The sequence below is a fragment of the Streptomyces sp. NRRL S-31 genome, from assembly GCF_000718775.1.
Taxonomy (GTDB): Bacteria; Actinomycetota; Actinomycetes; order Streptomycetales; family Streptomycetaceae; genus Streptomyces.
In genome coordinates this window covers 1-46,479 of the sequence record NZ_JOCB01000070.1, presented here as the reverse complement: position 1 = coordinate 46,479, position 46,479 = coordinate 1, and the positions used below count along the sequence as shown (strand labels likewise).

At 72.1% G+C, this 46,479-nt stretch carries 44 protein-coding genes and 2 pseudogenes; 18 read left to right on the top strand and 28 right to left on the bottom strand.

What is annotated here, in order from left to right:
• Positions 1-465 (bottom strand): PH domain-containing protein (locus tag IF37_RS0125425; RefSeq protein ID WP_037857015.1); only part of this gene is annotated, 465 nt, incomplete at its 3' end.
• Positions 466-600: 135 nt separating this feature from the next.
• Here IF37_RS0125425 and deoC point away from each other — a divergent pair.
• Genes deoC through IF37_RS0125410 form a run of 3 tightly spaced genes read left to right on the top strand, consistent with a single transcriptional unit; the run spans position 601 to position 3,874 of the window.
• Positions 601-1,560, top strand: coding sequence for a deoxyribose-phosphate aldolase (deoC, locus tag IF37_RS0125420; RefSeq protein WP_030746915.1), 960 nt, complete (start codon positions 601-603; stop codon positions 1,558-1,560).
• Positions 1,561-1,566: 6 nt separating this feature from the next.
• Positions 1,567-2,997 carry an aldehyde dehydrogenase family protein gene (locus IF37_RS0125415; protein ID WP_030746914.1) on the top strand — a complete coding sequence of 477 codons (1,431 nt, stop codon included), beginning with the start codon at positions 1,567-1,569 and terminating at the stop codon, positions 2,995-2,997.
• On the top strand, positions 2,990-3,874 hold the full coding sequence (locus IF37_RS0125410) for an aldehyde dehydrogenase family protein (RefSeq protein WP_030746913.1): 885 nt from the start codon (positions 2,990-2,992) through the stop codon (positions 3,872-3,874). Before IF37_RS0125415 ends, IF37_RS0125410 begins: the two co-directional genes overlap by 8 nt.
• 141 nt (positions 3,875-4,015) lie before the next feature.
• Here IF37_RS0125410 and IF37_RS0125405 read toward each other — a convergent pair whose 3' ends face one another.
• Positions 4,016-4,420 (bottom strand): hypothetical protein, encoded by a 405-nt coding sequence (locus IF37_RS0125405; RefSeq protein WP_030746912.1) that lies wholly within the window; start codon positions 4,418-4,420, stop codon positions 4,016-4,018.
• 128 nt (positions 4,421-4,548) lie between these two features.
• Here IF37_RS0125405 and IF37_RS0125400 point away from each other — a divergent pair, with 128 nt between their 5' ends.
• Positions 4,549-5,181: a uridine kinase gene (locus IF37_RS0125400; protein WP_030746911.1), complete on the top strand. Its 633-nt coding sequence runs from the start codon at positions 4,549-4,551 to the stop codon at positions 5,179-5,181.
• A gap of 168 nt (positions 5,182-5,349) precedes the next feature.
• Here the strand turns inward: IF37_RS0125400 and IF37_RS0125395 are convergent, their stop codons facing one another.
• Positions 5,350-6,120, bottom strand: a complete 771-nt coding sequence (locus tag IF37_RS0125395; protein ID WP_030746910.1) for a SigE family RNA polymerase sigma factor — start codon at positions 6,118-6,120, stop codon at positions 5,350-5,352.
• A 240-nt stretch (positions 6,121-6,360) separates the two neighbouring features.
• On the opposite strand from IF37_RS0125395, the gene afsQ1 reads away from it, so the two are divergent.
• The 5 genes from afsQ1 (at position 6,361) to IF37_RS0125370 (ending at position 10,333) form a co-directional block, all read left to right on the top strand.
• Positions 6,361-7,038, top strand: a complete 678-nt coding sequence (gene afsQ1 / locus IF37_RS0125390) for a two-component system response regulator AfsQ1 (RefSeq protein WP_026248263.1) — start codon at positions 6,361-6,363, stop codon at positions 7,036-7,038.
• A complete protein-coding gene (locus IF37_RS0125385) occupies positions 7,035-8,636 on the top strand; it encodes a HAMP domain-containing sensor histidine kinase (RefSeq protein WP_253915845.1) in 1,602 nt (533 codons plus the stop codon). Before afsQ1 ends, IF37_RS0125385 begins: the two co-directional genes overlap by 4 nt.
• Entirely contained in the window at positions 8,633-9,235 is a 603-nt protein-coding gene (locus IF37_RS0125380; RefSeq protein WP_030746906.1) for a hypothetical protein, read from the top strand. Before IF37_RS0125385 ends, IF37_RS0125380 begins: the two co-directional genes overlap by 4 nt.
• A gap of 221 nt (positions 9,236-9,456) precedes the next feature.
• Complete coding sequence (locus IF37_RS0125375) at positions 9,457-10,020, top strand: VanZ family protein (RefSeq protein WP_030746904.1); 564 nt, start codon at positions 9,457-9,459, stop codon at positions 10,018-10,020.
• Positions 10,021-10,129: 109 nt separating this feature from the next.
• Positions 10,130-10,333, top strand: coding sequence for a PspC domain-containing protein (locus tag IF37_RS0125370; protein WP_030746902.1), 204 nt, complete (start codon positions 10,130-10,132; stop codon positions 10,331-10,333).
• A 104-nt stretch (positions 10,334-10,437) separates the two neighbouring features.
• Here IF37_RS0125370 and IF37_RS0125365 read toward each other — a convergent pair whose 3' ends face one another.
• Together IF37_RS0125365 and IF37_RS0125360 are read right to left on the bottom strand one after the other, a co-directional pair.
• On the bottom strand, positions 10,438-10,797 hold the full coding sequence (locus IF37_RS0125365) for a hypothetical protein (RefSeq protein WP_030746900.1): 360 nt from the start codon (positions 10,795-10,797) through the stop codon (positions 10,438-10,440).
• Positions 10,798-10,947: 150 nt separating this feature from the next.
• On the bottom strand, positions 10,948-12,135 hold the full coding sequence (locus IF37_RS0125360; protein WP_030746898.1) for an adenosine deaminase: 1,188 nt from the start codon (positions 12,133-12,135) through the stop codon (positions 10,948-10,950).
• 146 nt (positions 12,136-12,281) lie between these two features.
• On the opposite strand from IF37_RS0125360, the gene IF37_RS0125355 reads away from it, so the two are divergent.
• Positions 12,282-13,043, top strand: coding sequence for an alpha/beta fold hydrolase (locus tag IF37_RS0125355; RefSeq protein WP_030746896.1), 762 nt, complete (start codon positions 12,282-12,284; stop codon positions 13,041-13,043).
• Between the two features lie 308 nt (positions 13,044-13,351).
• Here the strand turns inward: IF37_RS0125355 and IF37_RS0125350 are convergent, their stop codons facing one another.
• On the bottom strand, positions 13,352-14,359 hold the full coding sequence (locus IF37_RS0125350) for a LysR family transcriptional regulator (protein WP_253915844.1): 1,008 nt from the start codon (positions 14,357-14,359) through the stop codon (positions 13,352-13,354).
• 62 nt (positions 14,360-14,421) lie between these two features.
• On the opposite strand from IF37_RS0125350, the gene IF37_RS0125345 reads away from it, so the two are divergent.
• Both IF37_RS0125345 and IF37_RS0125340 read left to right on the top strand, forming a co-directional pair.
• On the top strand, positions 14,422-15,741 hold the full coding sequence (locus IF37_RS0125345; RefSeq protein ID WP_030746892.1) for an MFS transporter: 1,320 nt from the start codon (positions 14,422-14,424) through the stop codon (positions 15,739-15,741).
• 163 nt (positions 15,742-15,904) lie between these two features.
• Positions 15,905-16,918: a sigma-70 family RNA polymerase sigma factor gene (locus tag IF37_RS0125340; RefSeq protein WP_030746890.1), complete on the top strand. Its 1,014-nt coding sequence runs from the start codon at positions 15,905-15,907 to the stop codon at positions 16,916-16,918.
• Here the strand turns inward: IF37_RS0125340 and IF37_RS42455 are convergent.
• The 13 genes from IF37_RS42455 to IF37_RS0125270 form a co-directional block, all read right to left on the bottom strand.
• Entirely contained in the window at positions 16,802-17,155 is a 354-nt protein-coding gene (locus tag IF37_RS42455) for an STAS domain-containing protein (protein WP_030746888.1), read from the bottom strand. The genes IF37_RS0125340 and IF37_RS42455 overlap by 117 nt on opposite strands.
• Before the next feature lie 57 nt (positions 17,156-17,212).
• On the bottom strand, positions 17,213-17,797 hold the full coding sequence (locus IF37_RS0125330) for a Uma2 family endonuclease (protein WP_030746885.1): 585 nt from the start codon (positions 17,795-17,797) through the stop codon (positions 17,213-17,215).
• A 95-nt stretch (positions 17,798-17,892) separates the two neighbouring features.
• Positions 17,893-19,176: a thymidine phosphorylase gene (locus tag IF37_RS0125325; protein ID WP_030746882.1), complete on the bottom strand. Its 1,284-nt coding sequence runs from the start codon at positions 19,174-19,176 to the stop codon at positions 17,893-17,895.
• 73 nt (positions 19,177-19,249) lie between these two features.
• Positions 19,250-19,654 (bottom strand): cytidine deaminase, encoded by a 405-nt coding sequence (locus IF37_RS0125320; RefSeq protein WP_030746880.1) that lies wholly within the window; start codon positions 19,652-19,654, stop codon positions 19,250-19,252.
• Entirely contained in the window at positions 19,651-20,937 is a 1,287-nt protein-coding gene (locus IF37_RS0125315; protein ID WP_030746877.1) for an ABC transporter permease, read from the bottom strand. Before IF37_RS0125315 ends, IF37_RS0125320 begins: the two co-directional genes overlap by 4 nt.
• Entirely contained in the window at positions 20,937-22,064 is a 1,128-nt protein-coding gene (locus tag IF37_RS0125310) for an ABC transporter permease (protein WP_030746874.1), read from the bottom strand. The genes IF37_RS0125315 and IF37_RS0125310 overlap by 1 nt, the downstream gene beginning before the upstream one ends.
• Positions 22,061-23,620, bottom strand: a complete 1,560-nt coding sequence (locus tag IF37_RS0125305; protein WP_253915846.1) for an ABC transporter ATP-binding protein — start codon at positions 23,618-23,620, stop codon at positions 22,061-22,063. The genes IF37_RS0125310 and IF37_RS0125305 overlap by 4 nt, the downstream gene beginning before the upstream one ends.
• A 169-nt stretch (positions 23,621-23,789) precedes the next feature.
• Positions 23,790-24,842 (bottom strand): BMP family protein, encoded by a 1,053-nt coding sequence (locus IF37_RS0125300; protein ID WP_030746868.1) that lies wholly within the window; start codon positions 24,840-24,842, stop codon positions 23,790-23,792.
• A 276-nt stretch (positions 24,843-25,118) separates the two neighbouring features.
• Entirely contained in the window at positions 25,119-26,354 is a 1,236-nt protein-coding gene (locus IF37_RS0125295; protein ID WP_030746865.1) for an amidohydrolase, read from the bottom strand.
• A gap of 315 nt (positions 26,355-26,669) precedes the next feature.
• Entirely contained in the window at positions 26,670-27,758 is a 1,089-nt protein-coding gene (locus tag IF37_RS45945; protein WP_253915843.1) for a hypothetical protein, read from the bottom strand.
• Positions 27,759-27,837: 79 nt separating this feature from the next.
• Entirely contained in the window at positions 27,838-28,308 is a 471-nt protein-coding gene (locus IF37_RS0125280; RefSeq protein ID WP_030746862.1) for a hypothetical protein, read from the bottom strand.
• Between the two features lie 61 nt (positions 28,309-28,369).
• Complete coding sequence (locus IF37_RS0125275; RefSeq protein ID WP_030746859.1) at positions 28,370-30,217, bottom strand: alpha/beta hydrolase; 1,848 nt, start codon at positions 30,215-30,217, stop codon at positions 28,370-28,372.
• A gap of 8 nt (positions 30,218-30,225) precedes the next feature.
• Positions 30,226-30,672 (bottom strand): hypothetical protein, encoded by a 447-nt coding sequence (locus IF37_RS0125270; protein ID WP_030746857.1) that lies wholly within the window; start codon positions 30,670-30,672, stop codon positions 30,226-30,228.
• Positions 30,673-30,902: 230 nt separating this feature from the next.
• Here IF37_RS0125270 and IF37_RS45940 point away from each other — a divergent pair.
• Together IF37_RS45940 and IF37_RS42445 are read left to right on the top strand one after the other, a co-directional pair.
• Positions 30,903-31,233, top strand: a pseudogene (locus tag IF37_RS45940) (transcriptional regulator); the annotation flags it as partial.
• 12 nt (positions 31,234-31,245) lie between these two features.
• Positions 31,246-31,386 (top strand): annotated as a pseudogene (locus IF37_RS42445) (DUF397 domain-containing protein); the annotation flags it as partial.
• Positions 31,387-31,392: 6 nt separating this feature from the next.
• Here IF37_RS42445 and IF37_RS0125260 read toward each other — a convergent pair.
• Genes IF37_RS0125260 through IF37_RS0125245 form a run of 4 tightly spaced genes read right to left on the bottom strand, consistent with a single transcriptional unit; the run spans position 31,393 to position 36,140 of the window.
• Positions 31,393-32,577, bottom strand: coding sequence for a hypothetical protein (locus IF37_RS0125260; RefSeq protein WP_030746853.1), 1,185 nt, complete (start codon positions 32,575-32,577; stop codon positions 31,393-31,395).
• Between the two features lie 47 nt (positions 32,578-32,624).
• Positions 32,625-33,563 carry an N-acetylneuraminate synthase family protein gene (locus IF37_RS0125255; RefSeq protein ID WP_030746849.1) on the bottom strand — a complete coding sequence of 313 codons (939 nt, stop codon included), beginning with the start codon at positions 33,561-33,563 and terminating at the stop codon, positions 32,625-32,627.
• Positions 33,564-33,576: 13 nt separating this feature from the next.
• Positions 33,577-34,806 (bottom strand): N-acylneuraminate cytidylyltransferase, encoded by a 1,230-nt coding sequence (locus tag IF37_RS0125250; RefSeq protein ID WP_030746846.1) that lies wholly within the window; start codon positions 34,804-34,806, stop codon positions 33,577-33,579.
• A gap of 23 nt (positions 34,807-34,829) precedes the next feature.
• Positions 34,830-36,140 (bottom strand): DUF6716 putative glycosyltransferase, encoded by a 1,311-nt coding sequence (locus IF37_RS0125245; RefSeq protein WP_030746844.1) that lies wholly within the window; start codon positions 36,138-36,140, stop codon positions 34,830-34,832.
• A 198-nt stretch (positions 36,141-36,338) separates the two neighbouring features.
• Between IF37_RS0125245 and IF37_RS0125240 the strand changes: the two genes are divergently transcribed.
• The 3 genes from IF37_RS0125240 (at position 36,339) to IF37_RS0125230 (ending at position 40,079) form a co-directional block, all read left to right on the top strand.
• On the top strand, positions 36,339-37,316 hold the full coding sequence (locus IF37_RS0125240; RefSeq protein WP_030746841.1) for a glycosyltransferase family 2 protein: 978 nt from the start codon (positions 36,339-36,341) through the stop codon (positions 37,314-37,316).
• Entirely contained in the window at positions 37,313-38,647 is a 1,335-nt protein-coding gene (locus IF37_RS0125235) for a polysialyltransferase family glycosyltransferase (protein WP_030746838.1), read from the top strand. Before IF37_RS0125240 ends, IF37_RS0125235 begins: the two co-directional genes overlap by 4 nt.
• Before the next feature lie 262 nt (positions 38,648-38,909).
• On the top strand, positions 38,910-40,079 hold the full coding sequence (locus tag IF37_RS0125230) for an acyltransferase (RefSeq protein WP_030746836.1): 1,170 nt from the start codon (positions 38,910-38,912) through the stop codon (positions 40,077-40,079).
• A 52-nt stretch (positions 40,080-40,131) separates the two neighbouring features.
• Here the strand turns inward: IF37_RS0125230 and leuE are convergent, their stop codons facing one another.
• Together leuE and IF37_RS0125220 are read right to left on the bottom strand one after the other, a co-directional pair.
• The gene (gene leuE / locus IF37_RS0125225) at positions 40,132-40,782 is read right to left on the bottom strand and encodes a leucine efflux protein LeuE (protein ID WP_030746833.1); all 651 of its coding nucleotides are present in this window, start codon (positions 40,780-40,782) and stop codon (positions 40,132-40,134) included.
• Positions 40,783-40,840: 58 nt separating this feature from the next.
• On the bottom strand, positions 40,841-42,421 hold the full coding sequence (locus IF37_RS0125220; RefSeq protein WP_030746830.1) for a methylmalonyl-CoA mutase: 1,581 nt from the start codon (positions 42,419-42,421) through the stop codon (positions 40,841-40,843).
• Between the two features lie 80 nt (positions 42,422-42,501).
• Here IF37_RS0125220 and IF37_RS0125215 point away from each other — a divergent pair, with 80 nt between their 5' ends.
• Entirely contained in the window at positions 42,502-43,434 is a 933-nt protein-coding gene (locus IF37_RS0125215; RefSeq protein ID WP_030746827.1) for a L,D-transpeptidase family protein, read from the top strand.
• 226 nt (positions 43,435-43,660) lie between these two features.
• Here IF37_RS0125215 and IF37_RS0125210 read toward each other — a convergent pair whose 3' ends face one another.
• From IF37_RS0125210 to IF37_RS39665, 3 genes are all read right to left on the bottom strand, one after another.
• On the bottom strand, positions 43,661-44,905 hold the full coding sequence (locus tag IF37_RS0125210; RefSeq protein ID WP_030746824.1) for a hypothetical protein: 1,245 nt from the start codon (positions 44,903-44,905) through the stop codon (positions 43,661-43,663).
• Positions 44,905-45,567, bottom strand: coding sequence for an RNA polymerase sigma factor (locus tag IF37_RS0125205; protein ID WP_030746821.1), 663 nt, complete (start codon positions 45,565-45,567; stop codon positions 44,905-44,907). The genes IF37_RS0125210 and IF37_RS0125205 overlap by 1 nt, the downstream gene beginning before the upstream one ends.
• Before the next feature lie 287 nt (positions 45,568-45,854).
• Positions 45,855-46,479, bottom strand: a 625-nt coding sequence (locus IF37_RS39665) for a hypothetical protein (RefSeq protein WP_037857004.1), incomplete at its 5' end; no start/stop codon positions are given.

The window sequence follows — 46,479 nt, the reverse complement described above, 5'->3', positions numbered from 1 at the left end:
GCGACCGCCCGGCCGGGCGCCGCGCGCCGCGTCCGCCGCCGCCCGCTGCTGCCGGCGGGCCGCCTTCTTGCGGGCCCGCAGCGAGACGGGGATGGCCCACAGCTGGTACTTGGCGCCCGACCTGGTGAGGACCTCGTTGGAGTAGCCGGAACGCAGGGAGGCGACCTCGCCCCAGGGCACGGTGATCACGCGGAACGGATTGCGCACGCGCAGCCGCTCCTCGTTCGCGAAGACCGCCGGGCGGAGCGTGAAGGCGATGATCAGCGGCACGATCAGGATCAGACCCGCCAGCGCCAGCCACGGGGTGCGGCCGTGGCCCTTGAACAGCGCGTCGAAGCCCAGCCAGCAGACGAGCAGGAGCAGCAGCACACCGCCCGTCATGCCGAGGGGCGAGCGGTAGATCCGGTCCCTGGCGGCGGGCGCCGGAGGCTGTGACGCGGGTGACGGATGGTCCGGGGTGGTCATGGCCCGATTCTGCCCGACGGCCTGAGCGATGCGACCGGGCGCCCGGTCATCGGCGCTCATCCGTGATCCCGCGATCCGTCCCGAGCACCCGGGGTGTACAGCCGCTACGCGCGTAGATATGCTCGTCTGGTGACCATGCCCACTACCGCACCCACAGCTCACGCTCTCTCGGACGTCACCGCGTCCGACAGCACGCTGCGCCGCTTCCTGCACGGGCTGCCCGGCGTCGACGCGGTCGGCCTGGAGGCGCGCGCCGCGTCTCTCGGCACCCGTTCCATCAAGACCACCGCGAAGGCGTACGCCATCGACCTCGCCATCTCGATGGTCGACCTGACGACGCTGGAAGGCGCGGACACCCCGGGCAAGGTCCGGGCGCTCGGCGCCAAGGCGGTCCACCCCGACCCCACGGACCGCACGGCGCCGACGACGGCCGCGGTCTGCGTGTACCCCGACATGGTGGCCGTCGCCAAGGAGGCCGTCGCCGGCTCCGGCGTCAAGGTCGCCTCCGTCGCCACCGCCTTCCCGGCGGGCCGCGCCGCCCTCGACGTCAAGCTGGCCGACGTGCGGGAAGCCGTCGCCGCCGGCGCCGACGAGATCGACATGGTCATCGACCGGGGCGCCTTCCTCTCCGGCAGGTACCTGAAGGTCTACGACGAGATCATCGCCGTGAAGGAGGCCTGCGGGACCAGCGCCCGGCTGAAGGTCATCTTCGAGACCGGCGAGCTGTCGACGTACGACAACATCCGCCGCGCCTCCTGGCTCGGCATGCTGGCGGGCGCCGACTTCATCAAGACCTCCACCGGCAAGGTCGCCGTCAACGCGACCCCCGCCAACACCCTGCTCATGCTGGAGGCGGTCCGCGACTTCCGGGCCCAGACCGGTGTCCAGATCGGCGTGAAGCCCGCCGGCGGCATCCGCACCACCAAGGACGCGATCAAGTTCCTGGTCCTGGTCAACGAGACCGCGGGCGCGGACTGGCTGGACGACCACTGGTTCCGCTTCGGCGCCTCCTCGCTGCTCAACGACCTGCTGATGCAGCGGCAGAAGCTGGCCACCGGCCGCTACTCCGGTCCCGACTACGTGACGGTGGACTGATCCCCCATGGCATTCGAGTACGCACCCGCCCCCGAGTCCCGCGCGGTCGTCGACATCGCGCCCTCCTACGGCCTGTTCATCGACGGCGAGTTCACCGAGGCCGCCGACGGCAAGGTCTTCAAGACCGTCTCGCCGTCCACGGAGGAGGTCCTCTCCGAGGTCGCCCGGGCCGGCGCCGAGGACGTCGACCGCGCGGTCAAGGCCGCCCGCAAGGCGTTCGAGAAGTGGTCGGCGCTGCCCGGCGCCGAGCGCGCCAAGTACCTGTTCCGCATCGCCCGGATCATCCAGGAGCGCAGCCGTGAGCTGGCCGTCCTGGAGACGCTGGACAACGGCAAGCCGATCAAGGAGACCCGCGACACGGACCTCCCGCTGGCCGCCGCGCACTTCTTCTACTACGCGGGGTGGGCGGACAAGCTCGGCCACGCCGGTTTCGGCGCGGACCCGCGGCCGCTGGGCGTGGCCGGCCAGGTCATCCCGTGGAACTTCCCGCTGCTGATGCTGGCGTGGAAGATCGCCCCGGCGCTCGCCACCGGCAACACGGTCGTGCTGAAGCCGGCCGAGACCACCCCGTTGTCGGCCCTGTTCTTCGCGGACATCTGCCGCCAGGCGGGTCTGCCCAAGGGTGTCGTCAACATCCTGCCGGGCTACGGCGACGCGGGCGCCGCGCTGGTCGCGCATCCGGACGTGAACAAGGTGGCGTTCACCGGCTCCACCGCCGTGGGCAAGGAGATCGCCCGCACGGTCGCCGGCACGGAGAAGAAGCTCACCCTCGAACTGGGCGGCAAGGGCGCCAACATCGTCTTCGACGACGCGCCGATCGACCAGGCCGTCGAGGGCATCGTGAACGGCATCTTCTTCAACCAGGGCCAGGTCTGCTGCGCGGGCTCCCGCCTGCTGGTGCAGGAGTCGATCGAGGACGAGCTGCTGGACTCCCTCAAGCGCCGGCTGTCCACGCTCCGCCTCGGCGACCCGCTGGACAAGAACACCGACATCGGCGCGATCAACTCCGCCGAGCAGCTGGCCCGGATCACCGCGCTGGCCGAGCGGGGCGAGGCGGAGGGCGCCGAGCGCTGGTCCCCGGCCTGCGAACTGCCCACCTCCGGCTACTGGTTCGCGCCGACGCTGTTCACGAACGTCACCCAGGCGCACACCATCGCCCGCGACGAGATCTTCGGCCCGGTGCTGTCGGTCCTCACCTTCCGCACGCCGGACGAGGCGGTCGCCAAGGCGAACAACACCCAGTACGGCCTGTCCGCGGGCATCTGGACCGAGAAGGGCTCGCGCATCCTGGCGGTGGCGAACAAGCTCCGCGCGGGCGTGGTCTGGTCCAACACGTTCAACAAGTTCGACCCGACCTCGCCGTTCGGCGGTTACAAGGAGTCGGGCTTCGGCCGCGAGGGCGGCCGCCACGGCCTGGAGGCGTACCTCGATGTCTGATCGGCTCACTGTCTTCAAGACCTACAAGCTGTACGTCGGCGGGAAGTTCCCGCGTTCCGAGAGCGGCCGGGTGTACGAGGTGACCGACTCGAAGGGCAACTGGCTGGCCAACGCGCCCCTCTCCTCCCGCAAGGACGCCCGGGACGCGGTCGTGGCCGCGCGCAAGGCGTTCGGCGGCTGGTCCGGCGCGACCGCCTACAACCGCGGCCAGGTCCTCTACCGCGTCGCGGAGATGCTGGAGGGCCGCAGGGAGCAGTTCGTCCGGGAGGTCGCGGACGCGGAGGGCCTGTCGAAGTCGAAGGCGGCGGCCGTCGTGGACGCGACGATCGACCGCTGGGTGTGGTACGCGGGCTGGACCGACAAGATCGCCCAGGTGATCGGCGGCGCCAACCCGGTCGCCGGCCCGTACTTCAACCTCTCCTCCCCCGAGCCCACGGGCGTCGTGGCGGTGCTGGCCCCGCAGGAGTCGTCCTTCCTCGGGCTGGTGTCGGTCGTGGCACCGGTGATCGCCACCGGCAACACGGCGGTCGTGATCGCCTCCGAGAAGGCCCCGCTGCCCGCCCTGTCCCTGGGCGAGGTGCTCGCCACCTCCGACGTGCCGGGCGGTGTGGTCAACGTCCTGTCCGGCCGTACGGCGGAGCTGGCGGCGCCGCTCGCCGCGCATCAGGACGTCAACGCGATCGACCTCGCGGGCGCCGACGCGGAGCTGGCGAAGGAGCTGGAGATCGCGGCGGCCGACAATCTGAAGCGGGTGCTGCGTCCACAGGCTGTGGACCACTTCGAGACGCCGGGGACCGAACGCATGACGGCGTTCCTGGAGACGAAGACGGTCTGGCACCCGACGGGCGCGCTGGGCGCGGCGGGTTCGTCGTACTGACGGGCGCACGGGGAGCCCGGGCTCGTCGCATTGACGGGGGCGCGGCGGGCCCGCGGCCGTACACCGCCCGAGGGCCCGCCGCGGCCCGCCGCTCCCAGGTGACGGGACCGCGCAAGTGCGCGGTCCCGCCGTCCGCCGCTCTCAGCGGCCCGGCGCTCCGAGGAGTCCGCCCGCCACCGGCACGCCGCCCAGCGACCGCGCCTGGGCCAGCGGACCCGTCACCGTCCGGGAACCCACCGGCTTGAAGTCGCCCACCTGGGTGCCCAGCCCGTTGTCGAGCGGGTCCACGCCCGTGCCCGCCAGGGGGTTGGGCTTGAGGCCGGCGACCGGACCGGTGACGTAGCCGACCGAGCCGGTGAGGGCCGTCAGGCCCGCCTGCGGGTCGACCTTGCCGAGCGAGGTGGGCCGCCACGGCACGTTCAGCAGCTGGGGGCCGGCGTCCGCGTGCGCCGTGGCCGCGCCCGCGCCCAGCGCCGCTCCGGCGGTGGCGAGGGCGATCAGGGCGCGCTGCGCGGCGGGGTGCTGGGGGGAGGTGTGTCGGGCCATCGCTGGTGCCACCTTCTGGTGCGCAGGGTGATGAGGTCGACACGAAGGGTAGTTGAGGCGGGACTCACGCTCAAAAGCCGACCCGCGGGGTCGGCAACTGCGGCCCCCATGCGTCAAACTGGTGTTCCGTGAGCATTCATCCCCCGCCCCCCGCCCGCGTCGTCCTGCTGTGCGGCCCCTCGGGCTCGGGCAAGTCACTCGTCGCCGCCCGCTCCGGGCTTCCCGTCCTGCGCCTGGACGACTTCTACAAGGAGGCCGACGACCCGACGCTGCCCCTGGTGCAGGGGAGTTCGGACATCGACTGGGACCACCCCGATTCGTGGGACGCGGACGTCGCGGTCGAGGCCATCGTCCGGCTGTGCGCCACCGGGTCGACGCCGGTACCGGTGTACGACATCGCGCTGAGCGCCCGGACCGGCGAGGAGCCGCTGGACATCGACGGTGCCCCGCTGTTCATCGCGGAGGGCATCTTCGCCGCGGAGATCGTCGAGCGCTGCCGGGAGCTGGGCGTGCTCGCGGACGCCCTGTGCCTGACCCGCGGCCCGGTCACCACCTTCCGCCGCCGCTTCCTGCGCGATCTGAAGGAGGGCCGCAAGTCGGTGCCGTTCCTGCTGCGCCGCGGCTGGCGGCTGATGCGCGCGGAACGGTCGATCGTCTCCCGGCAGGTCTCCCTCGGCGCGCACGCCTGCGACCGGGACGAGGCCCTGGGCCGGCTGACGACGGCGGCGCACCGGCAGGCAGGGCAGCGGACGGCGGCCTGACCGCCGTACCGCGACCGCCGTACCGGAACGCGAAACGGGACTGGTCGGATCCCCCCGGTCCGCCAGCCCCGCTCTTCCCGCTCCCCCGTGGTCCCGGTGGGCCCGCCCCCCAGCGGGCCCCCGTTCCCCCGTGTTCCCCCCTCGGGCCACCCTGCGGCGACCCCTGCCTCAGGCGACCAGCTCGCCGAAGGCGTCCTCCTCGTCACGGCCGAAGCTGAGGACCTCGTCCTCGCGCAGCCGGCGGAGCGACCGCCAGATGCTGGACTTCACCGTGCCGACACTGATGCCGAGGATGTCGGCGATCTCCGGGTCCGTGCGGCCCTCGTAGTAACGCAGGACCAGCATGGTGCGCTGGAGTTCGGGCAGGCGGGCCAGCGCCTGCCACAGGACCGCGCGCAGCTCGGTGCCGCGCATCGCGTCCGTCTCGCCGGGCGTCTCCGGCAGTTCCTCGGTCGGGTACTCGTTGAGCTTGCGGCGCCGCCAGGCGCTGATGTGCAGGTTGGTCATGGTGCGGCGGAGGTATCCGCCGACCGCCGCCTTGTCGCTGATCCGGTCCCACGCCCGGTACGTCGAGAACAGCGCGCTCTGGAGCAGGTCCTCGGCCTCGAAGCGGTCACCGGTCAGGTGGTAGGCGGTGGCGTACAGGGAGGCGCGGCGCTCCTGGACGTAGGCGGTGAACTCCGCCTCCGTCAGCGAGCGGCGCTCCCCCTGCTCCTCCCCGTACGCGCTTCCCCCGTGCTCCCCCGTGCGTGCGTCGACCACCGTCATGTAGGCGGTGTGCTGACGCCCGGTGCCACGAGCGCACCCCCGTCCCGCCGCGCGCTCGAACACGCTCGTGCGGGAAGGACCCCCCTCGGCACCGGACTTCTCCGGCCCCCGGTGCACGTCGTGCAGCCGCGTGATCACTGCGCTGGTGCTGATGCCGTGCAGCGTTTTCATCTCGCGCTCCCCGTCGTGGACTTCCGGTGACTCGGTGTTGCCGGGCCGGTTCCGGCTCCCCGTCCGGCCCGTGCCCAAAAGACTGCCGGGGTGACTTCATCACCGTGTCTGCCGACTGTCACAGACCTGTCACAGGGGTCCCTCCCAGGGGGGTCGTACGTCGCGCGCGGGTGACCGCGCCGGGGAAGGCATGGCACCGGCAGGTCGTACGACCACCCGTCCATGGGCCAGAATGAGCCCGTGCCTTCCCTGTTGCTGATCGAGGACGACGACGCCATCCGCACGGCCCTGGAGCTCTCCCTGACGCGCCAGGGACACCGGGTGGCCACCGCTGCCAGCGGCGAGGACGGTCTGAAGCTGCTGCGCGAGCAGCGGCCGGACCTGATCGTGCTGGACGTGATGCTGCCGGGCATCGACGGGTTCGAGGTCTGCCGGCGCATCCGGCGCACGGACCAGCTGCCGATCATCCTGCTGACCGCGCGCAGCGACGACATCGACGTCGTGGTCGGACTGGAGTCGGGGGCCGACGACTACGTGGTCAAGCCGGTGCAGGGGCGGGTGCTGGACGCCCGGATCCGCGCCGTGCTGCGCCGCGGTGAGCGCGAGTCCAGCGACTCGGCGACCTTCGGCAACGTCGTCATCGACCGCTCCGCGATGACCGTCACGAAGAACGGCGAGGACCTCCAGCTGACCCCGACCGAGCTGCGGCTGCTGCTGGAGCTGAGCCGGCGGCCCGGCCAGGCGCTGTCCCGGCAGCAGTTGCTGCGGCTGGTGTGGGAGCACGACTACCTGGGCGACTCGCGCCTGGTCGACGCCTGTGTGCAGCGGCTGCGCGCCAAGGTGGAGGACGTGCCGTCGTCCCCGACGCTGATCCGTACGGTCCGCGGGGTCGGCTACCGCCTGGACGCGCCTCAGTGACCGGTACGCGAGGGGCGCTGCGCGGCCTGGCCGCGCGGCGCGGGGGGAGTCTGTCCCGGCTCAGGTTCACCAGCCTCAGGCTGCGGCTCGTGCTGGTCTTCGGGCTGGTGGCGCTCACCGCCGCGGTGTCGGCGTCGGGCATCGCCTACTGGCTCAACCGCGAGGCGGTGCTCACCCGCGCCCAGGACGCGGTGCTGCGCGACTTCCGGCAGGAGATGCAGAACCGCGCGGGCGCGCTGCCCGAGCACCCCACGCAGGACCAGCTCCAGCGCGCCGCCGGCCAGATGGCCGCCAGCAGCCAGCGCTTCAGCGTGCTGCTGGTCGCCCAGGACACCGACGGCAAGACGGTGTACGGCAATTCGGGCGGCATCAACGGCTTCGCGCTGGAGGACGTGCCGCCGTCGCTGCGCGCGGCCGTGGCCAGGCGGCAGGCGGTGACGGACTCCAACAAGGAGCCGTACCACCTGTACTGGCAGCGGGTCACGGAGCACGGCACGCCGTTCCTGGTGGCCGGCACCCGGGTGATCGGCGGCGGCCCGACCGGTTACATGGCCAAGTCCCTGGAGCCGGAGGCGAAGGACCTCAACTCGCTGGCCTGGTCGCTGGGTATCGCCACCGGGCTCGCGCTGATCGGCGCCGCGCTGCTCGCGCAGGCCGCCGCCACGACCGTGCTGAAGCCGGTGCACCGGCTCGGCGTGGCCGCGCGCCGGCTCGGCGAGGGCCGGCTGGACACCCGGCTCAGGGTGTCCGGCACCGATGAACTCGCCGACCTGTCGCGGACGTTCAACAACGCGGCGGAGGCGCTGGAGCAGCGGGTCGCGGAGATGGCCGCGCGGGACGAGGCGTCCCGCCGGTTCGTCGCCGACATGTCGCACGAGCTGCGCACCCCGCTCACCGCCATCACCGCCGTCACGGAGGTGCTGGAGGAGGAGCTGGAGGCGGAGACCGGGAGCATCGACCCGATGGTCGAGCCCGCCGTCCGGCTGGTGGTCAGCGAGACCCGGCGGCTGAACAACCTGGTCGAGAACCTGATGGAGGTCACCCGCTTCGACGCGGGCACCGCCCGGCTGGTCCTGGACGACGTCGACGTCGCCGACCTGATCACCGCCTGCATCGACGCCCGCGCCTGGCTGGACGCGGTCGAGCTGGAGGCCGAGCGCGGCCTCCACGCCCGCCTGGACCCGCGCCGTCTGGACGTCATCCTCGCCAACCTGATCGGCAACGCGCTCAAGCACGGCGGGTCGCCGGTGCGGGTGTCGGTGCGGGAGGCGGACGAGTCGATCGAGATCCAGGTCCGCGACCACGGGCCGGGCATCCCGGAGGAGGTCCTCCCGCACGTCTTCGACCGCTTCTACAAGGCGAGCGCCTCCCGCCCGCGCTCCGAGGGCAGCGGGCTGGGCCTGTCCATCGCCCTGGAGAACGCCCACATCCACGGCGGCACGATCGGCGCCGCGAACTCCCCCGAGGGCGGCGCGGTGTTCACGCTCCTGCTGCCCCGGGACGCCTCCCGGCTGACCGAGCGGGACGACGGGGACGGCGGCGGGGACCAGGGCGACGGCGGGGACGAGCGGGACGGCAGCGGGAAGGAGGGGTCATGACCGTACGACGCGTGGTGGCGCTGCCCCTGCTGGGCGCGCTGCTCACCGGTTGCGGCATCCGGGCCACGGAGGTGCCGACCGACTTCGGGGCGGCGCCGTCCCGGGTGCCGTGCTCGCTGACCGGCCCGGATCTGTCCGCGCAGTCCTCGCGCGGGGTGCCGGTGCAGGTCTTCCTGCTGTGCGGGGCGTCCCTGGTGGCCGTGGACCGCAGCGTGCGGGTGCCGGAGGGCACCCCGGACGCCCGGCGCCGGGTGATCGTGGCACAGGGGCTGCTGGACCAGCTCGCCTCGTCGCCGTCGGCGGCGGAACGCTCCGCCGGCTACACGACGTACGTGCCGGGCGGTCTCGCGGTGAGCGGGCCCGGCCCGAAGGACCCCGAGGACGCGCTCCGGCTGAGCGCCGCACCGTCGCGGCTCACCTCCTACGCCCTGGCCCAGCTGGTGTGCACGCTGTCCGACTCGGCGGCGACGGAGGGCGACGGCTCGGTCATCCTGGGCGGCCCGGAGAAGGGCCCGCTGCGGCGGTACGAGTGCACGGACGAGGTCCGGGAGCATCCGGGCAGCACACAGCCGCCGTCCAGCGGGGTGACGGGCGCCTGAGCCGTCCCGGCGGGCGCGGTGGGACCGCGCGGGCGGGACGGGAGAATGCCGGCCGGCCGGGACGGGAGCATGTCGGCCGGCCGAGGCGGGACAGGGCCGGGTGGGACGGAGCGGACCGGGGCCGGCTGGGGCGGGGCGAACCGGGGCCGGCTGGGGCGGGGCGCACGGCGAAACGTTTCCACCACGGAACCAATCGGCCCCGCCCCCGCGTCTAGGGGGTCGTGCAGCGTCAAGGCTCCATCGGCGGCGGCAGTGCCGCGACCCGCATCCGTGTGACAGGGGGTGTCCTCCTCGTCGCACACCTCGCCCTCGTCGCCTGGCTGACGCTGCGCCCGCTGGACGTCCCCTGGGTGATGCCCCCGAACCTGCGCCCGCTGGCCGGCGTCCGGGCCGATCTGGCACTGGGCTGGCCGGGGGCGGCCAGCCCCCTCGGCGAGGGTCTCGCGCTGCTGGCGCCGCTGGGCGTGCTGCTGCCGATGGCGCACGGCAGGCTCGCCGTCTCCCCGTTCGCCTCCCTGCTCCGGACGGCCGCGGCCGGCGCGCTGGCCTCCCTCGGCATCGCCCTGTTGCAGACCGGCGTGCCGGGCCGGGTGGTGGACGTCGATTCGCTGCTGCTGAACACGGCGGGTGTCGTCCTGGCCCACCTGGCCGTCGTACCGGCCGGCCGGGCCCGGCTGCGGCGGCGGCCCGCCGGGGAGGCCGGTGCGGAGCCGGCGGTCACCGTCCCGGAGGAGCTGTCTCAGGGACGGACCCCGACGATTCCCAGGGTCGGGATCGCCCCGTAGAGCGATGCTTCGTCCCGTTCGTCTCCGTACCGTGGAAGTCAGTCGCGAGGCCCCGCCCGGGGGCCCGTCACCGGCTCGACAGCGAGCCGACGACCACGGAGGAGCCGACATGAGCGCCCTTGCCCGCCCCACCCACGGCCGCATGATCGGCGGAGTCTGCGCCGGACTGGCCCGGCGCTTCGGCACCTCGGCCACGACGATGCGGGTGATCTTCCTGGTGTCCTGCCTGCTGCCCGGCCCGCAGTTCCTGCTGTACATAGCGCTGTGGCTGCTGATGCCGTCCGAGGACAAGGCCCGCACCGCCGCCTGGTAGAGCGCGGGCACCGGGGCACGGAGCCACCGGGACGCGCCCGGCCTGCCCCCGGTCCCGGCTTCGGTCCCGGTTCCGGGGTGCCCCGGCGACGGCGTACGGCGGTGTCAGCCGAGCGGGATGCCGTTGACCGGCACCCCGTGCACGGGCAGGCCGGTGTTCCGCAGCGGCAGTCCGCCGAGCAGCGCGGCGGTCGGCGCGGTCGGCCCCTCCGCGAGGACCTTCCCGACGGCGGGCCGGGCGGCGGCCAGTCCGGTGGCCGCGGCGCCCTGCCCCTGGGCCAGGGCCTCGGTGGCACCCGGCAGCGCCTTGCCGACGTTCTCGGCCGGCAGCGTCCTGGTGACGGTGTCCAGGGCTTGCGCGGCGTCCGGGACGGCCGGGGCGGCGTTGGCCGCGCCCGCGCCCACGGCGGCGATGGCGGCACCGAGGGCGGCGACGCCCAGGCTCTTGGCGGCAGACTGCTTCATGGTGACTGGGTCCTCGTGTGCGGAGACGGATGAGCGCGAACACGCTGAGCGGGCCACGACCGTAGACATGCCGGACCATCCGCCGCAAACACCGAAATGCGGACGCCTCGTGAAAGCACGTCCGCGTTCCGTGCCGCACGTGTCCGGCGGCTACGCCTCCGGACCGCCGGAACCGCTGGTGGACGCGGTCTGCCGGAACAGCCATTCGGACTTCAGCTCGGCGTATCCCGGTTTGATGACGTCATTGATCATCGCGAGCCGTTCATCGAAAGGAATGAACGCCGATTTCATCGCATTGACGGAGAACCACTGGAGATCGTCGAGTGTGTAGCCGAACGCGTCGACGAGGTGCTCGCACTCGCGGCTCATGCTGGTGTGCGACATCAGCCGGTTGTCGGTGTTCACGGTGACCCGGAAGTGCAGCCGGCGCAGCAGCCCGATCGGGTGCTCGGCGTAGGAGGGCGCGGCCCCGGTCTGGAGGTTGGAGCTGGGGCACAGCTCCAGCGGGATCCGCTTGTCCCGGACGTAGGAGGCGAGCCGGCCGAGCGCGACCGAGCCGTCCTCGCGCACCTGGATGTCGTCGATGATCCGCACCCCGTGCCCGAGCCGGTCGGCGCCGCACCACTGGAGCGCCTGCCAGATGGAGGGCAGTCCGAACGCCTCGCCGGCGTGGATGGTGAAGTGGTTGTTCTCCCGCTTGAGGTACTCGAAGGCGTCGAGGTGCCGGGTGGGCGGGTAACCGGCCTCCGCACCGGCGATGTCGAAACCGACCACGCCCGAGTCGCGGTAGGCGTTGGCGAGTTCGGCGATCTCCAGGGAGCGGGCCGCGTGCCGCATGGCGGTGAGCAGGGCGCCGATCCTGATCCGCCGGCCGTCCTCGCGGGCCAGCCGCTCCCCCTGCCGGAAGCCCTCGTTGACGGCCTCGACCACCTCCTGGAGGGTCAGTCCCCGGTCGAGGTGCTGCTCGGGGGCGTACCGCACCTCGGCGTAGACCACCCCGTCCGCGGCGAGGTCCTCGGCGCACTCCCGGGCGACCCGGACCAGGGCCTGCCGGGTCTGCATCACGCCGACGGTGTGCCGGAAGGTCTCCAGGTACCGCTCCAGGGAGCCGGAGTCCGCGGCCTCCTCGAACCAGATCCCCAGTTTCCCCGGGTCGGTCTCGGGGAGACCGGTGTAACCGCCCTCCCGGGCGAGGTCGACGACGGTCCCCGGGCGGAGCCCGCCGTCGAGATGGTCGTGCAGCAGTACCTTGGGCGCCCGGCGGATCTGGTCCGGCGTCGGGACGTGCGCCGGGAGGGGCGCCGGGACGGCCCCCGTCGATGCAGTCTGGCTCGTCATTTCCGCACTGTAACGCCTACGCGCGTAGAGCGCAGGGATACGCGCGACGGCCCCGTGACGGCCGATGTCCGGCGCTTTTCCGTCGATACGCAACGGTGACCCGCCGTACGGGTTTCGTACACGGCGCCTTCTGACACTGTTCTGTCATGGGACAGCAAGACACGCCGGTGCGAACGGCCGGGCTGGGAAGGGCGGTCGGCGCGGCGCCGACGCCGGTCTGCGGGGCGGCGCTGCTGCTCCCCGGCGGGGAGGAGGTCTCCGCCCGCCGGCCCTCCTCCGTCAGGCCGCTGACCCTCGTCCGCGCCCTGGGCCGCGTGCTCGCCCGCGCCGGCCGCGCCGAGGGACTGGCCGTCCACACCGTCCGCTACCGGTACCGCGGCTGGAACGGCGGTGAGGCGCATCTGGCGGCGGACGCCGAGTGGGCCGCCGACGAGGTGGTACGCCGGTACGGGGACGTGCCCGTGTGCCTGGTCGGCGTGGACATGGGCGGACGGGCGGCGCTGCGCGTGGGCGGTCACGAGGCCGTCAACTCCGTGGTGGCGCTGGCTCCCTGGCTGCCGGAGGAGGACGTCGCCGCCCCGGCCGAGCCGGTGAAGCAGCTGGTGGGGCGCCGGGTGCTGATCGCGCACGGCACGAACGACGAGCGCACCGACCCCGAGCTGTCGTTCCGTTACGCGGCGCGGGCGAAGAAGGTCAACCGGGAGGTGTGCCGGTTCGAGGTCCACTCCGACGGACACGGTCTGCACGGCCACCGGTCCGAAGTGCTCTCCCTGGCGGCCGACTTCGCGATGGGCGCGTTGTTCGGGCACTCCGTGTCCCGTCCGGTGGAGGACGCGCTGGCCGCGCCGCCCCCGATCGGGTTGCGGATGCCGCTGGCCGCGGGGTTCGGACGGTCGTTGCGACGGTAGACACGGTGCCGCCCGGCCGCCGGGCGGTGCCACCCGCCACGGTGAGCCGTCCGGCGCCGGTGACAGCCGTGCGGCATCGATGACAGCCCTGCGGCGCCGGTGACGGCCTCGTGGCGCGCGGGGGCCCGGCGCGGCGGGGCCGGGCAGGGGCGGACGGGGGGACGTGTCACCCGGCCGCGACGGAGCGGTGGTGGTGGCGGCGGTGGCGGTGGCGGTGGCGCCACGGTCGTACCCGGACAACGGTCCCCGTGCGGTCCCCGTGCGGAGCAGGCCGGCCCGGGCCGACCCGTACGGACTTCCCTCCCTCCTCAGGGGGCGTCGGCGGTCCGGAGGCCGCGGTCCGCCGGGCGGGCGAACTCCGGCGGCTGGCCGAGCAGACCGCCCCTGCGGGAGAGCAGGAACTTCTTGAACGCCGCCACCGGGGGCGTGTCCGGCCGGTCCGCCAGCCACGCCACACCGATCTCACGGACCGCGCGGGGCGCCGTGACGGTCAGTTCCACCACCCCCGGGCGCGGCACCGTCGGCGGCGGCAGCAGGGCGACGCCCAGCCCGGCCGCCACCAGGCCCCGCAGGGTCTCGGCCTCCTCGCCCTCGAAGGCCACCCGGGGCTTGAAACCGGCCTCCCGGCACAGGGCGTCGAAGATGTTCCGGAGGCCGTAGCCGGGCTCCAGCGTCACGAAGGTCTCCTCCGCCGCCTCGGCCAGCCGGATGCGGCGGCGGGCGGCCAGCCGGTGGTCGGCGGGGACGACCAGGCGCAGCTTCTGCTCGTCCAGGCGCCGGGCGACCAGGTCGGGGGCGTCGGGGACGGGGGAGGTGAGGCAGAGGTCGAGTTCACCGGCGCGCAGCCGCTCCAGCATCGCCTCGCCGTAGTTCTGCACCAGGCTGAAGCGCACGCGCGGATGGTCGGCGCGGAAGGCGTGCAGCAGCCCGGGTACGGTCTCGGCGCCCATGGTGTGCAGGAAGCCGAAGGCGACCTTGCCGGTGGCCGGGTCGGCGTCCGCGCGGACCTCCTCTGCGGCGCGCTCGACCTCGGCGAGCGCCCGCTCGACGGAGGCGAGGAAGGTGCGGCCCGCGGTGGTCAGGGAGACCGCGCGGCCGTGCCGGGCGAACAGGTCGACGCCAAGGTCCCGTTCCAGGCGGGCCATCGCGCGCGAGAGGGTGGACTGCGGGACGCCCAGCTCCCGCGCGGCCCGGGTGACGTGCTCCGTGCGGGCCACCCCGGCGAAGTGGGCGAGGCGCGGTGCGAGCAGCGCTGCCATGTCTTCTGTGTCACCGCTTCGTGACAGTCGTCCCTGTGAACTGTGCTGATGCGCCATGGGAACGATTATGGCCGTTCCATGCATTGGACGCATGAGCGGACCGTGCCTACGGTCGGGGTATGTCTCCCGCCAGTACCGGGGCGTCCACCGACGTGGACGCCGTCGTTCCCGCCCCTGCTCCCGCCCCCGCTCCCGGCCCCGCCTCCACCCCCGTCCCCGCTGCGGACGCCGACTCCCGGATGACCCCGGGCGGCCCCGGCTACCGCCGGATGAGCCTCGCCCTCTTCCTCGCCGGAGTCGCGACCTTCGCCCTGCTGTACTCCACCCAGGCCCTGCTGCCGCTGATCTCCGGGGAGTTCGGGGTCGCGCCGGGCGAGGCGAGCTGGACGGTGGCGGCGGCGACCGGCGGACTGGCCCTGTTCGTGCTGCCCATGAGCGCCCTGTCGGAGCGCTTCGGCCGCCGCGCGGTGATGACGGCCTCGCTCGCCGTCGCCGTCACGGTCGGCATGCTGGTGCCGTTCGCACCGTCGCTCGGCGCGCTGGTGGTGCTGCGGGCGGTGCAGGGCGCCGCGCTGGCCGGACTGCCCGCCTCGGCGCAGGCGTATCTGGCCGAGGAGGTGCGGCCGAAGGCGCTGGTCACGGCCATCGGGCTGTTCGTCGCGGGCAACAGCGTCGGTGGGATGAGCGGGCGGGTGATCACCGGCTGGGTGGCGCAGGAGTGGGGCTGGCGGGTCTCGGTCGGCGTGATCGGCGCGGTCGCGGTCGGCTGCGCGGTGGCGTTCCGGCTGCTGCTGCCCGCCCCGCGGCACTTCACGCCCGGCTCGCTGCGCCCCCGGGTGCTGCTCGGCACGGTCCGCGGCCACCTCGCCGACCCGCTGCTGCGCCGTCTGTACGCGATCGGCGCGCTGTTCATGACGGTCTTCGGCGGCGTCTACACGGTGATCGGCTACCGGCTGACGGCGGAGCCGTTCGGGCTGCCGCAGGGCATCGTCGGCTCGATCTTCCTGGTCTACCTGGTGGGCACGGTCTCCGCGTCCGCCGCGGGCCGGCTGGTGGGCCGCTTCGGCCGCCGGGGCACGCTGTACCTGGCGGGCGGTACGACGGCGGCGGGCCTGCTCCTGTCGCTGACCGCCTCCCTCCCGCCGGCCCTGCTGGGCCTGGTGCTGATCACGGCGGGCTTCTTCGCCGGACACGCGGTCGCCTCGTCGGCGGTGAGCAGGACGGCCACCCACGGGCGCGCCCAGGCGTCGGCGCTGTACCAGTCCGCGTACTACATCGGCTCCAGCGTCGGCAGCACGGTCGGCGCGCTGGCCTTCCACGCGGAGGGCTGGGCCGGCACGGTCGGCGTCGGCCTGCTCGCGGTCACCGGCGTCGTCACGATCACCGTCCTCGGTTCCCGGGCCGCCCGGGTGGCGGCCCGGGAGCCGGTGGCCGCCTGAGACCCCGTACGCCGTCCGTCCCCGTGCGCCGTACCTCCCCTCGCGGCTGTTCCCGGCCGGACGTTTTCCGACTCCGGGGGCCATTGTCAGTGGGCTGCGGTAGCTTCCGAGGTGCCGGGGCGCGAGGGCGCGCCACAGGGACGGCCACAGGGGTGGGTGGACGATGGGCAACGGAACTGCGACGGCGGACCTGGAGGTCGCGCTGGAGAAGCACCGGACCGAGCTGACCGGGTACTGCTACCGGATGCTCGGCTCCTCCTTCGAGGCCGAGGACGCGGTGCAGGACACCCTGGTGCGGGCCTGGCGGAGCTACGACAAGTTCGAGGGCCGCTCCTCGCTGCGGTCGTGGCTGTACCGGATCGCGACGAACGTGTGCCTGGACATGCTGACGGCGGGCAACAAGCGGGCGCGGCCCATGGACCTGACGGAGTCGACCCCGCTCGCCCGGGCCGCGCTCTCCCCGCGCCCGGACAGCACCTGGCTGGAGCCGATGCCGGACGCGCGGGTGCTGCCGAGCGTCACGGACCCGGCGGAGGCGGCGGTCGCCAAGGAGTCGGTGCGGCTCGCCTTCATGGCGGCGCTCCAGCAACTGCCGCCCAAGCAGCGGGCGGTGCTGATCCTGCGCGAGGTGCTGGCCTGGAGGGCGAGCGAGGTGGCCGAGCTGCTGGGCACCTCGGTGGCCTCGGTGAACAGCGCGTTGCAGCGGGCCCGGGCCACACTGGCGGAGCGCGCGGACGCGGGCGCCGAGGGGGCGGTGTCCGACCCGCTCGACGAGGAGCAGCAAAAGCTCCTGGAGCGGTACGTCAAGGCTTTCGAGGGCTACGACATGACGGCACTGACGGCGTTGCTGCACGAGGACGCCATCATGACGATGCCGCCGTTCGACCTGTGGCTGCGCGGCACCGCCGACATCACCGGCTTCATGACGACCATCGGCGCCTCCTGCGCCGGCTCCCGCCTGCTGCCGGTGCGGGCGAACGGCCTGCCCGGCTTCGCGCACTACAAGCCGGACCCGGAGAACGGCGGGTTCACGCCGTGGGCGGTGCAGGTGCTGGAGATCTCAGACGGCCGGATCACCGGTTTCCACTGCTTCCTCGACACCCGGCGCTGGTTCCCGCTGTTCGACCTGCCCCTCCACCTGGAGGCGGAGGCCGACGAGGTCGAGCAGGGCGCCTAGCGCGGGGGCCGGGTCGCGCAGCCGTATCCGCCCGCCGGCCCGGCGGGCGGTCAGCTCCAGCCGGGCGAGCAGGTCGACGGCCGCCAGCCCCGGCGGTCCGAGCCCGCTCACGTCGCACACGACCACCCCGCCCCCGCGGCCCGCCAGCAGGTCCCGCACCTCGGCACAGAGCCCGGGCACCCCGTCACGGCGGACGGGGCCGGGCAGCACCAGCACGGCGGGCGTTTCGGCATCCACGCCCGGGTAGACCGACGCGGCGAACGGAACTCATCGACGCGACGGGCACCGACGGGATCAGTCGACCGGGAACTCCCCCGTGTCGAGGGTGAGGCCGAACGGTTCCGGCAGCTCGATGACATCGCCGAACTTGACCGCCCTGAGGACCCGGTAGACGTCGCCCTTCGGCTCCCCGTAGAGGGTCACGGTGGGACCGCCGGGAGCCCAGCGGTCGACCAGGAGGTAGAGCGGGATGCCGGCGGTGGCGTATGCGGCGGGCTTGCTGACCCGGTCTTGGCTCACGTTCGACCTGGAGGTGACCTCGACGACGAGTTCGGCGAGGGCGGCCGGGATGTGTGAGCCGGCCTCGGCGCATTCTCGCAGGGGTGCCACCAGCAGGTCCGGGATCAACATGCCCCTACGCGACGGCACGGCGATGGCCTGTGTCTGGAAGATCTCCCAGTCGTCAGGAACCACGGAGTAGAGGCGACGATGGATGCGGGCCGCAATCACGTTGTGGCGGAACGCGGGAGCGGGTGACACGGTGATGATCCCCTCGATGATCTCCACCTTGCTGCCCTCGGGCCATTCCATCTCTTCCCAGTACCGGACGAGGTCGTCCCAGTTCTGGTCGGTGTCCTGGCTGACGGTGAGTGCGCTCACGGCGGTCTCCTATCGGTACGTCACCGATCCCAGCATGCCGAACGGGACCGGCGCAGGTCCACCGGTCCCGTTCACCCGTTTGAGGAAAGCGCAGGTCAGGCGATGCGCTCCAGCACCACCGGCGTGGCCTGGAAGTCGGTGCCGGGGGCCGCGATGTCGTAGGCGTCCGTCACCGCCCGGAGGGCGTACTCGAACCGCTCGGGGGTGTCGGTGTGCAGGGTCAGCAGCGGCTGGCCCTCCGTCACCGTGTCGCCCGGCTTGGCGTGCATCTCCACGCCCGCCGCCGCCTGCACCGGGTCCTCCTTGCGGGCGCGGCCGGCGCCCAGGCGCCAGGCGGCGATGCCGATGTCGTAGGCGTCGAGGCGGGTCAGCACGCCGGAGGACGGCGCCGTGATGACGTGCTGCTCCCGGGAGGTGGGCAGCGCGGCGTCCGGGTCGCCGCCCTGGGCCGCGATCATCCGGCGCCAGACGTCCATCGCCGAGCCGTCGGCCAGCGCCTTCGCCGGGTCCGCGTCCTTGATGCCGGCCGCGTCGAGCATCTCGCGGGCCAGCGCGACCGTCAGCTCGACGACGTCGGTGGGGCCGCCGCCGGCCAGCACCTCCACCGACTCGCGGACCTCCAGCGCGTTGCCCGCCGTCAGGCCGAGCGGCGTCGACATGTCCGTCAGCAGCGCCACCGTCTTCACACCGTGGTCCGTGCCGAGGCCGACCATCGTGGACGCCAGCTCGCGCGCGTCCTCGATCGTCTTCATGAAGGCGCCCGTACCGACCTTCACGTCCAGGACCAGGGAGCCCGTGCCCTCGGCGATCTTCTTCGACATGATCGAGGAGGCGATCAGCGGGATCGCCTCGACCGTGCCGGTGACGTCGCGCAGGGCGTACAGCTTCTTGTCGGCGGGGGCCAGGCCGTCGCCCGCCGCGCAGATCACCGCGCCGGTGGTGTCCAGGACGTGCAGCATCTCCTCGTTGGAGAGCAGGGCCCGCCAGCCGGGGATCGACTCCAGCTTGTCGAGCGTGCCGCCGGTGTGGCCGAGGCCGCGGCCGGAGAGCTGCGGGACCGCGGCACCGCAGGCCGCGACGAGCGGCGCGAGCGGCAGGGTGATCTTGTCGCCGACGCCGCCCGTGGAGTGCTTGTCGGCGGTCGGACGGGACAGGGACGAGAAGTCCATGCGCTCACCGGAGGCGATCATGGCCGCGGTCCAGCGGGCGATCTCGCCGCGATTCATGCCGTTCAGCAGGATCGCCATGCTGAGCGCGGCCATCTGGTAGTCGGCGACCTCGCCCCGGGTGTACGCGTCGACGACCCAGTCGATCTGCTCGTCGGTCAGCTCGCCGCGGTCCCGCTTGGTGCGGATGACGGAGATGGCGTCCATGGCCATGGCTGGGGGCTTCCTTCCGGGAGGTGCGAAGTGCGCGGCCCCCCTGCGAACGGGGCAGGGGGGCCGTACGGCGTTACTTGGCGAGATGGTCCGGGCCGAAGGCCTGGGGCAGCATCTCGGAGAGCGGGAGGACGCCCGCGGGGGTGTCCAGGATCAGGTCGGGCCCGCCGAACTCGTACAGCAGCTGGCGGCAGCGACCGCAGGGCACCAGGAGCGCACCCTCGCCGTCGACGCAGGTGAAGTGCGTCAGCCGGCCGCCGCCCGTGCGCTGGAGCTGGGAGACCAGCCCGCACTCGGCGCACAGGCCGAGGCCGTAGGAGGCGTTCTCGACGTTGCAGCCGGTGACCGTGCGGCCGTCGTCGACCAGGGCGGCCGCCCCGACCGGATAGCCCGAGTAGGGGGCGTACGCGTGGGACATGGCCTCCCGCGCCTGGTCGCGCAGCCCGTCCCAGTCGAATCCTTCGGCTTCCCCGGTCACTTGCCCTGGCCCTTCCGGTAGCGCATGCCGTCCGCCTTCGGCATCCGCAGCCGCTGCGCCGAGAGGGACAGCACGAGGAGGGTGACGACGTACGGGGTGGCGCCGACGAAGTCGCTCGGGACCTCGTCGGTGAGCAGGTACCAGACCAGGACCAGCGCCGCCATGACGGCGCTGACCACACCCTGGACCATGGCCTTCTTGTACAGCTTCCAGCCGGCCAGCAGCGCGAGCAGCACGACCAGCAGGAGCAGCAGGGCGTGCACGGTCACGCCGCCGTTGCGCAGCTGGAGCGCGTCGGAGTAGCCGAACAGGCCCGCGCCCATCGCCAGCCCGCCGGGCCGCCAGTTGCCGAAGATCATGGCGGCGAGACCGATGTAGCCGCGGCCGCCGGTCTGGCCCTCCAGGTAGGTGTGCGAGGTGACCAGCGACAGGAACGCGCCACCGAGGCCGGCCAGACCGCCGGAGACGGCCACGGCCGCGTACTTGTAGGTGTAGACGTTGACGCCGAGCGACTCGGCGGCCGTCGGGTTCTCACCGCAGGAGCGCAGCCGCAGCCCGAACGGGGTGCGCCACAGCAGCCACCAGCTGCCGACGAAGAGCAGCACGGCCAGGATGGTGACCACGGACAGGTTGGTGACCAGGCCGCCGATGATGCCGGCGAGGTCGGAGACCAGGAACCAGTGGTGCTTCTCGATCGAGGCGAGGCCGTCCGAGAGGCCGGGGACGGTGATGTCGGGCAGCGAGTCGGCGGGCGGGGACTGCTTGGGGTTGCCGCCCTGCTCCGCCGCCTTGCCGTCGGCGAAGAACAGCTTGGCGAGGTACTGGGTGGCGCCGAGCGCGAGCAGGTTGACGGCGACACCGGAGACGATGTGGTCGACGCCGAAGGTGACGGTGGCGACGGCGTGCACCAGGCCGCCGAGGACGCCGAAGCCGATGCCGCAGAGCAGGCCGAGCCAGGGGCTGGTCTGCCAGCCGACCCAGCCGGCGCCGAAGGTGCCGAGGATCATCATGCCCTCGAGGCCGATGTTGACCACACCGGCCCGCTCGGACCACAGACCGGCGAGGCCGGCCAGGCCGATCGGCACGGCGAGGCCGAGCGCGGCGGCGACCTGGCCCGAGGAGTCGAGCTGGTTGGAGCCGGTGATCATGCGCACCGCGGCCACCAGCAGCAGGGCACCGGCGACGATCATGAGGATCTGGCCGAGGGAGCGGCCCGAGCGCTGGGGGGCGCCCGCCGCCTTGGGCGCCGCGGGCGGCGGCGCGTCGGTCATCGTGGCAGTCATCACGCCACCTCCTGCTTCTTCATCGGGGCGGCGGCCTGCGCGGCGAGTTCGGCGCCGACCTTCTGCTGCTGGCGCTTGAGGCCGTAGCGTCGTACGACCTCGTAGGCGATCACGACGCAGAGGACGATGACGCCCTGGATGACGCCGAGGATCTCCTTGTCGTAGCCCTGGAACTCCAGGTGGTTGGTGGTGCGCTCCAGGAAGCCCCAGAGCAGGGCGCCGAGCGCGATGCCGATCGGGTTGTTGCGGCCGAGCAGCGCGATGGCGATGCCGGTGAAGCCGATGCCGGTGGGGAAGCTGTTGTCGTACTGGTGGCTCTCGTTGAGCAGCGTGGGCATGCCGATCAGACCGGCCACCGCACCGGAGATGATCATGCTGGTGGCGACCATCCGCTTCACCGACACACCGCTCGCGGACGCGGCGCTCTCGGACTGGCCGACCGTGCGCAGGTCGAAGCCGAACCGGGTGCGGCCGAGCACGAACCAGTACGCGAGGCCGACGAGCACGGCGACGACGATGAAGCCGTCCAGGACGCCGGCCGGGCCGGTGTCGATGTTGAAGAAGTGCGAGGACGACGGCAGCGGCTTGGTGGAGACGAGGGTGCCGCCCTGCTGGAGCTCGCCCAGCCGGTCGGGCTGGAGCAGGTAGCCGATGATCGCGGTGGCGATCGAGTTCAGCATGATGGTCGCGATGACCTCGCTGACGCCGCGGGTCACCTTCAGGACACCGGCGATGGCCGCCCACAGGGCGCCGGTCGCCATGGCGCAGAGGATGATCAGCGGTATCGCGAGCCAGCCGGGCACGGTCAGCGCGCCGCCCAGGACGGCGGCGATGAACGCGGCGAGCCGGTACTGGCCGTCGACACCGATGTTGAACAGGTTCATGCGGAAGCCGACGGCCACCGCGACACCCGCGAGGTAGTACGTCGTCGCCTTGTTCAGGATGTAGACCTGGCTGTCGCTGGCGAAGCCGTAGGTCATCATGTCGCTGAAGGCGGCGCCGGGGTTCTTGCCGGTCGCGGCGATCACCAGGGCGGTGACGACGAGCGCGGCGACGATCGCCAGCACCGGGGCGGCGATGCCGAGGAACAGCCGCTCCTTGTCGATCCGTGAGGTCAGCTTGTTCATCGCTCGTCGTCCTCTGTGTGCTCCAGGTGGCCGGTGGCCGCACCCGTCATGGCGGAGCCCAGCTGTTCGGGGGTGATGGTGGCGGGGTCGGCGTCGGCGACCAGACGGCCGCGGTACATCACCCGCAGGGTGTCGGAGAGGCCGATCAGCTCGTCCAGGTCGGCGGAGATCAGCAGTACGGCCAGACCCTCGCGGCGGGCCTCGCGGATGTGGTCCCAGATGGCCGCCTGGGCGCCGACGTCCACACCGCGGGTGGGGTGGGCGGCGATCAGCAGCTTGGGGTCGTGGCTCATCTCGCGGCCGACGATCAGCTTCTGCTGGTTGCCGCCGGACAGCGAGGCCGCGGTCACGTCGATGCCGGGGGTGCGGACGTCGTACGCCTGCACGATCCGCTCGGTGTCGGCGCGGGCCGCCTTGATGTCGAGCAGTCCGCCGCGCGAGTTCGGCCTCTCGGTGACATGGCCGAGGATGCGGTTCTCCCACAGCGGCGCCTCCAGCAGCAGGCCGTGGCGGTGGCGGTCCTCGGGGACGTAGCCGATGCCGGCCTGGCGGCGGTCGCGGGTGGGGGTGCGGGAGATGTCGGTGCCGTCGAGCGTGATGACACCGGCGTCGAGCTGCCGCATGCCCATGATCGCCTCGACCAGTTCGGACTGGCCGTTGCCCTCCACACCGGCTATGCCGAGGACCTCGCCCTTGTGGATGGTGAGGGAGATGTCGTCCAGGATGATCCGCTCGACGCCGTCGAGGTCGGTCTGCGCCAGACGCAGGCCGTCCAGCCTCAGCATCGGGACGTCCGTGACCGTGGACTCCTCGGTCTCCGGGGTGGGCAGCTCGCTGCCGACCATCAGCTCGGCGAGCTGCCTGGGGGTGGTGCCGCGCGGCTCGACCGTGCCGACGGTGGTGCCGCGCCGGATCACGGTGATCTCGTCGGCGACCGAGAGCACCTCGCCCAGCTTGTGGGAGATGAAGATGACGGTGAGGCCCTCGGCCTTCAGCTCGCGCAGGTTGTCGAAGAGCGCGTCGACCTCCTGCGGCACGAGCACGGCGGTCGGCTCGTCGAGGATGAGGGTGCGGGCGCCGCGGTAGAGGACCTTGAGGATCTCCACGCGCTGGCGGTCGGCGACACCCAGCTCCTCCACGAGGACGTCGGGCCGGACGTTCAGGCTGTACGCGTCCGAGATCTCGTTGATTTTGGCGCGGGCCCTGCCCCCGATGCCGTACAGCTTCTCCGCGCCGAGGACGACGTTCTCCAGCACGGTGAGGTTGTCGGCGAGCATGAAGTGCTGGTGCACCATGCCGATGCCGCGGGTGATGGCGTCGCCGGGGTTGTGCAGGACGACCTGCTCGCCGTTGACCGTGATCGTGCCCTCGTCCGGCTGCTGCATGCCGTAGAGGATCTTCATCAGGGTGGACTTGCCGGCGCCGTTCTCGCCGCACAGGGCGTGGACGGTGCCCGAACGGACCGTGATGTCGATGTCGCGGTTGGCGACGACGCCGGGGAAACGCTTGGTGATGCCGCGCAGTTCGACGGCAGCGGGAGGGCTGGACGCGTTGATGGCGCACTCTCCTCGGAGGAAGGGGCTGCGTGGGGGAGGTGGCAGGCGTCGGCGACGCTAGCGCGGCAACTCCGTGCTACACGCGTAGAGTTGACACATTGTTATGGCTCGGCGCGGGGGGCATGGGATGTGCCCCCGCGCCGAGCCTGGGTCCGTCGGACCCGTCAGGTCACGGAGTGGTCTTGACCTTGATCGAACCGTCGATGATCTTCTTCTTGGCCTCGTCCAGCTTGCTCTGGATGTCGTTGATGAAGCCGCCGCTGGTGGAGAGCTTCACGCCGTCCTTGGCCAGCGAGTAGACGTTGGTGCCGGCCAGCGGCTTGCCCTCGTGGACCGACTTCACGAAGTCGTAGACACCGACGTCGACGTTCTTGACCATCGAGGTCAGGATCGAGTTCTTGTACTTGGCCAGACCCGGGATGTTGTACTGGTCCGAGTCCACGCCGATGGCCCAGGCGCCCTTCTTGCCCGCCACGGCCTCGATCGCGCCGTTGCCGGAGGAGCCGGCCGCCGTGTAGATGACGTCGGCGCCGTTGTCCAGCATGCCCTGCGCGGCCTCCTTGCCCTTGTCGGGGCTGGCGAAGCCGGAGGTGTCCGAGCCGTGCGACAGGTACTGCGTGTCGACCTTGATCTTCGGGTTGGTGTCCTTGACGCCCTGGACGTAACCCGCCTCGAACTTCTTGATCAGCGGGACGTCGACACCGCCGACGAAGCCGACGTGCTTCGACTTGGTCTTCAGCGCGGCGGCGACACCGGCCAGGTAGGAGCCCTGCTCCTCGGTGAAGTTGATGCTGTCGACGTTCTTGCCCTCGACGACCGAGTCGACGATGCCGAAGCTGGTCTTGGGGTACTTCGCGGCGACCTTGGTCATGGAGGCCGCGTAGGCGTAGCCGACGCCGACGATCGGGTTGTAGCCCGCCTCCGCCAGGTCCGACAGGCGCTGCTCGCGGTCCGCCTCGGTGTCCGAGGTCTTCGCGGTCAGCTCCTTGATGTCGCCGCTGAACTCCTTCTTCGCCTGGTCGGCACCGCGCGCGGCGGAGTCGTTGAAGGAGCGGTCACCACGGCCGCCGACGTCGAAGGCGAGACCGATCTTGACACCCTTGCCGTCGCCGGAGGGCGACGAACCCTCGTTGTCGGAGGAGGTGCTGCCACAGGCAGTGGCAGTCAGTGCGAGTGCTGCGGATGCGATACACGCAGCGGAAAGCTTGGCTACCCGGCGCACGGGAAGGCTCCTTCACCTGACCTGAGCGCCTGTCGGCGCTTGATGGGAGCACCCTGCCGGTGCCCCAGCCGAGACACCCCAACGGCGTCGGCTTCGCGGCATCGTAACGCGCGTAGATGTCGCAAAAAACCCTCTCGGGAAGCCGTTATCGATTCGAGGCAAACAGCGTCTGAACTCGGACTCCGACTCTTCTCACGGCAATGTTGCGGACAGTATGCGAATGGCTTGCTTTCGTGTTGCACAGGCCGGGAAACGGCCCCCGCGGGGGCCGCCCGTTCAGCTCTGCGTCGCGGCCGTGTCCAGGAAGGCGGCCGCGGTGAACATCTCCACGCCGACCGTGATCGCGTGCTCGTCGGCGTCGAAGTCGCCCTGGTGGAGATCGCGCACCGTCCGCTCGCCGGGCCTGCGCACCCCGAGCCGGGCCAGCGCGCCGGGCACGTGCTCCAGGTACCAGGAGAAGTCCTCGCCGCCGAGGCTCTGCTCGGTGCTCTCGACGGACTTCATACCGCGCCGGGCGACCATGGCACGGCGGAGGAGGTCGGTGGACTCCCGGTCGTTGACGACGGGCGGCACCCCGCGCATGTAGTTGATCTCGAACTTGGCCCGGTGCAGGGTGGCGACCTCGTCGATGGCCGCGTGCACGATGTCGGGGGCCTGTCGCCAGGCGTCCAGGTCGAGGCAGCGCACGGTCCCGGAGAGTTCGGCGTGCTGCGGGACCACGTTCGGGGCGTGCCCGGACTCGATCCGGCCCCAGGTGACGGCGAGCCCGGCGCGGGTGTCGACCCGGCGGCCGATCAGCGCCGGGACGTCGACGGCGACCCGGGCGGCGGCGGTGACCAGGTCGGTGGTCAGGTGGGGGCGGGCGGTGTGCCCTCCGGGGCCGTCGAGCGCGATCTCCAGCCGGTCGCAGGCGCTGGTGATCGGCCCCTGCCGCAGCCCGACCCGGCCGGCGTCCACCCGGGGGTCGCAGTGCACGGCGAGGATGCGGCCCACGTCGGCCAGCGCGCCGTCCGCGATGGCGTCCAGGGCGCCGCCGGGCAGCACCTCCTCGGCGGGCTGGAAGACCAGCCGCACCGGGCGGGGCAGCAGGCCCTTGGCGTGCAGGTCGGCGAGGACCAGTCCGGCGCCGAGGACGACGGTGGTGTGCACGTCGTGACCGCAGGCGTGGGCGCGGTCGGGCACGGTGGAGCGGTAGGAGCACTCGGTCTTGGTGTCCGGGATGGGCAGGGCGTCGATGTCGGCGCGCAGCGCGAGCATCGGCTCGTCCGGCCGCTCACCCTCGGCGAGCCCGATGTCACAGACGAGTCCGGTCCCGGTGCGCAGGACGCGTGGCCTGAGCCCGGCCCGCTCCAGCCGCTCCTTGATCGCGGCGGTCGTACGGAACTCCTGGTTGCCCAGCTCGGGATGCATGTGCAAGTCGCGACGGAACGCGACGAGTTCGGCGTGCAGGGACTCGCTCAGCACGCCGGGGAGCACATCACCCGGGAGGCCGGCCTCGGACTCTAGGGACATCAATTGCTTCACCCTCTGAAGGGTAGGACGCCCACTGATCAACTACCCCTCGATCAACAAAAGTTCAGCCCGTTAGGGGACGAAAATCTGACCGGCGGACGCTTGGCGGCGGACTGTGGTGGGTACAACCTCTGTTTTCCTCCTTCCACGGATACCACGCATCACCCTGGTCACGCGCGCCATGTCCACGAAACGGACCACCCGGGTGGCCCGGGGTCCCGGGAGCGGGCGCGCGGCGCGGCAGTCGGCCGTGGGCCGTCGGACGGACGCTCGACGGCCCACGGCCACGCGTCCGGGTCCCGCCGGGACGGCCGGCTAGAAGTGCTCGACCTTCTGGCCGTCCGGGACCCGGTAGCAGCCGGAGACGACCATGAGGCTCAGCTTGGGGGGGTTCCGCTTCGCCATCCGGGTGATGTGCACGCCCGCCTTCTCCGCTTCGCTGTCGGCGATGAGCATGAGGTTCTTGTTGGCGCTGGTGTCGGGGCCGTACTCGACGATCTTCCAGCCGCGCCCCGGCATCCCCTGCTTGAGGTTGCGCATGGCGATGTCGAGATCGCCCTCCGACGCGGGGTGGAAGCTCCACTTGTGGAAGATCCGGAAGTACCTGTCCCGGTCCTTGCCCGAGCACTCCTGCACCCCGGGGCTGCCGTCGGAGGCCGTCCCCTTGACGCCGATCAGGTCGCGCAACCGGCTGGACACCTTCTGTGTCCTGGCGGCGGCGTCCCGTGACGTGCCGATGCCGACGGAGGGGACGTCGTCGGATTTCCCGGCGAACGTTGTCCCGCATCCGGCGACAGCGGCCAGGGCCAGGGACGCGCAGAGCGCCGCCGTACTCTGTCTGAAGGTCACGTCGCTGGTTCTCCTGAGCCCCGTCGCCTGAAAGTGCTCGACCTTCCGGCCGTCCGGAACCTGGTGGCAACCGGAGGCGACATCCACGCTCAGCATCGGCGGGTTGTCCTTCGCCATCTCGATGATGTGCACACTGGCCCTTTTCGCGTCGTTGTCGGCCGTGAGCCTCATGTTCTTGTTCTTGCTGGTGTCCGGCCCGTACTCGACGATTTTCCAGCCGTGCTTCGGCATCGCCTCCCTGAGCCGCTGCATGACTGCCTCGAGGTCGCCGGGGGACGCCGGGGTGAAGCTCCACGGGCGCAGGACCCGGAAGTACGTGTTCGGGTCCTTGCCGGAACACTCCGTCACCGTCGCCCGGCTGTCGGAGGTCTTTCCCTTGACACCGATCAGGTCGTAGATACCGCTCGAAACAGCTTCCACCGCGTCTGCGGCGTCGCTCGACGTGCTCGTGCCAGCGGAGAGGATGTCGGAACCGCTGTCAGTCATGCTGCATCCGGTGAGGGTGGTGAGTGCAAGGGGCATGGCGGCCGCGAGGACGCCCAGCTTGATCTTCACGTCGGGGGTCTCTCGTGGGTCCCGGTAACCGCCGTTGGTGGTGGGGCCGGCCAGGGTAGGCCCGGCCGGCCAGGCCCCGTCAGCGCGTCGGGGTCGTGCCGTCGGGCTTGCTCCGGAAGCAGTCGGACACCACGGTGACCTCGATCATGGACGAGCGCTTGCTGTCGGCGGGCTCCCGCCACAGGCGGAGGTCCGCGGACAGATGGCCGTCGCGTGAGTTGGCCACGATCTGCGGAAGCTTCGCCCGGCTCTTGTCGGGGCCGTCCTTGACGATCTTCCACCCCTTGGCGGGCAGCTGCGCACGCAGACGGTCCATGGCCTTTTCGAGATCGTCGCCCGGCACACCGTAGACGCTCCACGGGTGCCGCAAGCGATGCACCTCGTCCTCCTCCGGATACGCCGTGCAGGAGGTGGCCACGGCGCCCGGCTGGGTGACCTTGCCCTTCACCGCCAGGATGTCGAGGATCTCGCTGGATGCCTGCTCGACGCTCTGCTTGACGGCCTGCTCGTCGCGGACGTCAGCTTTCTTTCCGGCCTTCTCGTCGCTCACCTGAGAGCAGCCTCCCAAGAGGATGGCGGCCAGGGCCGCGCTTACCACAGTCACGCACTTCTTATTCAAGAGTCACCTTGTCGTACTGGCCTGCCATCACGAGGGCCTGGTTGCGCAGGCTCGTCGAACCCTCGTCCCAGAAGGCGCCGTGGTCATCGGCGTCCGACTCCATGATGTTGGCACCGAACTCCGGATCGGTCGGGATCGTCCAGTCGTCACCGAGGCCGGCGAGGTACTTCCCCCCGATCCGCACCGCCGCGTCGTTGCCGCCTCCCTTCTCCGCCCACATGTGCCCCTGTGGGATGCCGAGGTCAGCAGCGTGCTTCGCCTGCATGCCGGGGCTGCCCACCGCGATGACGTCGTTCACCGGCAGCCCCCCTTCGAGCATGCCCCGCGACTTCGCCGCGTCGCCGATGAGCGTGGTGCCGTAGCTGTGTCCCATCAGGGTGGTGTGCCCCAGGTTGGTGTTGCCGGACGCCATCCTGTGTGCTTCGAGGTTGCCGTCGAGGAAGTGCGACAGCCCTGGTCCGCCCTTGGCCGCCCATTCGTCCGACATCGCCTCCGGGAACAGGCCGCCGCCCTTCTCGAAGGGCTTCGCCTGCAGAGGCGCGTCGTAGTCGAACCAGGTGATGGTGGAGACCTTCTGCCCTTGTGCGTACCGATTGGTCTCGTGCCAGAGGATCTCACCTCGGCCCATGTCCTTATCGATGTCCTGCAGCAAGGTTCCCGTGCCGGGGACGTAGATGCCGGTGTGGTCGGCGGTGTCCGGGTTCCCGTTGGCGATGATGACCTTGCCGTCATGACCCTTGCCCTCAGGGTCGAAGCCGAGCAGGTAGGCCTCGGGCAAATGATCGGTCCCGGTTCTGTCGAAGCGGGACTGGATGGCGTCCATTCCCCGGACACGGCCCTCCAGCTCCTCCTTCTTCTTGTTCCACTCCTTCCATTCTTCCGTCTCGATCTGGGCGCCCTTCACCTCAAGGCCGGTGACCGGGCTGATGTAGGGGGCGTAGCGATCGGGCTCTTTCTTCATCCAAGCGTCCAGCTTGTCCTGGTACGCGGCCCTGCTCTCGTCCAGCACCACACGGTTGGCCTCGTCCCGCACGGTGGCGGGGAGTCCGTCCATGGCACCGATGGAGTCGGGGTGCATGGAGATGTAGGCCGACTTCTGCTCGTCCGTCAGGTCCGCCCACCACTGAGCCACCAGCTCCGGGGCGCCGTCCTTGGGCGGCTTCGGCAGGGACCGGGCGTAGGCCTCGGCCCCCTTCACGACGCCGTCCGTGTCGCTCTTGACGTCGGACCAGTCCCGGCCGGACACCGTCAGGTCGTCGTCCGCCTTCAGCGCGCGCAGCTTCGGCGCCCACTTGGCGTCCGCGTCCGCGGCCTCCTTCAGCGCGTCCCCGATCCGGTTCGCGAAGCCGATGGCCTTGCCGAAGTTCGGGTTGGGGTGCTGGTGGATGGCCTGCTGCTCGATCGCGTTCGCCGTCGCGTCCGTCGAGCTGGTGGAGGCGGACACGGTGCCGCCCTCCGGTACCTTGCCGTCGACCTCCTTGCCGCCGGCCGGGAACGACACCGAGCCATCCGCGCCCACCGTGCAGCCGGCCGCCCTGGCGTCCTCCAGGGCCGCCTCCAGCTTCCGCTTCGCGGCGGCCATGTCGAACGCGAACCCGTTCAGCGCGGTACTGGCCAGCGCGCACTCGGTCTGGACGTAGTGGAGGTTCTTGCCCAGCTCCTTCAGCTCGCGCAGGGCCGCGTCGGCCGCGTCGCCCTTGAGCTGGTTGCGGATGCCGGCGGATATCTGGTTCTCCACCGTGTCCTTGGCGGTGCTCGCCATGTCACTCGTGGCCCGGTACCCGTCGGCCGCCTCCTCGTACTCGGAGGGCTTCAGGGCCTTCAGCGTCGCGATGTCCACGGCCGCCGTCACCGGCCCTTCGCCTGGCCGCCGACGGCCTCGGTATCGTGGTACTTGGCCTTGATCTTGTCCAGCTCCGCCTTCACGTCGGCGTCGGACATCGCCAGGTCGTGCCCGGACTTCTCCATGAGCCCGCCCAGCTCGCCGCAGCGTCCCTTGACGTCGGCGACGTACTTCTTCCAGGACTCGTACAGTTCCTGCCGCGCCGCCGCCGACTGCACACCGGACGTGTCGCCCAGCCCCGACTGCCCGTCGTCCAGCTTGCCCAACGCCTTGCCGATGTCGTCCTGGAGCCCCTTGGTGTCCTCGCCGGCCTTCGTCCACGCCTTCTTGTCCGACTTCAGGTCACCGGCCCCGCCACCGCCCGGCTCCGGCGGAACGTGGTTCAGCTGCATCCCCGTGGAGCCGCGGGCCGCGGCATCCGCCTTCAGTCGCTCCCACTCGTCCCACGCCATGCGTGATGCTCTCCCCGTTTCCCCGTCTCCGGCGGTTCTCCGCCGTCTCGTGCAGGTCGCGTGCACGCGGTGAAAAAGCCTACCCAGAGGTGATAACGGGGCGCCTGAGTATGTGTACTCATACCTGCGGAGGGACGTGAGGCCACCGCGCTGCGCCGCTGGGAACGGATCCCGCCCAGGTGAGCCAGATCGAGGCCGGTCTCGCGGTGTCAGCGAGGCACGCCTGCGGAGAATCGCCGGACGAGGCACTCGAGTTGAGGATGCAGCACCGCATGCAGCGGCGGGTCGTCATGGAGAGGCCCTCGCCTGTTCCGTACGAAGCCGTGAACCACGAAGCGGCTGGAGCTCTGCACCGACCTGAACTCCGCCATGGTCTACGCCGGTGGTGCGGTCCCGAAACTGGACACCGTCGTACGCGACGGCCCTCATGGCACGATCTTCATCGACTCCGAAGTCGTAGCTGGGTGTGTGTTCCGAACACACTTCCGTAAAGTGGCGGCAGTTTCACTCGTCCCCGAGCGTGCTCGTGACTTCATCCACGGGCCGGCGAAGGAACTGTGAGGCACACATGACAACGCCTGCGTAGAGATCGCCGATCGCCGCATCCGCATAGCCGTCCGAGACTCCAAGGCCCCGGCCAGGGCAGTGCTCACGTTCCCGGCCGATGCCTTCACCTCCTTCATCGAAGCCCTGAAGGAGCCCCATCGCCCGTAGGTCCGGCTACGCCAGGGTCACCGCCGACAGGCGGTGGATGTCGCGGGCCGTTCCCGTCACGCCGGAGAGGAAGCCCTGGGCCCGGGGCGAGGCGGTGTCCGTGAGCCAGGTCGGGTCGATGTCGCAGACCGCCACGCGCACCCCCGTGCCGGCCAGCGCCAGCGGCAGGGTGTGGACGACCGTGGAGGGGAAGCTGAGGATGGTGCGGCCGACCGGGCCGCGGCGGGCGATCAGTTCCAGCGGGAGGTCCGGACGGACTATCTCCAGGCCCGTCTCGGTGGCCAGCCGGTGCAGTTTCTCGGTGCTCTCGCGGCGGTGCGCGAAGTAGCGGGTGACGCCGTGCGCCTTCGCCAGGCTGCGGACGGCGTCCAGATACCGCTCGCCGTCCACCACCCCGGTCTCCACCAGGGAGGTGCCGACCATGTCCGCGCCGCCGGTGATGCGCGGCGGGCCGAAGCGGGCGCGGGTCCAGGCGAAGTCGTTGGCGGTGACGGTGACGCCGTCCGGGGCCTCGGTCACCGGCATGGAGGAGAAGACCTCGACGCGCCGTCCCCCGCTCGGGGTGAGGCGGCGCCGGGCGGAGGAGGAGACCGGCGCGAAGAGCAGGTCCCGGGCGCCGGGCCGGCCGCCCTTGCGGTGCCAGCGGACCAGGCGTTCGCCGCGGGCCAGCTGGGCGACGAACTCCATGGTCGCGGTGCCGTCGTCGACCACGACCAGGTCCCTGGCCCGGGTGATCGTCAGCAGCAGTTGCACGTAGCGGGAGAACGGGTCCCCCATGACGATGCGGTCGGCCCGGCGCAGCGGGCCCGCCAGGCCGCCGATCGTCTGGAAGGGCGCGGTCGTACCGCCCCGCGCCTCCTCCCAGCGCACCCGGTAGCCCTCGTCCCGGGCCAGGTCGGCCATGCGGCGCAGCTGGCCCCGGGTCATGGGGTCGGTCGGGGAGAGGACGACGACGGTGAGGTCCGCGCCGGCCGGCTGCGCACCGGCCGGAGGTCCCCCGGCCGGTGCCCGCCGGGCCTGCGCGGGCACGGCCGGCCGGTCGGCCTCGGCACCGCCGCGCCGGTCGGGCTCCGCACCGCCGTGCCGGCCGTGCGGGTGCGCCCACTCCAGTACGTTGAGCAGCTGTACCGGGCTCTCCACGAAGGCGAGCGTGCGGGCTGGGTGGCCGGCCTGACCGGCGCGGGGGCTCATCGGCGTACGACCGTCCCGTCGTAGGGCAGCTAAGGCGATCGGGGTGCTCAGACCGAGACCGGCTCGCCCGCGGCCGCGGCAATCTCCGCTTCGGCGACGACACCGGTGACGCGGCGCAGCTTCTTCATCGGGCCCAGCTCGGAGTCGTAGACCTTCTTGACGCCGTCGCCGAGGGAGGACTCGATGGTGCGGATGTCGCGGACCAGGCGCTGGAGGCCCTGCGGCTCCACCGAGGCGGCCTGGTCGGAGCCCCACATGGCGCGGTCGAGGGTGATGTGGCGCTCGACGAAGGTCGCCCCGAGCGCGACCGCGGCGAGGGTGGTCTGGAGGCCGGTCTCGTGGCCGGAGTAGCCGATCGGGACGTTCGGGTACTCCTTCTCCAGCGTGTTGATCACGCGGAGGTTCAGCTCCTCGGCCTTGGCCGGGTAGGTGGAGGTGGCGTGGCAGAGCAGGATGTTGTCGCTGCCCAGCACCTCGACCGCGTGGCGGATCTGCTTCGGGGTGGACATGCCGGTGGAGAGGATGATCGCGCGGCCGGTGGCGCGCAGGGCGCGCAGCAGCTCGTCGTCGGTGAGGGAGGCGGAGGCCACCTTGTGGGCGGGGACGTCGAACTTCTCCAGGAAGGCGACGGCCTCGGTGTCCCACGGGGAGGCGAACCAGTCGATCCCCTTCTCCTTGCAGTACGCGTCGATCTGCCGGTACTCGTCCTCGCCGAACTCCACCCGGTGGCGGTAGTCGATGTAGGTCATCCGGCCCCACGGGGTGTCGCGCTCGATGTCCCACTGGTCCCGGGGGGTGCAGATCTCGGGGGTGCGCTTCTGGAACTTGACGGCGTCGCAGCCGGCCTCGGCGGCCACGTCGATCAGCTTGAAGGCGTTCTCCAGCTCACCGTTGTGGTTGATGCCGATCTCGCCGCAGATGTAGACGGGCTCGCCGGGGCCGACCTCGCGCGAACCGAAGGTGCGCAGACGGGAGTGGGTGCTCATCAGGGGGATGTCCTTACTTGGGGAGGGAATCGAGAGAGGGGCCGAGGATCCAGCTGGCGATCTCTCGGATCGCGCCGTCACCGCCGGGGACGGTGGTGACCGCGCGTGCGGCGCCGCGTACGACGTCGTGAGCGCTCGCGACCGCCACGGGCCAGCCGACGAGGGCGAAGCACGGGAGGTCGTTGACGTCGTTGCCGGCGTAGAGCACGCGCTCCGGCGCGATGCCCTGCTCCTCGCACCACTGCTTCAGCGCGAGGTCTTTCCGGTCGATGCCGTGCAGCACGGGGATCTTCAGCTTCCGTGCGCGGGCGGCGACGACCGGGTTCTGTTCCGTGGACAGGATCAGCAGCTTCAGGCCGCTCCTGCGGAGGGCCGCGATACCGAGGCCGTCGCCGCGGTGCACGGCGACGAACTCCCGTCCGTCGGAGTCGATCAGCACCCGGTCGTCGGTCTGGGTGCCGTCGAAGTCCAGTACGACCGCGTCCACGTCGTCGGCGGTCGGCAGCGAACCGGGGCGGTCCGCGTCGAAGAGGGGCGCGAGGGCCCGGGCCCGCGCCAGGTCGTGCGGGTCGTCGATCTCCAGCACCCGGGCCGGGTCGGTGCGGACCAGCTCGGTGTGGCCGAAGAAGCGGTGCCGGTGCTCGCGGAAGCCGGCCGCGTCCATCGCGTAGGCGGTGCCGGTCTCCAGGAAGTCCTGGGGGCGGTCCTGGCGGCGCGGGCGGTAGGACTTGTCGTGGTTGACGCCCACCCCGCCCTCGGTCTCCGCCTCGGACTCCCGCCAGACGAAGCCGTGGAAGGGGGCCACGGTGACGGCGGTGTCGGCGCCGTTCTCGGCGACCGCGGCGGCCACCCCGTCGATGTCCTCGCGGACCAGGAACGGGCTGGTGCACTGTACGAGCAGGACCACGTCGACCGGGGCGCCGTGCAGCGCCTCGTGGGTGTCCATGGCGTGCAGGACCGCGGCCTCGGAGGTGGCGGTGTCACCGGCGATGGCGGACGGGCGCAGCACGACCTCGGCGCCGGCCTCGCGGGCGGCGGCTGCGATGGCCTGGTCGTCGGTGGAGACGACGACGTCGGTGACCAGCCGGGTCGCCCGGCACTCGCGGACCGCGCGCGCCACCAGCGGGACACCGCCGACGGGGGCGAGGTTCTTCGCGGGGACGCCCTTGGAGCCGCCGCGCGCGGGGATCACCGCGAGCACCCGGCGGAACGAGGCGCCCGGGCCCGCTTCCGAGTTCGACATGGGGTCTACTCCTTGCAGTGAGGTCACAGCTCGCCCATCCGCCGGATCACCGGGGCGACCCGCTGGACGCCGTGCCGGTAGGCGCCGCGCGCGGCCCGGCGCACGATCTGCCGTACGGGGCCGGGCTCCTTGTCGGCCGCGGGCGCGCCGGGCAGCGGCACGCCGTCGGGGCCGAGGTGATGGCGGGCGAGGATGCCGGGCAGATAGCCGGGCGCGGTCTCGGGGGTGTAGTAGGGGTTCAGCGGCGGCAGCCCGCCCGGCCGGTCCAGCAGCCTGGCGATCCGCTCGCGGGCGGTGTCGAACGCGCCGGCGTAGCCGCCGTCGGCCGCCACGCCCTGCCGGGCCACCCACTCCTCGTCCGGCACCGGCCGGTGCCCGGCGTCGAGCTGGTCCCAGGAGGCGAGGCAGCCGGAACCGGTGAAGTGGTGGTTGCCGAGCACCTCGCGGACCCCGAGGTCGGTGAGGACGGCCGTGGGGATACGGCGGTGCAGGGCCTCCAGGGCCGCGGTGGAGCTGACCGTGACCAGCAGGTCGGTGCGGTCCAGCACGTCGCCCATGTGCCCGTACACCAGCCGGAAGTTGGCCGGCAGGTCCTTGCCCTGGACCAGCTTCTGGAAGGGCAGTTCCTCGATGTGGGTGGTGTGTTCGCCGGGCTTGGAGCGCAGCTTCAGCAGCACCTCGCGCTCGGGGTGCCGCCGGGCGTGCTCGATCAGCCGGTTCAGCAGGTAGGTGCGGTCCCGGCGGTTGTCCGGCACCGACGGCTGGGCCGCGAACACCACGGTGTAGGGGTCGTGTCCGCCGGTGTAGGGCGTGCCGCCGAGGAAGGGCAGCGCGACCTCGGTGACGGAGGAGGCGTCGGCACCCACCCCCTCGTACACGGCGCGGAACCGGTCCGCGTCGTGCCGGGAGTTGGCGAGGACGAGGTCGGCGCCGTGCCGCAGCAGCAGTCCGTCGGCGAGCTTCTCGTAGACGACCCCGACGTAGCCGGTGACGACGACGGGACGCCTGCCGGAGCCCCAGGCGGCGCGCAGTCCGTGCAGCATCGCCTGGACGCCGCCGCCGACCAGGGCGATGACGAGGACGTCGTACGGCTCCTCGGTCATCGCGCGCAGGAACTCGACGCCGGTGACCTCGCGCAGGGAGTCCGCCCGGACGCCGACTTCGCCGAGCTGGCGGGCGGTGGGAGTGGCGCGTCCCCGCAGGAGGTAGCCGTCGAGCCGGACCTCGGCAGCCGCGGGAGTGAGGCGCTGCGCGGTGAGCGCGCCCCACTTCCATCGGGTGTCGGAGTCCGCGAGGACGGCGACCCGCAGGGACTTCGTAGCACTTGCTGGCACGTCGAAGACGCTAGGAAGGCATTCCGAGGAACCGCCCAACCCGAATGCAACAAACGGTTAACAGCACACCGCCGAATGGCGAACCGGGCCGGGATCGGGCCCCGAACAAGCCTGGTTCACGGCTTCGCCATACGTCGTTCACCTGGTATCAAGGAAGCCGTCAAGACGAATGCCGGGCCGCGGCCTAACGTCCATGACGTGGTCAAGCTCTCCGTCATCGTGCCGTTCTATAACGTGCAGCAATACGCGCCGGACACACTGAGGAGCCTCAGTGCGAACACGCGCGACGACTTCGAATTCATTCTCGTCGACGACTGTTCGCGCGACGGGACACCAGACATCCTCGCGCGCGCGGAACGCGAACTGCCCGGGGCGGTGCTCGTCCGGCACGAGAGGAACGGGGGGCTCGCCACCGCCCGCAACACCGGCATAGACCGGGCGCGCGGCGAGTACCTGACCTTCCTGGACGGTGACGACTGGCTCGCGCCCGGCTACTACGAGCGGCTGCTGGGCGCCATCGAGCGGCTCGGCTGCGACTTCCTGCGCACGGACCACGTGCAGTGCACGGGGCGGGCGCGCAGCGTGCACCGGGTGCCGGTGGGCCGGCGCGACGTGGTGCTGGACCCGCGGCAGGCGATCCTGCCGGCCGACCGCTCGACCTCCGTGGACTACGCGTTCGCCTGGGCGGGCATCTACCACCGCCGGCTGCTGGACCGGGGCCTGCTGCACTTCACCGACGGGCTGCGCACGGCCGAGGACCGGCCGTGGATCTGGCAGTTGCACCGCGAGGCGGAGTCCTTCGCCGTGGTCAACCTGCTCGGCATGTTCTACCGGCGCGGGGTCGCCTCGTCGCTCACCCAGATCGGCGATGTCCGGCAGCTCGACTTCATCCGCGCCTTCGACGAGGTGATCGCGGAGACCGCGGCGGACCGGGACGCCGCCGCCCTGCTGCCGAAGGCCGTGCGCACGTACTGCGCCATCATCTCCCATCACCTGGGATCGATCGAGAGGTTCGAACCCGCGGTGGCGAAGCAGCTGAAATCCATGAGCGCCGACGCGCTGCGGCGCATGCCCCAGGACGTGCTGGACGAGGCACTGGACTCCATGGACATCCAGCGCTCCACCAGGCTGCGCCGGCTGCGCCGCCGTTCCGCCCCCGCGGGAGCCGCCGCGTGACCACCCAGATCTTCCAGGCGTCGACGCTGTACGGCACGGCCACGCTCGCCGCCGCGCTGGACTCCGGCTGCTTCGACTCCGCCGACCGGCGCATCCTGCTGGTCTGCAACAACGCGGCCACGCCCGAGACCACGCCCGCCCTGGACCGGATGCCCGGCTTCGAGCGGCTGCGCGACCGCTTCGACGACGTGATCTCCTACAACGAGACCATCTTCCCGTTCCACCCGGGCGGCTGGTCACCGCGCGGCGACGATCTGCCGCTGTGGCAGCGCTTCCTGCGCCACGAGTGGGACCTGGGCGACGACGACGTGCAGTTGGCGGTCGAGTCGATCCAGGTCAACCCCTCGCTCGCGCTCGCGCAGATCTTCACCGGCGCCCCGGTCACGGTCTACGCAGACGGCCTGATGAGCTACGGCCCCACCCGCAACAAGATCGACCCGCTGGTCGGCACCCGCGTGGACCGGGTGCTCCACCTGGACCTGGTGCCGGGTCTGAAGCCGCTGCTGCTCACCGAGTTCGACGTGCCGGCCGAGATCGTGCCGACGGCCGACTTCACCAAGGTGCTGGCCGAGCTGGCGCCCCTCGGCGACGGCCTGCCGGACCTCGACGAGCCGGTGCTGCTGCTGGGCCAGTACCTCTCCGCGCTGGACATCCTCACCGCCGAGGAGGAGGAGGACCTGCACGTGCGGATGGCGCGCGGCGCGGCCCGGCTCGGCCACACCACGCTCGTGTTCAAGCCCCACCCCTCCGCACCGGCCCGCTTCACCCGGTCCCTGGAGCAGGAGGCGGAGAAGCTCGGGGTCTCCCTGACCGTCCTCGACACCCCGGTCCTCGCCGAGGTGCTCTACCAGCGGCTGCGCCCGGCCCTGGTGGTCGGCTGCTTCTCCACCGCCCTGCTGACCGCCTCCGCGCTGTACGGCCTGCCCGTCGCGCGCGTCGGCACCGAGCTGCTGCTGGAGCGGCTGACGCCGTACGAGAACAGCAACCGGGTCCCCGTCACCATCGTCGACGCGCTGCTGCCGGACCTGGGAGACGACGCGGCGGTGACCGAGCAGCGCCGGGGCACGGACGTGGCGGCGCTGGGCCGGCTGGTGAGCGCCGTCGGCTTCGCGATGCAGCCGAAGATCCTGCCGAGGCTGCGCGCGGAGACCGAGCGGTTCCTCGCCGCCCACCTCACCGAGGAGACGCTGCGTTACTTCAAGCGCCGGCGTCTGACCTCGCTCGCGCTGCCCGGCGGGCTGCCCGCCCAGATGGCGTTCATCCCCCGCAACGCCACCGTCCGCCGGGTGGCTCGCAAGGCACGCAGCCTGCGCCGGGCCGTGCGCCGCTGATCCATTGCCTTCCGTACCGGGTATACCGGGGCGGGTCCGAGTCCGGGCCCGCCCCTTTTCGTACCGCCGTCCCCCCATCCCTCCATTCCTCCACCCTGCCGCTCCTCCATTTCCATTCCTGCATTCCTGCATTCCTGCATTCCTCCATCCGTCAAGTGAACAGCGAGTGGACGGCGGATTGCCGCGAGCTTTCCTCCATGCCGGGGAAATTCACAAGTATTCTTTGTTGATCTGGGTATGATCGGGTAAAGCATGGGACACCATGTCTGCCTCACCTCCCGCGATCACCGCCGCCGCCTCCGTTCCCGCGCCGGGGAGAACCGTCGCCGAACCCGCCGGTTCCCGCCCCTCGGCCAAAGGACGCCGGAGCCGTCTGCTCGCCCTCGACGGACTGCGGCTGCTGGCCGCGCTGCTGGTCTGCCTCTACCACTACGCCGGACGCGGCGGCACGGTCACCGAAGCCTGGCACCGGACGCCGTCGCAGCTGTTCCCGACCCTGTCCCAGGTGGCCGTCTACGGCTGCCTGGGCGTGCAGTTCTTCTTCGTCATCAGCGGGTTCGTCATCTGCATGAGCAGCTGGGGCCGCACGCTCGGCGACTTCTTCCGCTCCCGCGTCGCCCGCCTCTACCCCGCCTACTGGGCCGCCCTGGTGCTGGTCACCGCCGCGTCCCTCGCCCTGCCGGCCGTCGTGCACGCCGTACGGCCGGAGGAGTTCCTGGTCAACCTGACCATGCTCCAGCAGCCGATGGGCGCGCCCCGGGTGCTGGGGGTGTGCTGGACCCTCTGGGTCGAGGTCCGCTTCTACGCGCTGTTCGCCCTGCTCGTCGTCGTGCGCGGGGTCACCTACCGCCGCGTGGTGCTGTTCTGCGCCGGGTGGACCCTGGCGGCCGTCCTGAGCCGCACCGCCGACAACCAGTTGCTCGACCAGATCGTCATGCCCGAGTACGCCCCGTTCTTCGTCGGCGGTCTCGCCCTCTACCTCATCCACCGCTTCGGCAGCGACCTGCTGCTGTGGGGCATCGTGGCCACCTCCTGGCTGCTCGGCCAGTACACCGCCACGCGCGCACTGTGGCACGAGGGCGCCCACGGCGACCTGGTGCGCAGCCCCCTCGTCATCCTGCTGGTCGTCACCCTCGCCTTCGCCGCCGTCGCCGCCGTCGCCCTGGGCTGGACCCGCCGCGCCGACTGGTCCTGGCTGGCCACGGCGGGCGCGCTGACGTACCCCTTCTACCTGATCCACGAGCACCTGGGCTGGTTCGCCATCCGCGTCCTGCACCGCGGCCTCGGGCTGCCCGCGTGGCCGACGCTCGCCGCGACGGTGGCCACCATGCTGGCGCTGGCCTGGCTGATGCACCGCTTCGTGGAGCGGCCGTTCGGCCCCCGCCTGAAGAAGGCGCTGCGAAAGCCCCTCGCCCCCAGGGTCTCCACTTAGTCCATCCCGCGTCCCGGCGGGCGCGTGACCCCCGGCCCGGCCCGGCCGGGCGTCAGGCGCCGGCGAGCGACAGCTTCACCGCGAACCCGAGGAACAGCACGCCCGCGGCCGAGGTGGCCGTCGCCGACAGCCGCTTGCGGCGCCGGAAGGCGGCGGCGAGACGGGTGCCGCCGAATATCAGGGCGCTGAGGTAGAGGAAGCTGGCCAGCTGGGCGAAGGCGCCGAGGACGACGAACGACAGGGCCGGATAGGCGTAGCCCGGGTCGACGAACTGCACGAAGAAGGCGACGAAGAAGAGGATCGCCTTGGGGTTGAAGAGGCTGACGACGAGGGCCCGGCGGAAGGGCCGCTCGTCGGCGGTCCGCACGGGCGCCGCGTCCTCGGCGGTCCGCTCCCGACGGGTCCGCCACAGCTGCCACGCCGCCCGCATCATCCCGATCGCCAGCCAGGTCAGATAGCCGGCACCGGCGTACTTCACGATGCCGAACAGCACGGCGTTCGCCTGGAGCAGGGACGCCACGCCGGCGGCCGACAGCGTCATCAGGACGGTGTCCCCGCACCACACGCCCGCGGCGGCCGTGTAGCCCGCGCGCACGCCACGGCGGGCGGCCACGGAGAGGACGTAGAGCGAGTTGGGGCCGGGCAGCAGGACGATCAGGGCCAGGCCCGCGAGGTAGGTGGGGAGGTCGATGACGCCGAACATGGGTGGAGTCTCGCACGGGGGTACGACAACGCGGCCACCGGTGTGCGCGACCGCACGCTCAGAACGCGTCCGACGGCACGTGGCTGCCCCAGACCTCGCGCAGCGCCCCGCACACCTCCCCCACCGTCGCCCGCCCCCGCAGCGCCTCCTTCATCGGGTACAGGACGTTGTCCCCGCCCTCCGCCGCCTTCCTCAGCGCGTCCAGCGCCGCGCGCACCGCCGACCCGTCCCGCTCCGCCCGCAGCCGGGCCAGCCGTTCGGCCTGCCGGGACTCGATGGCCGGGTCCACCCGGAGCGGCCGGTACGGCTCCTCCTCGTCCAGCCGGAAGCGGTTGAGGCCGACGACCACCCGCTCGCCGGAGTCGGTCTCCCGGGCGACGCGGTACGCGTTCCGCTCGATCTCGGCCTTCTGGAAGCCCTGTTCGATCGCCGCGACCGCCCCGCCCAGCTCCTCCACCCGGCCCATCAGGTCCAGCGCGGCCTCCTCCACGTCGTCCGTCATCCGCTCGACCGCGTAGGAGCCCGCGAACGGGTCCACCGTCGCCGGCACGTCCGTCTCGTACGCCAGCACCTGCTGTGTCCGCAGCGCCAGCCGCGCGCTCTTCTCCGTCGGCAGCGCGATCGCCTCGTCGAAGGAGTTGGTGTGCAGCGACTGGGTGCCGCCGAGGACGGCGGCCAGGGCCTGGACGGTGACCCGCACCAGGTTCACCTCCGGCTGCTGCGCCGTGAGCTGGACCCCGGCCGTCTGGGTGTGGAAGCGCAGCATCAGCGACCTGGGGTCGCGCGCGCCGAACTCCTCCCGCATCACCCGCGCCCAGATCCTGCGCGCCGCACGGAACTTGGCGACCTCCTCCAGCAGGGTCGTGCGCGCCACGAAGAAGAAGGACAGGCGGGGGGCGAAGTCGTCCACGCCCATGCCGGCCGCCACCGCCGTGCGGACGTACTCGATACCGTCCGCCAGGGTGAAGGCGATCTCCTGCGCGGGTGAGGCGCCGGCCTCGGCCATGTGGTAGCCGGAGATCGAGATCGTGTTCCACTTCGGCAGCTCGGCGGTGCAGTACCGGAAGATGTCCGCCGTCAGGCGCAGGGAGGGCCTGGGCGGGAAGATATACGTGCCCCGCGCGATGTACTCCTTCAGCACGTCGTTCTGGACCGTGCCGGTCAGCCGCCCGGCCGGGACGCCCTGCTCCTCCGCGACCAGTTGGTAGAGCAGGAGCAGCAGGGCGGCCGGGGCGTTGATCGTCATGGAGGTGGAGACCTCGCCCAGCGGGATGCCGTCGAACAGCACCCGCATGTCCTCGACCGAGTCGATCGCCACGCCCACCTTGCCCACCTCGCCGTGCGCCGGCGGGGCGTCGGAGTCGTGGCCCATCTGGGTGGGCAGGTCGAAGGCGACGGACAGGCCGGTGGTGCCGTGGGCGATCAGCCGGCGGTAGCGGGCGTTGGACTCGGCCGCCGTGCCGAAGCCGGCGTACTGGCGCATGGTCCAGGGGCGGCCGGTGTACATGGTCGGGTACACCCCCCGGGTGAACGGGTACGCCCCCGGTTCGCCCAGCTTCCGCTCCGGGTCCCAGCCGGTCAGGTCGCCCGGCCCGTACACCGGTTCGATCGGCAGGCCCGACTCCGACTCATGTGCCATGGATGCCTCCGCGAAACGACCCGTACCTCCTCACCATGCCCCGTAGTTCGACGCCGGTCACGCGGGGAAACACTCCCGGCATGAGGAACCCGGGGAGACCTGCCGCCTTGACCGCCTCCGCCGCCGTGCTCGCCGCGTTGACCGTGCTCTGCGGCTGCACCGCGCAGCCGCAGGACTCCGACGCCAAACGGGGCCTGTCCGTCCACGTCCGGCTGCCCGCCGGCCGCACGCCCGTCCCCCTCCGGACGGCCGGCGTCCCACCCGCTCGGTCCGGCGCCCCCGCCCCGGCGCCCACACCGGAGCGCCCCGCGTCCACGACGCCCCGGACCGCCTCCACCGTGCCCGCCGCCGGGTCCGCCGTGCCCGCGCCCCGGGTGCTGTGGTCGCGGGGGGACAGCGGGCCGGGCGTGCGGGCCGCGCAGGCCCGGCTGCGCCAGGTGGCCTGGCTGTCCGCCGCGCCGACGGGGACGTACGACCAGCCGACCGCGCGGGCCGTCGAGGGCTTCCAGGGCAAGCGCGGACTGCCGCGGACCGGCGCGCTGGACACCGTCACCTGGCAGCGGCTGCTGGCCATGACGCACGAGCCGGGCCGGCGGGAGCTGTACCCGCGGTCCTACCCGGCGACCGCCCGGCCGGCCGCCGCGGCCGACGCGCGCTGTCTGACCGGGCGGGTGCTGTGCATCGACAAGACCAGCCGGACGCTGCGCTGGATGATCGACGGGCGCACGGTCGAGACGGTGGCCGTCCGCTTCGGCACGCAGTACACACCGACCCGTGAGGGCGTGTTCCACGTCTACTGGAAGTCACGGCACCATGTGTCGACGCTCTACCACTCCGCGATGCCGTACGCGATGTTCTTCAGCGGCGGCCAGGCTGTCCACTACTCCTCCGACTTCGCCGCGCGGGGATACGCGGGCGGTTCGCACGGGTGTGTCAACGTGCGGGACGAGGTGGCGATCGCGCGGCTGTTCGCGCAGGTGAGGGTCGGCGACAAGGTCGTCGTCTCCCGGTGAGGCATGCGGGGCGCGGGCGGGACCGGGGGAACGTGTCCCGCCCGCGCCAGGTGCACGAGCCTTGGGGTACGGGGGGAACCCCGGCTCAGTGCGACGGCCGATGACCAGTCGGCTCACTGAGTACTGCGTCAGGGGCTCCGGAAACGTCACACCTGGCGCCGATCAATCGCACGGCTTCACGGAACCGCAGGTCAGATGGGGTGCGTAGAGGGGCGGCCGACGCTGGTCAGAGGGCGGTGCGCGTCGGGCCCGGCGTCGCGGCCGGCTGCCTCGCGCCCGGCCCGCCGGGGTGCGGCGCGAAGGCGGAGGGGGCGGGTACGACGCCGCCGCGGGGCCGGCCGCCGTCACCGCGGGCGAGGCGGGCGGGGCCGTCGTCGCCCTCGTCCTCGTCCTTGCTCTTGTCCTTGCTCTTGTCCTTGCTCTTGTCCTTGTCCTTGTCCTGGCTCTGGCCGCCGGTCTCGTCCCCGCTGCCCGCGCCGTCCTTGCCCTGGCTCCCCTGCTCGCCCTTGCCGTTCTCGCGGTTCTTTCCGCCCTGCCCGTTCTTCCCCTTGTTTCCGCTCTCGCCGTTGCCGGTCCCGTCCTGCCCGTTGCCGGTGCTCCCGGCCGTGCCGCCGTTCGCGGCTCCGGACGTGGCGTCGCGGGCGGCCAGCAGGACCGCGCAGTACCGGGTGACCCGGTCGGAGCCGCCCGCCAGCCGCTCCAGGACGCGCTCGCGGCCGGCGTCCAGGTCCTTGCCGTCCCGCAGGGCACGGCAGGCCGCGGCGGCACCCAGCCGGCCGGTGCCGTAGGGGGAGGACGGGATGCCCGAGCCGTGAGGGGCGGCGCCGCGGCCGGTGTCGTCGTCCTTCCCGGCGGCCTCGTGGGAGCCGGTGCCGGAGCGCCCGTCCGTCCGGCGGCCCGGAGTGCCGGTACCCGCGTCCGTGGCCGTGCCGGTGTCCGGCGCGACCGGCGCGGACGGCGGGACCAGCGGCTGCCCGGGGGTCGCGTCGGCGGAGACGGAGACCCCGGGCCGGGCGGGTTCGTCGTCGAACGGCGTGGGCAGCACTCCGCTCCCCGCGGCCACGGCGACCCCGCCGAGCGTGCCCACGGCCACCGCGGCGGCGAGCGCCAGCCGCGCCGGGCGGGCCCAGCGGGGGCGCCGGACCGGGATTCCGGTACGGGCCGGGGCGCCGATGCGGACCAGGCCCGCGTCGGCGCCGGGGGCGGGGGCGCGGGCGGCGGCGAAGGCGTGGGCGGCGGCGGGGCGCTCCGCCTCCGCGGCCTCGCGGGCCTTGCGGAAGGCGGCCAGCGCGGCCTGCTCACCGGGGAGTTCACCGGAGGCGGGAGCCGCCTGCGCGGACAGCGCGCCGAGCGCCTGGGAGAGGCGTTCGGCCTGGTCACGGGCGGCGGTGTCGACGGCTTCCAGTGACTCACCGCGCAACAGGCGTTCCGCCGTCTCCCGGTTCAGCCACTTGTCCTGCTCGTCGGCCATCACATGTCCTTCTGCGTCCGCGCACGCGTATGCGTCACAGTTGCGGACGTCACCGCGCCGCGGCGCGGTTCTCGCGGCGGCGGCAGCGCGTCGAGGCCGCCCGCCGATTCCGGATCCGCGCCGATCAGCTCCGCGAGCCGCTTCAGACCGCGGTGCGCGGCGGTGCGGACGGCACCCGCGCGTTTGCCGAGCGTCTCGGCGGCCGTCTTGGCGTCCAGGCCCACCACCACGCGCAGCACGACCGCCTCGGCCTGGTCCTGCGGGAGCCGGGCGATCAGGGAGAGGGTGCTGTCGGTGGCCAGGGCCTCGATGGCCTCGCCGGCCGTGTCGGACTCGGCGGCCCGGCCGGTCAGCTCCGTCTCGTCGCCGCCTATCGCGGGGCGGCGGCCGCGCATGCGTATGTGGTCCAGGGCGCGGTTGCGGGCTATCCGGGCGGCCCAGCCGCGGAACCGGTCGGCGTCCCCGTCGAACCGGTCGAGGTCCCGGGCGATCTGGAGCCACGCCTCGGAGGCGACGTCCTCGGCGTCCGGATCGCCGACGAGGGTACGGACGTATCCGAGCAGCCGGGGCTGCACCGCGCGGTACACCGTGCGGAACGCGGTCTCGTCCCCGTTCTGTGCCGCGCGCACCGCGGCGGTCAGACCCGCGTCGTCCCCCAGCACCGCACTCCCTTTACGCCTGTCTTCGGTCGGCGCGAATGGCACGTTACGGCGTGAAACCAGTACCCGTCCATGTCTGTAGAAGATGCAACTAAGTCGTGACCGGGTCCGGATGTGAGCGGGGTGATACGGCGAGGTGGCCGGGTGTGACAGAAACGGCACGCACGGCGCTGAAGGAAGTACGGGCCGCGCGGCCCGTCCGCGCGACGGCCGGGGCCTCTCCTGTGGGGGGTGGCGGCCCCGGCCGTTGCCTCGGTCCCGGGTCCGGTCGGGCTCGGGCCCAGCCGGGCTCAGTGCCCGCGGCCGGCCGGTTTCCCCGACCCGGAACCCTCGCCCACGCCCTTGCCGGTACCGCTCCCGCCGGTACCGCCCTTGCCCGTAGCACTTCTGTCGGCGCCCTCGTCCTTGCCACTCCCTCCGGTGCCGTTCCCGGTGCCCGCGGCGCGCGCCACCCGGGCGGCACAGCAGGCCGCGACCTCCTCCGGGCCGCCCGCCGCCGTGACGAGCCGCTGCCGGGCCGTCGCCACGGGGGCGCCGCCCCGGTCGCCGCCCCGGGCGTAGGCGCGGCAGTGGGCCGGGAGATCCCCGGCGGCGGCCGGATGCCCGGGACGCACGGGAGGCGCGGCGGATTCGGAGTCCGGGGGACGGGGGTCCGGGGCTGCCGGGACGGCTGGTGCGGCCGAGGCGCTCGCCGACGGCCCCCCTGGCCGAGGCACGGGCCGCAGGGCGTGGTCCGCGCCGGATCCGGCGGCACCGACGGCCGCTACGGCCACCGAGCCCAGGGCGAGACCGGCGAACGCCAGCGCGAGGGTGGTCCGCGCCGAGCGGCGGGCGCGCCCCGGCCGGCCGGGGCGCCAGTCGTCCCGCGCGCGGGTCCGCGCGCCGTGCGCACCGGCGTCCCGCGCGGCCCGGAAG

Coding starts and splice junctions, on each gene's coding strand:
- IF37_RS0125325 (WP_030746882.1), bottom strand. CDS start 19,176: ATGGCCATGGACGCCATCTCCGTCATCCGCACCAAGCGGGACCGCGGC.
- IF37_RS0125260 (WP_030746853.1), bottom strand. CDS start 32,577: ATGAGCCCCCGCGCCGGTCAGGCCGGCCACCCAGCCCGCACGCTCGCC.
- IF37_RS0125365 (WP_030746900.1), bottom strand. CDS start 10,797: ATGAAGCAGTCTGCCGCCAAGAGCCTGGGCGTCGCCGCCCTCGGTGCC.
- IF37_RS0125250 (WP_030746846.1), bottom strand. CDS start 34,806: ATGTCGAACTCGGAAGCGGGCCCGGGCGCCTCGTTCCGCCGGGTGCTC.
- IF37_RS0125370 (WP_030746902.1), top strand. CDS start 10,130: ATGAGCGCCCTTGCCCGCCCCACCCACGGCCGCATGATCGGCGGAGTC.
- IF37_RS0125360 (WP_030746898.1), bottom strand. CDS start 12,135: ATGACGAGCCAGACTGCATCGACGGGGGCCGTCCCGGCGCCCCTCCCG.
- IF37_RS0125355 (WP_030746896.1), top strand. CDS start 12,282: ATGGGACAGCAAGACACGCCGGTGCGAACGGCCGGGCTGGGAAGGGCG.
- IF37_RS0125410 (WP_030746913.1), top strand. CDS start 2,990: ATGTCTGATCGGCTCACTGTCTTCAAGACCTACAAGCTGTACGTCGGC.
- IF37_RS0125310 (WP_030746874.1), bottom strand. CDS start 22,064: ATGAACAAGCTGACCTCACGGATCGACAAGGAGCGGCTGTTCCTCGGC.
- IF37_RS0125270 (WP_030746857.1), bottom strand. CDS start 30,672: ATGGCGTGGGACGAGTGGGAGCGACTGAAGGCGGATGCCGCGGCCCGC.
- IF37_RS0125345 (WP_030746892.1), top strand. CDS start 14,422: ATGTCTCCCGCCAGTACCGGGGCGTCCACCGACGTGGACGCCGTCGTT.
- deoC (WP_030746915.1), top strand. CDS start 601: ATGCCCACTACCGCACCCACAGCTCACGCTCTCTCGGACGTCACCGCG.
- leuE (WP_030746833.1), bottom strand. CDS start 40,782: ATGTTCGGCGTCATCGACCTCCCCACCTACCTCGCGGGCCTGGCCCTG.
- IF37_RS0125220 (WP_030746830.1), bottom strand. CDS start 42,421: ATGGCACATGAGTCGGAGTCGGGCCTGCCGATCGAACCGGTGTACGGG.
- IF37_RS0125210 (WP_030746824.1), bottom strand. CDS start 44,905: ATGGCCGACGAGCAGGACAAGTGGCTGAACCGGGAGACGGCGGAACGC.
- IF37_RS0125405 (WP_030746912.1), bottom strand. CDS start 4,420: ATGGCCCGACACACCTCCCCCCAGCACCCCGCCGCGCAGCGCGCCCTG.
- IF37_RS0125215 (WP_030746827.1), top strand. CDS start 42,502: ATGAGGAACCCGGGGAGACCTGCCGCCTTGACCGCCTCCGCCGCCGTG.
- IF37_RS0125230 (WP_030746836.1), top strand. CDS start 38,910: ATGTCTGCCTCACCTCCCGCGATCACCGCCGCCGCCTCCGTTCCCGCG.
- IF37_RS0125315 (WP_030746877.1), bottom strand. CDS start 20,937: ATGACTGCCACGATGACCGACGCGCCGCCGCCCGCGGCGCCCAAGGCG.
- IF37_RS0125340 (WP_030746890.1), top strand. CDS start 15,905: ATGGGCAACGGAACTGCGACGGCGGACCTGGAGGTCGCGCTGGAGAAG.
- IF37_RS0125350 (WP_253915844.1), bottom strand. CDS start 14,359: ATGGCGCATCAGCACAGTTCACAGGGACGACTGTCACGAAGCGGTGAC.
- IF37_RS0125380 (WP_030746906.1), top strand. CDS start 8,633: ATGACCGTACGACGCGTGGTGGCGCTGCCCCTGCTGGGCGCGCTGCTC.
- IF37_RS0125415 (WP_030746914.1), top strand. CDS start 1,567: ATGGCATTCGAGTACGCACCCGCCCCCGAGTCCCGCGCGGTCGTCGAC.
- IF37_RS0125395 (WP_030746910.1), bottom strand. CDS start 6,120: ATGAAAACGCTGCACGGCATCAGCACCAGCGCAGTGATCACGCGGCTG.
- IF37_RS0125295 (WP_030746865.1), bottom strand. CDS start 26,354: ATGTCCCTAGAGTCCGAGGCCGGCCTCCCGGGTGATGTGCTCCCCGGC.
- IF37_RS0125255 (WP_030746849.1), bottom strand. CDS start 33,563: ATGAGCACCCACTCCCGTCTGCGCACCTTCGGTTCGCGCGAGGTCGGC.